Raw genomic sequence first — 47218 nt, 5'->3', positions numbered from 1 at the left:
GTTTAGGGGACGGCGTAGGTCAGTAGGGGCGTGCCGTCGGCTTTTTGCAGCTCCACGCTTACCAGCTCGGCGTCGGTGAACCTCGTCGCGCCGGTGAAGCTGAGGTCGTCGCCGGGCGCCGCCAACCAGGAGCCGATCTGCTCGGTGGCGCCGTTCGGGCCCCGCGCCACCAGCCGGAACGGGTACGCCTTGCCGTAGCTCGTCCGCGCGTCGTACCCGCAGCGCATGGTCACCTGGGTGCCCCACTTGGTGCCGGTGAGCCCGAGGTCGGCGTGCACCGGCCCGGCGGCGGCCACCGGCCGCATGGCGACCATCGACACCTGTGGTGTCGATGTGCCCTGCGCGCCGGGCGGCCCGGACGGGTCGACCGTTCGGGGCAGCGCCACTGCGGTGCCCACGCCGACCAGCAGCGCCAGCCCGGCGGCGGCCAGTGTGGTCAGTGCGTACCGTCGCCGGTCCGCGGCGCGTTCCCGACGACGGCGCTGGCGGGCCTCGTCGAGCAGTGCGGGCACCCGGGGCGGAGCCGGCGGCGGCAGGATCTGCTCCAACCCCGCCGGGTCGAGGCGCCCGAGCAACCCGGGCAGGACCGCGATCTCGGCGACCGCCTCCCGACACTCGGCGCACCCGCCGAGGTGCCGCTCGTAGGCCGCCCGTTCGGCGGGGGCCAGGGCGCCCAGCACGTACGCGCCGTCGTCGTACGCGAACTCGCACCGGGTCATCCCGTCACCCCCATCTCGGCCAGGACCAACCGTAGAGACCGCAGCGCGTAGTGGGTGCGGGATTTCACGGTCCCTGGCGGTACGCCCAGGCGGGACGCCGCCTCGGCCACCGACCGCCCCTGGTAGAAGCACTCGACCAGCACCTCCCGGTGGGTCGGGCTGAGCCGGTTCAGCGCCTCGGCGACGGTCCACGCCTCCACCGCCCGTTCGGCCTCGTCGATCACCTCGGGCGGTTCGGGCAGATCGTCGGTGAACACCTCGCCGACCCGGGTGGATCGGCGCCGCCAGGCGTCGATGGCCAGGTTGCGGGCGGTGGTGAACAGCCAGGACCGCACCGATCCACGCCTCGGGTCGAGTGACTCCGGATGTCGCCAGGCCCGCAGCAGCGTCTCCTGCACCAGGTCCTCGGCCCGCTGCCGGTCCCCGTTGACCAGCCGCAGAGCATGGGCGTACAGCGCCTCCGCGTGCTCGTCGTGCAGCGCGCGCAGCAGTTGGGCGTCGTGGTCGCTGATGGCGGTCTCCTCGCTTCCGGCGCGCGTCCGGCGGTGCGTTCGCTCGGGAATACGTGCTGTCACGCCGATCGGTTCAGCCCGAGGTCAGACCGGTTGCGTGGTGGTGCCACCGACGAAGGTGTTCATGCCCGGTTCACATCGCGGCTGACGAGCGCTCACCACGTCCTCCTAGCGTCCGGCTGGTACGCCGCCTGTCGTGCCACCGACTTCTCTGGAGGCTTCCCCCATGAGCGACCGTCCCCGGCTGCTCCCCCTGTTGAACGGCACCCGCCATGGCACCCGTGATGCCATGACCTGTCTGTACCGGTGCGGAAACGCGTGTGACCACCCGGTCCCGAACACCTCCGACAACGCGTACTTCGGTGACGTGGTGAACGCCGAGGTGTCGCGGCGTGGCGTGGTCCGGGCCGGCGCGGTCGGCGCGCTGGTGCTCGGCTTCGGCGGCGCGGCAGCCGGCGCGCTCGCCGGAGCGGCCCCGGCCATGGCGGCCCCGACCGCCCCGGACGTACCGGAGAACTTCGGGTTCGGTCGTCCCGGCACCGGGGTCGGCAACGGCGCGCTGACCTTCAAGCCGATCCCACCAAACAAGCTGGACACCCTGGTCGTGCCGAACGGCTACGACCACGCCGTGGTGATCAAGTGGGGTGACCCGGTGCTGCCGGGCGCGCCGGAGTTCGACCTGCACCACCAGACCGCCGCCGCGCAGTCCAAGCAGTTCGGTTACAACAACGACTTCGTGGGCGTGCTGCCGCTGGACAAGCAGGGTAAGCGGGCACTGCTCGTGGTCAACCACGAGTACACGAACGAGGACCTGATGTTCCCGGGCTTCCCCGGCCTGGACGGGCTCTCCGTGGAGCAGCTGCGCACCGCCATGGCCGCGCACGGCATGTCAGTGGTGGAGCTTGAGCGGGTCGCGGGCACCGGGCAGTGGAAGCCGGTGGGCAAGGGCCCACGGCCGTACAACCGGCGGGTCACCGCGCTGAGCACCAAGTTCGACCTGACCGGCCCGGCCGCCGGCTCGGCCTGGCTGAAGACCGCCGCCGACCCCAGGGGCCGCACTGTCGTCGGCACGCTGAACAACTGCGCCGGTGGCGTGACCCCGTGGGGCACTGTGCTCTCCGGCGAGGAGAACTTCAACCAGTACTTCGTGGGCGCCGACGCCGCCCCGGCCGAGCTGAAGCCGAAGCTGGACCGTTACGGCATCAGCACCGCCAGCCGCTACCCCAGCGGCAGCCGCAAGTGGGAGCGCGCGGACGAGCGCTTCGACCTGGCGAAGCACCCCAACGAGGCACACCGGTTCGGCTGGATCGTCGAGATCGACCCGTTCGACCCGGAGAGCCGCCCGCGCAAGCACACAGCGCTGGGCCGGTTCAAGCACGAGGGCGCCAACGTGATCGTCGCGAAGGACGGCCACGTGGTCGCGTACATGGGCGACGACGAGCGGTTCGACTACCTCTACAAGTTCGTCTCGGACAAGAAGTTCATGAAGGGCAACTCCTGGGCTGCCCGCAAGCACAACCTGACCCTGCTGGAGTCCGGCACGCTCTACGTGGCGAAGCTCGACCAGACCAGCGCCGCCGAGATCGACGGCACGGGCAAGCTCCCCGCCGACGGCGCGTTCAACGGTCGGGGTCGCTGGATCAGGCTGGTCAGCGGCAACCGGTCGTTCGTCGACGGGATGACCGCCGCCGACGTGCTCACCTTCACCCGGCTCGCCGGTGACAAGGTCGGCGCGACCAAGATGGACCGCCCCGAGGACGTCGAGCCGAGCCTGCTCACCGGCAAGGTGTACGTGGCGCTGACAAACAACACCAACCGGGGCGTCGGGAGCAACCCGAAGGCGGACGAGGCCAACCCGCGCAACGCCAACAAGCACGGGCAGATCCTGGAGCTGGTCGAGGATCGCAACGACAACACCTCGGAGACCTTCGCCTGGTCGCTGCCGATCGTCTGCGGCGACCCGACCGACCCGTCGACCTTCTTCGCCGGGTACGACAAGGCCAAGGTCTCCCCGATCTCCTGCCCGGACAACGTCGCCTTCGACGCCACCGGCAACCTCTGGATCTCCACCGACGGCAACGCGCTGGGCAGCAACGACGGCCTGTTCGCCACCGCCGTGGAGGGTCCGGAGCGGGGTCACCTCAAGCAGTTCATGACGGTGCCGCTCGGCGCGGAGACCTGCGGCCCGTTCATCACCGGCGACAACCGCTCGGTCTTCGTCGCCGTGCAGCACCCCGGCGAGATCACCGGGGCCTCGGTGGAGAACCCGGCCTCGAACTGGCCCGACGGTGACTACGCCAAGCCGGGCGTGGTGGTCACCTGGCGCCTCGACGGCGGCCCGGTGGGCAGCTGACGTCGTACCCGCGGCCGAGCGGCCGCTGACGTTGCTCCGGCGGTCCGGCGCCGGACCGCCCCGAGAGGCCCTCTCCCAGCCCGGGAGAGGGCCTCTCGGCGGTCAGTTGTCGGTGGCGATGCTGTCGGCCACGCCGCGGGCCACTGTGAGCAACTTGGCGCGTACCACCCGGGCGGAGGTCATCATCTCGCTGGCCGGCAACGCGCAGGCCAGCACGACCCGGCGTTCCATGTCCTTGTCCGGCGCGACGAGCACCGCGGCGCAGGCCACCCCCTGGCGGAACTGCCCCATCTCCAGTTGCATGCCACGCCGGTCGCCGGCGGCCAGGTCGGCCTCGAAACTCTCGGTGGTGGTCAGCGTGGCGGTGGTGAACGGGCGCATGCCGTACTCGCGCAGATAGCGGTAGCGCTGGTCGGTAGTGAGGGTGGCGAGCAACGACTTGCCGAGCGCTGTCGCGTGCGCCCCCTCGTCGAAACCGGGGACCAGATCCTCCAGGTAGGGCGACCGGTGCCCCTCGGCGACCGCTGTGAGGGCCACCTGACCACCGACGAACCGACCGAGGTAGTGGCTGTAGCCGGTGTCCAGGGCGGCCCGCCGCAGCGTCTCACCGACCGCCGGCGGGCCCCGGAACGCCGTCACCAGCTCCCGGTACCGGTCGGCCACCTCCAACCCCACGATGTACGTGCCGTCCTCGCGACGGATCACGTAGCCCTCGTAGGCGAGGGTGCGGACCAGGTGGTAGGTGGTGGCCACTGTCAGCTCGCAGCGCCGGGCGATCTGCTTGACGGTCAGGCCCTTCGGGGCGCGACCGACCGACTCCAGCACCCGTAGCGCTCGGGACACGCTGCGAATCAGGTCCGAAGGTTCTGCCAAGGGGTCGCGCACAACCACCTCCGCCGCCGGGGACTTACACCATATGAAAAACAGGCCCAGTGCGAAATGCCTGTTCGGGTCGAGGATGCCAGATCACCATCCACAGCTTGTGCCCCGCCAGTCACCAAGAGTGCTGTGAGCGGGGCTCGCGTAGGTTTGCCGAACGATGACCGACACCTCCAACACCCCCGATCCGGCCGTTGCCCGACCCCGTCCGGTCCGGGCCAGCGCCGGCGCAGTCGTCACCACAGTGGCCTGCGTACTCCCCGTCTTCCTGCTCGGCGGTCTCGCCGTGCAGATGGGCACGGACCTCGGCTTCTCGCCGGCCGGCCTGGGCCTGGCCGTCTCCGTCTACTTCGGGATCAGCGCGCTGGCCTCGGTGCCCTCCGGGCGGTTGGTCGAGCGGTACGGGCCGGCAGTGGTGGCCCGCTGCGGCATCCTGCTGGCCGCCGGGTCGATGCTGGCCGTGGCCGCCTTCGCCCGGTCGTACCCGGTGCTGGTCGGCCTGCTCGCGCTCAGCGCCGCCGCGAACGCGCTCGGCCAGTTGGCCAGCAACGCCGCGCTGGCCCAGCACGTGCCGGCCCGGCGGCAGGGGCTGTCGTTCGGTGTCAAGCAGGCCGCCATCCCGGTCTCCACCCTGCTGGCCGGGGTGGCGGTGCCCACCATCGCGCTCACCGCCGGCTGGCGCTGGGCGTTCGTGGCCGCCGCCGTGGCCGCGCTGGCGACGCTGGCCGCCGTACCCCGGCAGTTGCCCGGCCCGGCCCGCCGGGCCGGCGCCGCGCGCGCCGGTCGGGCGACGGCGGCGCTGGTGGTGATCGGCGCGGCGGCGACGTTGGCCTCGGGCGCGGCCAACTCGCTGGGCACCTTCCTGGTGGACTCCGCCGCGGCCCGGGGTCTGTCGCCGGGCCTCGCCGGCCTCACCCTGACCCTCGGTAGCGCGGTCTGCGTGGCGTCTCGGGTGGGCGCCGGCTGGGTGGCCGACCGCCGCGAGACCGGCCACGTCGCCCTCATCGCCGCGATGCTGCTCGTCGGCGCGGCCGGGCTGGGCCTGCTCGCGTTGACCGGCTCGGTGCCGTTGGTGGTCGGCGTGGTGCTCGGCTTCGGCCTGGGCTGGGCCTGGCCCGGCCTGATGAACTTCGCCGTGGTCCGGCTCCACCCGCAGTCACCGGCCGCCGCCACCTCGATCACCCAGACCGGGGTGTACGCGGGCGGCTGTCTCGGCCCGCTGAGCCTGGGCCCACTCGCCGCCCACCTCGGTTACCCGGCGATGTGGACCATCGCGGCCGTGGCGATGCTGCTCGCCGCCGCCCTCATGCTCGTCGGCAGCCGACTGTTGACCCGCGCCGCCGCCGCAGCGGGCCGGGGCGTGGATCAGCTGGTGCGGTCGGCGATGTAGTCGCAGAGCGACTCGAGCGCGCTGCGGGACGGGCCCTGTGGCAGCGGGGCGAGCTGCGCGCGGGCCTCCTCGGCGTAGCTGCGCACGGTCTCCCGGGCCCGCTTGAGCGCCGCGCTCTCCCGGAGCAGCCCCAACGCCTCGGCGTGCAGCGCGTCGTCGGTCAACGGGCCGGTCGCCAGGATCTCCCGCAGCCGCACCGACGACGCGTCGGAGTCGTCCGCCTCGCGGGCGTAGAGCACCGGCAGCGTCGGGACACCCTCGCGCAGGTCCGTGCCGGGGGTCTTGCCCGACTGCACCGACTCGGAGGCGATGTCCAGCAGGTCGTCGGAGAGCTGGAAGGCGACGCCGATCGTCTCGCCGTACCCGGCCAGGGCCTCCACGTGCTCAGGGGCGGCGCCACCGAACATGCCACCGAAACGGGCGGACGTGGCGATCAGCGAGCCCGTCTTCTCGGCGATCACGTGCAGGTAGTGGGCCACCGGGTCGTCGTCGGCGCGCGGCCCGACCGTCTCCGCGATCTGGCCGTGCACCAGCCGGGCGAAGGTGCGCGCCTGCAACCGGACCGCCTCGGGGCCCAGGTCGGCGGCGATGTCCGCCGCGCGGGCGAAGAGGTAGTCGCCGACCAGGATGGCGACCGAGTTGGTCCACCGGGAGTTCGCGCTCGGCGCGCCCCGACGGACGGCGGCCTCGTCCATCACGTCGTCGTGGTAGAGGGTGGCGAGGTGAGTGAGCTCCATCACCACGGCGGCCGGGACCACCTGCGCACCGGTCGGGTCACCGAACTGGGCGCCGAGCGCCACCAGCAACGGCCGGAACCGCTTCCCGCCGGCCTCGACGAGGTGCCGGGCGGCCTCGGTGACGAACGGGTCGGCACTGGCCACGCTGGCCCGCAACTCGACCTCGACCGTGTCCAGAAGACCCAGCACGGACGCCTCGACACGGGGATCGGAGAGGCTGAGGCCAAGCGCGCCGAACTGACTCGTGCTCGCCCGACCCCGTCGACCGCCGGAGCCGGAGGCACCTGAACGCTCGCCCGCCGGATTCACCACGCTATCAACCATGCCACACCCGTTCGACCTGCTCCGGCCCGGGGATACGCACCGGGGGCCGGCACGTGAACACGCGCCGACCCCCGGTGATCGAACCTTCGGTTACCGAACGAATTCGGCGGCTCCGGCAGCCAGATCGAGCAGCGGCGCCGGGGCGACACCCAGCACCAGGGTCGCCAGCACACCGATCATCAGCGCGGCGGAGGTTAGCCCACCCGGCACCGTGACGGTCGGGGTGGACTCGCCCGGCTCGGAGAGCCACATCATCACCACGACCCGCAGGTACGGGAACGCGAGAATCATGCTGGTCAGCACACCGGCGATCACCAGCCAGGCCTGGCCACCCTCCAGCGCCGGCCCGAAGATGGCGAACTTGCTGGTGAAGCCGCTGGTCAGCGGAATACCGGCGAAGGCCAGCAGGATGAACGTGAACAGCGCGGCGAAGAACGGCGACCGGCGGCCCAGCCCGGCCCAGCGGGACAGGTGGGTGGCCTCGCCGTCGTCGTCCCGTACCAGCGTCACCACGGCGAACGCGGCCAGCACCGAGAAGCCGTACGCGACCAGGTAGAACATCGTGCCGGCCAGCCCGTCGCGGCTCGGCGCCAACACACCGACAAGCAGGTAGCCGGCGTTGGCGATCGAGGAGTACGCGAGCAGCCGCTTGATGTCGGTCTGGGTGACAGCGAGCACCGCTCCCACCAGCATGGTCAGCACCGCCACCGCGCCGAGGACCGGCGTGAAGTCCCAGTTGGCGTCGGCGAACGCGACCTGGAAGACGCGTAGCAGGGCACCGAACGCGGCGACCTTGGTGCAGGCCGCCATGAACCCGGTGACCGGGGTCGGAGCACCCTGGTAGACGTCCGGGGTCCAGACGTGGAACGGGGCCGCCGCGGCCTTGAAGAGCAGACCGATGGCGAGCAGCGCCATGCCGGCGAAGAGGAGCACCGGGCTGGCCGGCGACTCGCCCACCGCCGCGTGGATGGTGGCGAAGTCGACGCCGGCCGTGCGGCCCGGGATGCCGGAGGTGAAGCCGTAGATCAGGGCCACACCGAACAGGAAGAACGCAGAGGCGTACGCGCCGAGCAGGAAGTACTTCATCGCCGCCTCCTGGCTCAGCAGACGCCGGCGACGGGCCAGCGCGCAGAGCAGGTAGAGCGGCAGGGAGAAGACCTCGAGTGCGATGAACATGGTCAGCAGGTCGTTCGCCGCCACGAAGATCAGCATGCCGCCGATCGCGAACGTGGTCAGCGGGTAGACCTCGGTGAGACCGTTGCGCCCCTCGGCCTGCCGCCGGTCGTCGGCCGACTCCGCGGTCACCGCGGCCTGGGCGACGAACGCCCCGCCCCGCTCGACCGAGCGGTCACCGATCAGCAGCAGCGCCATCGCTGCCAGCACCAGGATCGCGCCCTGGAGGAAGAGCGTCGGCCCGTCGATCGCGAGCGCCTGACCCGCGGTGATGATCCGCTCATCGGCGCTGAGGACCACCATGGTCAGGGCCGCGAGCACCGCGAGCAGCGCCAGCGTCAACTGCACCACGTGCCGCCAGCGACGAGGCACCAGGGCCTCGACCAGCACGCCGAGCAACGCCGTGCCCAGCATGATCAGGATCGGAGAGATCGCCGCGTAGTCGATCGACGGCAGCTTCAACTCGGTCACTTTGCCGCCTCCTGGACGGTGCCGCCCACGGACGGCGCCGGGTCGGTTCTGCCGATGTCGTCCATGGTCGCCTGGACGGCGGGGTTGATCACGTCAGTGACCGGCTTGGGGAAGAAGCCGAGCAGCACGATCAGCGCGATCAGCGGGGCGACCACTACCTTCTCGCGCAGGTTGAGGTCCCGGCGCATGCCGTCGACCTCGGTCAGCGCCGGGTTGAGGGTGCCCTGGGTGGTGCGCTGCACCATCCACAGCACGTACGCGGCGGCCAGGATGATGCCGAGCGTGGCGATGACCGCGACCGGCTTGTTCACGGTGAAGGTGCCGATCAGCACCAGGAACTCGGAGATGAACGGCGCAGTGCCGGGCAGCGCGAGCGAGGCGAGACCGGCGAAGAAGAGCACCCCGGCGAGCACCGGGACGAGCTTGCCGGCGCCACCGAAGTCGCTGATCAGCGCCGAACCACGCCGGGAGATCAGCATGCCCACCACCAGGAAGAGCAGGCCGGTGGCCAGCCCGTGGTTGAGCATGTAGAGCACCGCGCCGGTGCCGGCCTGGGTGGTGAAGGCGAAGATGCCCACGCCGATGAAGCCGAAGTGCGCGATCGAGGTGTACGACACCAGCCGCTTGAGGTCGTTCTGGCCGACCGCCAGCAGCGCGGCGTAGACGATGCCGATCACACCCAGGGCCAGTGCCCACGGCGCGAACCACTTCGACGCCTCGGGGAACAGCGGCAGGCAGTAGCGCAGGATGCCGAAGGTGCCGACCTTGTCCAGCACGCCGACGAGCAGCGCCGCCGCGCCCGCCGGGGCGGCGCCACCGGCATCGGGCAACCAGGTGTGGAACGGGAAGAACGGCGCCTTGATGGCGAACGCGAGGAAGAAGCCGAGGAACAGCCACCGCTCGGTGCCGGTGCTGATGTCGACCTGCGAGAGCGCCTGCCAGTCGAAGGTCTTGCCGCCCACCACCCACAGGCCGATCACCGCGGCCAGCATGAACAGACCGCCGACGAGCGAGTAGAGGAAGAACTTCACCGCCGCGTACTGCCGCTGGTGGCCGCCGTAGCTGCCGATGAGGAAGTACATCGGCACCAGCATGACCTCGAAGAACACGTAGAACAGGAAGACGTCGGCGGCCGCGAAGACGCCGATCATCGTGCACTCGAGGACCAGCAGCAGCGCGAAGTAGACGGGCACCGACCGCTTCGACGACTCGGCGTCGTGCCAGGACGCCAGGATCACCAGCGGCACCAGCACCGCGATCAGCATCAGCATCACCAGCGCGATGCCGTCGGCGGCGAAGGTGAAGCTGACCCCCCAGTTCGGAATCCAGGAGTACGACTCGCGGAACTGGAACCGGTCACCGCCGGCGTTGAAGCTGACCCACATCACCACCGACAGCACCAGCACGAGCAGCGACCAGGCGAACGCCACCTGCTTGGCCAGCTCCGGGCGGTGGCGCGGCAGGAAGGCCACCACCAGGGCGCCCACCAGCGGCGCCACGGTGAGCACCGAGAGGAACGGGAAGTTGGACATTATGCGGCCTTACCTCCGTCGTGGATGCGTGGTCCGCCGGCGGGGGCGGGCGTATTGAGGTCGATCACGCCAACCACCCCGCCTGCACCGCCAGGAACGCCGCCATCACCAGCAGCGCACCGGCCAGGATCGAGGTGGCGTACGAGCGGACAAAGCCGGTCTGCATCCGACGGAGGCGGCCCGAGCCCCCGCCGACCGCGGCGGCGAGCCCGTTGACGAGCCCGTCGATGCCCCGGTTGTCGAGGTACACCAGCGCCCGGGTGAGGAAGATGCCCGGCTTCTCGAAGACCGCCTCGTTGACCGTGTCGGTGTAGAGGTTGCGCCGGGCGGCGGTGACCAGCACGCCGGCCGGCTGCGGCGCGGTGGCAGTGCCTGCCCGGAACAGGAACCAGGCGAGCCCGGCACCGAGCACGGTGACCAGCAGCGACAGGATGGTGATCACGGTGTGCGAGAGGACCGCCTCGTGCTCCGCGTGCTCGCCGCCCAGCCCGGCGGTCTCCGTCAGCCAGTCCGGAACGGACGTGGCGAGCAGGAAGCCGGCGCCGACCGACCCGACCGCCAGCAGGATCAGCGGGATGGTCATCAGCTTCGGCGACTCGTGCGGGTGCTCGATGTCCTCGGTCCACCGCTGCGGCCCGTGGAACGTGAGCACGAACAGCCGCGTCATGTAGAACGCGGTGAGCCCGGCGCCGAGCAGTGCCGCACCGCCGAAGAGCCAGGCGGTCCAGTCCTCCCGCTCGAAGGCGGCCACGATGATCGGCTCCTTGGAGAAGAAGCCGGAGAACGGGAACATGCCGATGATGGCCAGCCAGCCCATCATGAAGGTCAACCAGGTGATCTTCATGTACTTGGACAGCCCACCGAAGCGGCGGATGTCGACCTGGTCCTTCATTCCGTGCATGACCGAGCCGGCGCCCAGGAACATGTTGGCCTTGAAGAAGCCGTGCGCCAGCAGGTGCACGATGGCCAGCGCGTACGCCGCGCCGCCGAGGCCGACACCGAGGAACATGTAGCCGATCTGGCTCACCGTCGACCAGGCGAGCACCCGCTTGATGTCGTCCTTGGCCGCACCGATGATGCAGCCGATCAGCAGGGTGAGCGCGCCGACGCTGACCACCACGAGTTGCAGCGTCGAGTTGGCCGAGAAGATCGGGTTGGACCGGGCGATCAGGTAGACGCCCGCGGTGACCATGGTGGCGGCGTGGATGAGCGCCGACACGGGGGTCGGGCCCTCCATCGCGTCCGGCAACCACGCCTGGAGCGGGAACTGGCCGGACTTGCCGGCAGCCCCGAGCAGCAGCAACAGGCCGAGGACCAGCACCGTGGTGCCGGTCAGCGCGCCGACACCGTTGAACACCTCGTCGTACTGGGTGGTGCCCAGGGTGGCGAACATGATGAAGATGCCGATGGCCAGGCCGGCGTCGCCGACCCGGTTCATCAGGAACGCCTTCTTGCCGGCGGTGGCCGCGCTCGGCCGCTCGGTCCAGAAGGAGATCAGCAGGTACGACGCCAGACCGACGCCCTCCCAGCCGAAGTACAGCATCACGTAGTTGTTGCCGAGCACCAGCAGCAGCATCGCCGCGACGAACAGGTTGAAGTACGCGAAGAACCGACGACGGCCCGCGTCGTGCGCCATGTACTCCACCGCGTACAGGTGGATCAGGAAACCCACCCCGGTGATCAGCAGTACGAAGACCGCGGCCAGCGGGTCGAAGAGCAGGCCGAAGTCGACGCGCAGATCTCCGACGGCGATGAAGTCCCAGAGGCTCAGCTCGACCGACTTGTTCTCCAGGCCACGCAGCTGGAAGAAGAAGCTCAGGCCGAGCACGAACGCGGCGCCGATGGCGGCGACGCCCAACCAGTGCCCCCAGCGGTCGGCCCGGCGGCCGAGCAGCAGCAGGATGGCCGCGCTGATTAGCGGGATCGCCACCAGCAGCCAGACGCCCCCAAGCAGCCCCGTGGCCTGGGCGTATTCCACAGTCTCTTCCACCGGTGGACCCCTCTAGTACTTGAGCAGGTTGGCGTCGTCGACACTCGCCGAGCGTCGCGTCCGGAAGATGGACATGATGATCGCGAGCCCGACCACGACCTCGGCCGCCGCCACCACCATCACGAAGAACGCCATGATCTGGCCGTTGAGGTCACCGTTGATCCGGCTGAAGGTGACCAGCGTCAGGTTGGCCGCGTTGAGCATCAGCTCCACGCACATGAACAGCACGATCGCGTTGCGCCGGACCAGCACCCCGGCGGCGCCGATGGTGAACAGCACCGCGGCGAGCACGAGGTAGTAGGTCGGCTCGACCGAGAAGAACGTTCCCATTACTTGTCCGTCCCCTTCAGCGAGGTCTCCTCGGCGGTCAGCTCGCGCTGCGGAAGGATCGCCGGGGTGCTGCGGTCGGTCAGGCGGCCGTCGGGCAGCCGGGCCGGGGTGGCCACCGAGGAGGAGGTCGCGAAGACGCCGGGGCCCGGCTTCGGGCCGGGGTAGTTGCCCGGGGCGAAGCGTGCCTTCATCGTCGACACCTGGTCGACCTTGTCCTGCTTACGCCGCTCGACGTGGGCCAGCACCATGGCACCGACCGCCGCGGTGATCAGCAGCGCCGAGGTCAGCTCGAACGCGAAGACGTACTTGGTGAACAGCAGTCGGGCGATGCCTTGCACGTTCCCCTCGGCGTTGACCTGGTCCAGGCCGACCGTGTTGGTCCGGTCGAGCGCCTGGTAGAGGCCGGTGCCGACCAGGCCGGCGAAGCCCAGGCCGAGCACGATCGCGGCGACGCGCTGGCCGCGCAGCGTCTCGATCAGCGAGTCAGTGGAGTCCCGACCGACAAGCATCAGCACGAAGAGGAACAGCATCATGATCGCGCCGGTGTAGACGATGATCTGCACCATGCCGATGAACGGACCGGCCTGGAGCACGTAGAAGACGCCCAGGCAGAGCATTGTCAGCACCAGCCACAGCGCCGAGTGCACGGCGTTGCGCGCGGCCACCATCCCGATCCCGCCGATCAGCGCGAGCGGGGCGAGGATCCAGAAGGTGACCGCCTCGCCGGTGGGGACCGAACCCGCCGCGGCGAGCACCGTAGACGTGGTCATGCTTTTTCTCCCTTGCCGGCCGCCACGCGCTGGGCGGCCTGCTCGGCGCCCGGGAACGTCACGCCGGGGTGCTCCTCGACCTGGTAGCGGCCGGGGCCCATCGGGGACGTCTCCGCACCGGCGGAGGTGCCCGGGTTGTCCAGCGCGCCGACGTAGTAGTCCTTCTCGCTGTCACCCAGCCGCATCGGGTGCGGAGGCTGCTCCATGCCCTCCAGCAACGGCGCGAGCAACTGCTCCTTGGTGAAGATCAGGTCCTGCCGGTTGTCCCGGGCCAACTCGTACTCGTTGCTCATGGTGAGCGACCGGGTCGGGCATGCCTCGATGCACAGCCCGCAGAAGATGCAGCGGGCGTAGTTGATCTGGTAGACGCTGGCGTACCGCTCACCCGGCGAGAAGCGCTGCTCGTCGGTGTTGTCGCCACCCTCGACGTAGATCGCGTCCGCCGGGCAGGCCCAGGCGCACAGCTCGCAGCCGATGCACTTCTCCAGGCCGTCCGGGTGCCGGTTGAGGATGTGCCGCCCGTGGTAGCGCGGCGCCGACACCGGCGGCTTGAACGGGTAGTCGGTCGTGACGACCTTCCTGAACATGTGCGAGAAGGTGACACCGAATCCCTTGAACGTTCCGGTGATCGCGCCCACGTCACACCTCCCTGGAGTCCGAGCCGGCAACGATGTTGGCCGGCTCCCGCTCGGCGACCACGCGCGTGATGCGCGGGCTCGGTGGTACCTGAAGATCCATCGGCGGCAGCGGGAAGCTCCCGTGCGGCCGGTTGTCGACCTGTTCCTGCGTCGTCGGCTTCGGCTTCGGCTTCCGGCTGGGCCAGAAGATCGTGGCGATCAGCAGGATGCCGGCCGGAATGCCGACGGCGATCACCTTGCCGCGGGTGTCCCAGTCCTCGATGGAGCGCAGGCCCGACAGGACCAGGATCCAGACCAGGTTGATCGGCAGCAGCACCTTCCAGCCGAGCCGCATGAACTGGTCGTACCGCAGCCGGGGCAGCGTGCCACGCAACCACACGAAGACGAAGACCAGCGCGATCACCTTGCCGAAGAACCAGAGCATCGGCCACCAACCGGAGTTGGCGCCCTCCCAGATGGTGATCGGCCAGGGCGCTCGCCAACCGCCCAGGAACAGCGTGGTGGTGACCGCGGACATGGTCACCATCGCGACGTACTCGCTGAGCATGAAGAGCGCGAACTTCAGCGAGCTGTATTCCGTCATGAAGCCGGCGACCAGCTCGGACTCGGCCTCGGGCAGGTCGAACGGCGCCCGGTTGGTCTCACCCACAGTGGCGATGAAGAAGATGATGAAGCTCGGCAGCAGCAGGATCGCGTACCAGCCCGGCGCCGGGACGGTCTGGCCGAAGATGGTCAGCTGGGTGCCGTCGCCCTGAGCGGCGACGATCCCGCTGGTGCTCATCGTGCCGGCGGTCATGAAGACCGCCACGATGCTGAGCCCCATGGCGACCTCGTAGGAGATCATCTGGGCGCTCGACCGGAGACCACCCAGCAGCGGGTACGTCGAGCCGGAGGCCCAGCCACCCAGCACGATGCCGTAGACGCCCATCGAGGAGCAGGCGAGCAGCAGCAGCACCGCCACCGGCACATCGGTGACCTGCAACGGCGTGTGGTGACCGAAGATGCTCACCATCGGGCCGAACGGCACCACCGACAGGGCGGTGACCGCGCAGATCACCGAGATGGTCGGGGCGAAGAAGTAGACGACCTTGTCGGCCGCCTTCGGGAGGATGTCCTCCTTGAAGGCCATCTTCAGGCCGTCGGCGAGGGTCTGCAGCAGGCCGAACGGGCCGACCTGGTTGGGGCCGGGCCGCACCTGCATGTAACCGACCACGCGCCGTTCGAACCAGACGCCGAGCAGGGTGGCCAGCAGACCGAAGGCGAACGCGAAGACAATCTTGCCGAGAACCAGCCACCACGGATCCCGGCCGAAGTCGGCCAGCGTCGGATCCTGGGCCAGGTAGATCGGACTCACTGGTTACCCCCGGAGTTGAGGAGCGGACCCGGGAGACCGGTCTCGTCAGCCGCCACGCGTCCGGCCGGGATGGCCGTACTCGGTGCGGGGACGGAGATCCGGACGACCGCGCCGGACGTCGCCCCGAGGCTGCGCCGCACTGTCGAGCCGGGTGAGTTGGTCGGCAGCCAGACCACGCCGTCCGGCATCTCGGTGAGTTCCGCCGGCAGGGTCAGCGCCCCACGGTCGGTGCCGACAGTGACCGCGTCACCGTCGACCACACCGAGCGCCTCGGCGGTGCCCTTACCCAGCCGGACCACCGGCGGGCGAGCGGTCCCGGCGAGGTTCTCGTCGCCCTCGGTCAGGGTGCCGAGGTCCACCAGCTGGTGCCAGGTGGCCAGCACGGCCTCCCCGGCGTTCGGCTGCGGCACCGGGCCCGGTGCGACCGACGGCGCGGCCGGCCGGGACATCCGCGTCGCCGGCAGCGTGCCCAGCTCACGACGGACGCTCAGCACGTCGGCCGTGCCGAGGCGTACGTCTAGCAGCGCGGCCAGCGCGTCGAGCACCCGGCCGTCGGTCATCGCGGCGGTGTTCAGCACCGCCTCGAACGGGCGCAGTCGGCCCTCCCAGTCCAGGAAGCTTCCGGCCTTCTCGGCCACCGGGGCGACCGGCAGCACCACGTTCGCCCGCCGGGTCACCGCGCTGGCGCGCAGCTCCAGGCTGACCAGGAACGGCACCGCGTCCAGGGCGGACTCGGCCAGTCGCGGGTCGGCCAGGTCGGCCGGGTCGACACCGCCGACGACGAGCGCGCCGAGCTGCCCGTTGGCGGCCGCGGTCAGGATGCCGTCGGTGTCCCGACCGGCCTGGCTCGGGATCACCCCGGCCGGGATGTCCCACGCCTCACCCAGCTCGGCCCGGGCGGCCGGCTCGGTGACCAGGCGTCCACCGGGGAGCAGGTTGGGCAGGCAGCCCGCGTCGACAGCGCCGCGGTCACCCGCGCGCCGCGGCACCCAGGCCAGCTTCGCGCCGGTACGCCGGGCCACGTCGGCCGCGGCGGAGAGCCCACCCGGTACGGTGGCCAGCCGCTCGCCGACGATCAGGATCGCGCCCGGTGCGCTCAGCGCCTCGCTGACCGTCGCGTGCTCGGCGAGCACGCTGGCCTCCTCGCCCGGCACCACCCGGGCCAGCTTGGCACCGAGCTTCTCCAGGCCGCGGGTGGCGAAGGGCGCCAGCGCGTACACCGTCAGGGTCTTCTTCAGGTACGCCTTGCGCAGCCGCAGGAAGAGGATCGGGCACTCCTCCTCGGGCTCCAGGCCCACCAGCACCACCGCCGGCGCGTTCTCCACGTCGGTGTAGGTGACGTCGGTGACCCCGGCCACCGAGCTGGCCAGGAAGTCGGCCTCCTCGCGGGAGACCGGGCGGGCCCGGAAGTCGATGTCGTTGGTGTTCAACGCGACCCGGGCGAACTTGGCGTAGGCGTAGGCGTCCTCGACGGTCAGCCGACCGCCGGTGAGCACCGCAGTGCCCTGCCCGCTCTCCCGGGCGATGTGCAGCCCCTCGGCGGCAACGGTGAGCGCCTCACTCCAGGACGCCTCGCGCAGCTCACCGGTGTGCTCGTCGCGGACCAGCGGGGTGGTCAGCCGGTCGGCGGCCCGGGTGTACTGGAAGCCCCAGCGGCCCTTGTCGCAGTTCCACTCCTCGTTCACCGCCGGCTCGTCGCCGGCCAGCCGACGCAGGACCTTGCCGCGCCGCCAGTCGGTGCGCTGCCCGCAGCCGGCCGAGCAGTGCTCGCAGACACTCGGGCTGGAGACCAGGTCGAACGGGCGGGCGCGGAAGCGGTACTGGGCACCGGTCAGCGCGCCCACCGGGCAGATCTGCACCGTGTTGCCGGAGAAGTAGGAGTTGAACGGAACGTCGCCGGCGTCGCCCTCTTCGCCGTACGCGTCGTCCCGGTAGATGTTGATCTCTTCGGCGGACGACCGGCCCATCAGGTCGATGAACTTGTCGCCGGCGATCTCCTCGGAGAACCGGGTGCACCGCTGGCAGAGCACGCACCGCTCGCGGTCCAGCAGCACCTGGCTGCTGATCGCCATCGGCTTCTCGTACTCCCGCTTGTGCTCGTGGAAGCGCGAGTCCGTGCGGCCGGTGGACATCGCCTGGTTCTGGAGCGGGCACTCGCCGCCCTTGTCACACATCGGGCAGTCCAGCGGGTGGTTGAGCAGCAGCAGCTCCATCACCCCCTCCTGCGCCTTCTTGGCAACCGGGGAGGTGATCTGGGTACGCACGACCATGCCGTCGGCGACGGTCTGGGTGCAGGAGGCGACCGGCTTGCGCTGGCCCTCCACCTCGACCAGGCACTGCCGGCACGCGCCGGCCGGGGCCAGCAGCGGGTGGTCGCAGAACCGGGGGATCTCGGTGCCCATCTGCTCGGCGACCCGGATCAGCAGCGTCCCCTTGGGGGCGGTGACCTCGACGCCGTCGATGGTGAGGGTGACGGTCTCGGTCTGCTTGGCTACGTCGGTCATCAGTGCGCCCCTACCAGGGTCTTCTCCGACAGCTTGGGTGCGGTCCGACCCTCGATGTAGTCGAGGTAGTCCTGCTTGAAGTACTGCAGCGAGGAGGTGACCGAGCTGGTCGCGCCGTCACCCAGACCGCAGAACGAGCGGCCGAGGATGTTGTCGCAGGTGTCCAGCAGGGTGTCCAGGTCTTCGTGGGTGCCCTGACCGGCGAGGATCCGCCGGTAGACCCGGACCATCCAGTAGTTGCCCTCACGGCACGGGGTGCACTTGCCGCACGACTCGTGGTGGTAGAACTCCAGCCACCGGTACGTCGCGTAGACCGGGCAGTCCTGGTCGGAGAAGATCTGGGTGGCAGTGGTGCCGAGGATCGAGCCGGCCGCCGCCACCCCCTCGAAGTCCAGTGGCACGTCCAGGTGCTCGGCGGCGAGCAGCGGGGTGGACGAGCCGCCCGGGGTCCAGAACCGCAGGTTGTGGCCAGGCTGCATGCCGCCGGCCAGCTCCAGCAGCTCGCGCAGCGTGACACCCATCGAGCACTCGTACTGGCCCGGGTTGGCGACCCGGCCGGAGAGCGAGTAGATCATCGGCCCGGAGGACTTCTCGGTGCCCATGCTCTTCCACCAGTCGGCCCCACCGAGCACGATCGGCGGCACGCTGGCGATGGTGCCGACGTTGTTCACCACCGTCGGGCTCGCGTACAGGCCGTGGGTGGCCGGGAACGGCGGGCGCAGCCGGGGCTGACCCCGGAACCCCTCCAGCGAGTCCAGCAGCGCCGTCTCCTCGCCGCAGATGTACGCCCCGGCGCCGGAGTGCACCACCAGCTCCAGGTCGTAGCCGCTGCGCAGGATGTTCCGGCCCAGGTAACCCTTGTCGTACGCCTCCTGGACCGCGTTGCGCAGCCGACGCGCGGCGTGCACCGCCTCGCCCCGGATGTAGATGTAGGCGCGGGCGGCCCGGATCGCGTACGACGCGATGATGACGCCCTCGACCAGCGCGTGCGGGTCGTGGGTCATCAGCGGCAGGTCCTTGCAGGTGCCCGGCTCGCCCTCGTCGGCGTTGACCACCAGGTAGTGCGGCTTGCCGTCGCCCTGCGGAATGAAGCCCCACTTGAGGCCGGTGGGGAAGCCGGCGCCGCCACGGCCCCGCAGCCCGGAATCCTTGATCAACTGGATCAGGTCGTCCGGGTGGGCCTTGAGCGCCTTGCGCAGCGCGGCGTAGCCGTCCAACTGCTCGTACGTGCCGATGCGCCAGGCGTCCGGCGAGAGCCAGCGCTTGGTCAGCACCGGCGTCAGCTTGGCCAGCGTCTCCGGGCGGGGAGTGGTCACTTCTGGGCCCCCGTTTCGTTCGCGTCCGCCGGTCCGGTGCCGTCGGCGTCCGTCCCAGCCTTCGCTTCGGTGAGGTTGCGCTCCTGCGCCCCGGCCTCGTCGCCGGCGGGCTTGCCGTCGCCGGCCGGCGCGTTGGCCGCCACGCCGGCGGCCTCGGCCGACCGCGCGTCGCCAGCCGCGGGCGCGGTGCCGGTGCCGTCCGTCGGGACCTTCGTGCCGGGGGCGTCCGGCACTGCCGTGCTTGCGTCCGGCTGCCGGGTCTCGGCGGTACGCACCTGCGGCGACTTGTCGTCCGGTGCCTTGACGTCCCGCGTGGTGCTGCCACTGGCGGCCTCTGGCCTCGCCGGCTCGGTGGTCTCTGCCGGCTTCGCCGGCCCGGCGACCCCGGCCGCCCCCGTCGGGGCGGACGCCCCGTCGCCACCCTTGACCGGCGCCGCGCTGGCCTCGACGGGCGCCGGTTTGGCGGCCTCCGCCTTCGCCTTCGCCTCGGCAGCGGCCTTGTCGGCCTCGGCCTTGCTGCGGATCGGGGTGTTCGGGTCGAAGCCCGGCACCGAGACGCCGTGCTGCTGGGCCAGCCGCAGCCCGCGCAGGGTGGGCTCGCCCGGCCCGCCGTCGGCGACCGCACCGTCGCGCTCGTCGGCGAAACCGGCGAGCTGCACCGCCATCTCCTTGAGCGTGCAGAGCCGCGCACCCCGGGTCGGCATCGGCCGACCGCCGGCCCGCAGCTCGTCGACCACACCGACAGCGGTGGAGGCGTCCACGCCGTCGAAGAAGTCGTAGTTGACGGTCATCACCGGGCCGTAGTCGCACGCCGCCAGGCACTCGGCGTGCTCCAGCGTGATCGTGCCGTCCGCTGTGGTCTCGTCGTGCCCGACGCCGAGGTGCTCGGCGAGGGTGTCGTAGACCTCCTGGCCACCGAGCACGTTGCACATCGTGTTGGTGCAGACGCTGACCAGGAAGTCACCGGTCGGCTTGCGCTTGTACATCGTGTAGAAGGTCGCCACCGCGCCGACCTGGGCCTTGTTCAGCCCCAGCACCTCGGCGCAGAACGCGACCCCGGCCGGGGAGACGTACCCCTCTTCGGCCTGCACCAGGTGCAGCAGCGGCAGCAACGCCGAGCGGGACCGGTCCGCCGGGTAACGGGCGATGATGTCGCGCGCCCGCTCCCGGGTCTCGTCAGTGAAAGTCGTCGTCATCGGTCACACCCACCCATCACCGGGTCCAACGAGGCGCCGCCGGCGATCACGTCGGCGATCAGACCGCCCTCGGCCATCGCCGGGAGGGCCTGCAGGTTGACGAAGCTCGGCTCCCGGTAGTGCACCCGGTAGGGCCGGGTGCCACCGTCGGAGACCGCGTGGACGCCCAGCTCGCCGCGGGGCGCCTCGATGGCGACGTACACCTGGCCGGGCGGGACCCGGAAGCCCTCGGTCACCAGCTTGAAGTGGTGGATCAGCGACTCCATCGACTGACCCATGATCTTCGCGACGTGCTCCAGCGAGTTGCCCATGCCGTCCACGCCGATGGCGAGCTGCGCCGGCCAGGCGATCTTGCGGTCGGCGACCATCACCGGGCCCGGACGGAGCCGGTCCAGCGCCTGCTCGACCAGCTTCATCGACTCCCGGATCTCGGCGAGCCGGACCTGGTAGCGACCCCACACGTCACCGTCGGGGTGGGTCGGCACGTCGAACTCGTACGTCTCGTAGCCGCAGTACGGCATGGTCTTGCGCAGGTCCCAGGCGAGGCCGGCGGAGCGCAGCACGGGGCCGGTGATGCCGAGCGCCACACAGCCGGTGACGTCCAGCACCGCGACGTTCTTCGTCCGCTCGGTCCAGATCGGTTGGCCGGAGAGGAGGTCCTCGTACTCCTTGAGCTTCTTCGGCATCATCTTGAGGAACTCGCGGATCTTGACGATCGCGTCGTCCGGCACGTCCTGCGCCACACCGCCCGGCCGCACGTACGCGTGGTTCATCCGCAGGCCGGTGATGGTCTCGAAGATGTCGAGGATGTACTCCCGCTCCCGGAAGCCGTACAGCATGATCGAGATCGCGCCCAGCTCCATGCCGGTGGTGGCCAGCCAGACCAGGTGCGACGAGATCCGGTTGAGCTCCATCATCAGCACGCGGATCGTGGTGGCCCGCTCGGTGATGTCGTCGGTGATGCCGAGCAGCTTCTCGACCGCGAGGGCGTACGCCGTCTCGTTGAAGATCGGGGCGAGGTAGTCCATCCGGGTGACGAACGTCGAGCCCTGGACCCAGTTGCGGTATTCGAGGTTCTTCTCGATGCCGGTGTGCAGGTAGCCGATGACCGAGCGGGCCTCGCGGACCGTCTCGCCCTCCAGCTCCAGGATCAGCCGCAGCACCCCGTGCGTGGACGGGTGCTGCGGACCCATGTTGACAACGATGCGCTCGTCGTTGATCGGGTCGGTGCCCGAGACGATCGTGTCCCAGTCCCCACCGGTGACGGTGAAGACCCGGCCCTCGTCGGTTTCGCGCTCGCTGGCGTAGTTCGACGTCGTCACAGCGCCGGCCCTCCGATCGCGACTGCGGGGCTCCGCTCCGCTGCACTCCTCGCGCTCACTGGTACGACCTCCGCTCGTTCGGCGGCTGGATCTCCGCGCCCTTGTACTCGACGGGGACGCCGCCGAGCGGGTAGTCCTTGCGCTGCGGGTGGCCCTCCCAGTCGTCCGGCATGAGGATCCGGGTCAGGTTGGGGTGGCCGTCGAAGACGATGCCGAACATGTCGTACGCCTCGCGCTCCTGCCAGTCCGCCGTCGGGTAGATGGCGGTCACGCTGGGCAGGTGCGGGGCCTCGACGGAGACCGCAGCCTCCAGCCGGACCCGCCGCCGGTACGTCATCGAGGTGAGCAGGTAGACCACGTGCAGCCGGCGTTCGTCGGCGCCCAGGTAGTCCGCACCGGACACCGAGGAGCACAGCTCGAACCGCAGCGCCAGGTCGTCCCGCATCACCTGGCACACCTCGGCGATCCGCTCCGGGCGTACGTGCAGGGTCAGCTCACCCCGGTCGACGACGACCTTCTCGATCGCGTCGTTGAAGGCCGGGTACGCCTCCTCCAGCGCGTCGCGGACCTCGTCGAAGTAGCCCCCGTACGGCCGGGACGCCTCCTCGATGGGCTGGCGCTGGCGGACCAGGCCGCCGTAGCCGGACACGTCGCCGGTGCCCTGGTTGCCGAACATCCCGCGACCGGCCGGGCTGGCCGGCGGGAACTCGGCGGGGGCACCACTGGTGGCGCCGGCCGGCACCACCGGCAGCGGCACTCCGCCGTCGTTTGGCTTGTCCGTGGGTGACGTCATTTCGGGCCTGCCTGCGGGTGGAGGTGGTTCTGAGCGTTCATCCAGTTCTCGATGCGCAGCTGCTCCTCGCGGCCCTCGCGGACCGCCCGGGTCCACTCGGCGCGCCGGGCCTTGTCGCTGCGGTACGAGGAGGGCATCGAGCCGTAGGGCACGATCGGAACGTCGCCGCGCTCCTGGCGGGCCGCCAGCATCTTGCGGCCGTTCGGGCCCAGCGGCTCATACATGATCTTCTCGCGGAGCTTGAGGATCGCGTCGATGAGCATCTCCGGCCGGGGCGGGCAGCCGGGCAGGTACATGTCGACAGGCACCACGTGGTCGACGCCCTGCACGATCGCGTAGTTGTTGAACATGCCGCCGCTGCTGGCGCAGACGCCCATCGAGAGCACCCAGCGCGGCTCGGCCATCTGGTCGTAGATCTGGCGCAGCACCGGCGCCATCTTCTGACTCACCCGGCCGGCCACGATCATCAGGTCGGCCTGCCGGGGCGACGCCCGGAAGACCTCCATGCCCCAGCGGCCCATGTCGTAGTGCGGACCACCGGCGGCCATCATCTCGATGGCGCAGCAGGCCAGGCCGAAGGTGGCGCCCCACACGGACGACTTCCGAGACCAGTTGACCAGCTTCTCCACCGAGGTGAGCAGGACGCCGGCGGGAAGCTTCTCCTCGATGCCCATCTGACGTTCCTTCCTCAGTCCCAGTCCAGGCCGCCGCGCCGCCACACGTAGGCGTACGCAACGAAGACCGCGACGATGAACAGGACCATCTCCACGAAGCCGAAGATCGGCAGAGCGTCGAACGAGACCGCCCAGGGGTAGAGGAAGATGATCTCGATGTCGAAGACGATGAAGAGCATCGCCGTCAGGTAGAACTTGATCGGGAACCGCCCGCCGCCGACCGGCTGCGGGCTGGGCTCGATGCCGCACTCGTAAGCCTCGAGTTTGGCCTTGTTGTAGCGACGGGGACCGGCGAAGCGGGCGGCGCCAACGGAAAACAGCGAGAACGCCGCGGCGAGGGCGAACAGCCCGATGATCGGTGCGTAAGGCGAGAGCGACATCGTTTTCTCCTGCTCGTCCTTCCCTGCCCTCGGTGCTTGACGAAAATCACACTATTCACGTCCCTCGCAGTGGCAGTCGGCGGGGGTCGATCTTTGTCGGCATCGGTGCCGTGACCAGCGCCGATGCCGTCCTACTTATACGGCTGGGGCGGCCTTCGTCATCGCGTTGATGACCCGATCCATCGCGTCCCCGCCGCGCGGGTCGGTCAGGTTGGCCAACAGCTTGAGCACGAAACGCATCAGCGTCGGGTGCGGCATGCCGTGTTTGGTGGCGATCCGCATGATCTCGGGGCGGCCGATCAGTTTCACGAAGATGCCGCCCAGCCGGTAGTAGCCGCCGAGCCGGGCCTTCAGCTCGTTCGGGTACGCCAGCAGCGCGCGCTCGCGTTCCGGCCCGGCCGGGCGGGCGAGGGCCTGGACCATGACCTCCGCGGCCAGTTCGCCGGACTCCATCGCGTACGCGATGCCCTCGCCGTTGAACGGGTTGACCATGCCGCCCGAGTCGCCGACCAGCAGCACACCCCGGGTGTAGTGGGGCACCCGGTTGAAGCCCATCGGCAGCGCGGCACCGAGGATCGGGCCGTCGGCGTTGGTCTCGTCGGTCATCCCCCAGTCTTCCGGGGTGTTGGCGAGCCAGTCGGTGAGCAGCCGGCGGTAGTTGGTCTTGCCGAACGCCGAGGACGAGTTGAGCACGCCGAGCCCGACGTTGACCCGCCCGTCACCGAGGCCGAAGATCCAGCCGTACCCGGGCAGCAGGTTGTCGCCGCTGTCCTTGCTGCGCAGCTCCAGCCAGGACTCCAGGTAGTTGTCCTCGTGCTTGGCCGGCGAGCGGTAGTAGCGGCGGACGGCGACGCCGATCGGCCGGTCCTCCCGCTTGGCCAGCCCGAGCGCGAGCGGGAACCGGCCGGAGACGCCGTCCGCCGCGACGACCAGCGGGGCGTGGAAGGTGGTGGGCTCCTTGCCCGGCCCGACCTCCGCCTCGACGCCGGTGACGCGGCCGTCGCCGTCGAGCACCGGGCCTAGCACGTTGACGTTGGTCCGCAGTTTCGCGCCGGCGGCCACCGCCCGCTGGGCGAGCAGGTCGTCGAAGTCCAGCCGCGTGCGCACCAGACCGTAGTTGGGGAAGCTGGCCAGCTCCGGCCAGTCCAGTTCGAGGCGCACCCCGCCGCCGATGACCCGCAGGCCGCGGTTGTGCAGCCAGCCCGCCTCGGGCGAGGTGTCCACACCCATCCGGACGAGCTGGCGCACGGCGCGCGGGGTCAACCCGTCGCCGCAGACCTTTTCCCGGGGGAACTCGGTCTTCTCCAACAACAGCACCCGTACGCCGTGCCGGGCCAGGTGGTACGCAGTCGCTGACCCACCGGGACCGGCGCCCACGACAATGACGTCGGCGTCATGTTCCACCGCGGTCATTCGCGCCTCCTCCCGCACGCTCGTGAAATGCTTCACAAGCCAGACGGGACGAGTGTATGACCGGCGTCATACCAGCGCAGGATCAGGGGTACCTAACTCGCCGATGTGACAGCTCATCACCGTCCACAGCGGTCAGGTGTCAGGCCGGGCTGGAGGCGTCCAAGCCCGCGTCGACCCGAATTGTCTCCGGCAGATGCTCGCGGAGCGCCCCACCCGCCGCCCGGTCCAGTGCGGCCAACACCTCGGCGACCACCTGCCGGACCTCCACCGGGTCGGCCCCGGCCAAGTCGCGCAACTGAGAGATGAGTTCGGCCGCGTCGTCGTCGGTGGCGGCCACCGGGTCCGCCGGGTGTGCTCCGGTCATGCGATCGAGCGTACCGGGCAAAGTGGACCAAGTCCGATATTTACGGAACCTGAATAATGTCCGTAGCGGTCGGTGCGGTCCGCTCGCTACTCGCGGATCCCCCGGTGCAGGGCCACCACGCCACCGGTCAGGTTGCGCCACGCCACGCGCCCCCACCCGGCTGCGGCCACCCGGCCGGCCAGCGCGGACTGCGCCGGCCAGGCCCGGACCGACTCGGCGAGATAGACGTACGCCTCGGGGTTGCTCGACACCGTGCGGGCCACCGCCGGCAGCGACCGCATCAGGTACGACAGGTAGACCGTCCGGAAGACCGGGTTGACCGGGGTGCTGAACTCGCAGACCACCAACCGGCCGCCCGGCCGGGTCACCCGGGCCAACTCACGCAGCGCCGCGTCGGTGTCGTTGACGTTGCGCAGCGCAAAGGAGATGGTCACCGCGTCGAAGCTGGCGTCGGCGAACGGCAGCCGCAGCGCGTCTCCGGCCAGCAGCGGCACCTCGGGCCGCGCCCTCTTGCCGGTGTGCAGCATGCCGAGCGACAGGTCGGCCCCGACCGCGTACGCCCCGGACTGGGCCAGCTCGCGCGTCGAGACGCCGGTGCCCGCGCCCACGTCCAGCACCCGCTCGCCCGGCCGCAGCCCGAGCGCCGCGCGGGTGGCCCGCCGCCAGGAACGGTCCTGGCCCAGCGAAATCACCGTGTTGGTCAGGTCGTAACGCTCTGCCACGCCGTCGAACATCGCGGCGACCTCGTGCGGCTGCTTGTCCAGACTGGCGCGCTGGCCCTGCGGGGTACGGCTCACCCCCTCACTCTGCCAGCCGCCCGCCAACCGACGTTCGCTGGGTGGGCGGCACGAACCCCGTACGCGAAAGGGCGGGGTGGTCGCCCACCCCGCCCTCGCGTCGTACCCGCGTCCGTGACACCTCGGTCAGAACGCCTGTCGCCATCGCACCCGTCGCGGTCGCGCCTCGCCGGCGCGCCGCCGGTCAGGGCACCGGTGTCAGTCGGTCGACTTCTCGTCGGCCGGCGAGACCAGGACCACCTTGCGGCGACGGGTGAGCACCAGCAGCGCCCCACCCACCAGCAGGATGACCACGCCGATCCCACCGATCAGGCCGACCTGCACACCGGTCACCGGCAGGCCGCCACCGCCCGAGCCACCACCGGCGGGGCCACCACCGGCGGGGCCACCACCGGTACCCGGCGAGACGGTAGTGCCCGGCGTCGTCGTACCGCTGGGGATCGGCGTCGGCGTGGCCGTCACGGTCGGGCTGACCGTCGCGGTCGGCGTCACGGTCGGGCTGGCCGTCACGGTCGGCGTCGCGGTCGGGCTGACCGTCGCGGTCGGCGTCACGGTCGGGCTGACCGTCGCGGTCGGGGTGACCGTCGGCGTCGGCGACTCGGTCGGAGTGGCCGTCGGCGTCGGGGTCGGGGTCGGCGTCTCCGTCGGGGTGACCGTCGGCGTCGGGGTCGGGGTCGGCGACTCCGTCGGAGTGGCCGTCGGCGTCGGCGACTCGGTCGGGGTGACCGTCGGCGTCGGCGTCGGCGACTCGGTCGGAGTGACCGTCGGCGTCGGCGTCGGGGTGACCGTGGGCGTCGGGGTCGGGGTGACCGTCGGCGTCGGGGTCGGCGATCCCGTCGGGGTGGCCGTCGGCGTGGGCGTCGGCGTCGGGTCGACGGCCAGGTCGACGAAGACGTCGAAGATCGCCTGGTTGTCGCCCTCGTCGATCTCGGTGAAGGCCTTCCGCTGGGCGGTGTTGGCTCGCCGCGGCTGCTCCTCGGGCTTGCCGGCCGCCGCGTCCAGGCCGTGTGCCACAAGCTCGCCGACCCGCAGCACCGGCTCGGTGACGTCCTTGCCGACGGTCACCTTGATGTCCGCGGTGTAGTAGTCACCGGGCCGGATCACCGCGCCGTCGTCCTGGCAGAGCGCCTGAGTGACGCCGAAGGTCTGCGTGGTGCACGTGTCCGGCAGGGTGTCGAAGGTGACGCCCGCCGGGAGGGTCAGCACGTAGGCGAGGCCGGTGGCCTTGCGGCTGCCGTCGTTGTAGACCGCCCAGTCGACCGGCACCGTCTCGCCCGGCCGCACCGGCCGAAGGTCGGGGTCGTCGCCGTTGACGCCGTTCACCACGACGTTCGCGTTGACGTCCTGCACCCAACTGGTCAGGTCGTACCCGGGCTCGGTGACGGTGATGTCGTGCTCGACCTTGTTGTCTTCCTCGTTGGGGTCCTCGGTGGCCGAGCGGATGGTGACCACCAGAGTGCCGGCGGCGCCCTTACCACCGGTGGAGAAGATCGGGATACCGAAGTCCTCGCTGGTGCCGGCAGCCAGGTCGCCGAGGCGGCAGGTGAACTTCTTGCCGTTCACCCGGCAGCCGTCGGGTACCACTACCCGGACCTTGTTCGTCTTCAGTTTGCTGGTGTCCACTGTGTAACTGACGCCCTTGGCGTCTTCCTTGCTCCGGGTGTTGTCGACCGAGAACTTGAACGGCTTGCTCTTGGCCTCCGTCACACCCTTGGCCAGGTTGTAGCTGAGCGGCACCAGGGCCAGATCGGCCTCCTCGGCCGCAAGCACTGGTGCGGCCACGGCGGCGATGCCGCCGGCCGCGAGCAGCGCCACGACACTGGCGCGCACCAGCGTCGAGCGGTGGAACGCTGTCATCAGTCCCCCGGGGGTAGGGAAGAAAGAATGGTTGCGGAACGAGCGGACGTTATCGGAGGCCGATCTTCCACGCCAGCAGGCGGAGCCGTTTTCATCCGTCCGGTCCGAGCTGGGCAGACAGTACGGGCGGGATGGTCACCCATCCCGCCCGTACTGCCGTGCGTTATATGAACGACCCGCAGCGGGCCGATGGAGGACAGCCTCGTCCGTCGACGGTGGTGACGGATATGAGCCGGGACGCTAGCGGCCGACGATCATCTCCACCAGCCCCGCAGCGGACAGGCTGACGCTGCGGCGGCGGGGACCACCCGTACCGCCGGGGTGATCCGGCGGGAGCATGAGCGTCGATCAGCCGAACGGCCGGGTGTCGACAGTCAGCTGACGTCCACCAGGGGCAGGGATCGGCCCGCGCCGCCGCCGGGCAGCGCGATCGAGGAGAAGTGCGAGACCACCCGCTCGTCGGTCGGGTCGTCGGCCGGCGTGTGGTGCACGGCGAGCCGGTTGTAGAGGGTGTCACGCTGCGCCGGGATCCGGTCCGCGGAGCGGATCATGCCGATCAGCTCGTGCAGGTTGGAGCGGTGCCGGGCACCGGCGGAGGAGATGACGTTCTCCTCCAACATGATCGAGCCGAGGTCGTCCACGCCCATGTGCAGCGAGAGCTGCCCGACGTCCTTGCCGGTGGTCAACCAGGACGCCTGCAGGTGCGGCACGGTCTCGAAGAAGAGCCGGGCCACCGCGACCAGGCGCAGGTATTCCAAGGTGGTCGCCTGGGTGCGGCCCTTGAGGTGGTTGTTCTCCGGCTGGTACGTCCACGGGATGAAGGACCGGAAACCGCGGGTGCGGTCCTGCACGTCGCGGATCATGCGCAGGTGCTCGATCCGCTCGGCGTGCGTCTCGCCGGTGCCCATCATCATGGTGGCGGTCGACTCGATGCCCTGCCGGTGGGCCAGCTCCATGACCTCCAGCCAGCGCTCGCCCGACTCCTTGAGGGGGGCGATGGCCTTGCGGGGCCGCTCGGGCAGCATCTCCGCGCCGGCGCCGGCGATCGAGTCCAGGCCGGCGGTCTTGATCCGGGCGATGGCCTCGTCCAGGCTCACCCCGGAGACCTTGGCCATGTGCAGGATCTCGCTGGGGCCGATCGAGTGGATGACCAGCTGTGGGTACGCCTGCTTGACCGAGGAGAACAGCTCCTCGTAGTACTCCACTCCGTAGTCCGGGTGGTGCCCGCCCTGGAGCATCACCTGGGTGGCGCCCAGCTCGACCGCCTCGCCGCACCGGCGAAGGATCTCCTCGGTCGGGTGGGTCCACCCTTCCTTGTGCTTGGGCGCCCGGTAGAACGCGCAGAACTTGCACGCCGTCACGCAGACGTTCGTGTAGTTGATGTTGCGGTCGATCAGGTAGGTGACGACGTTGTCCGGGTAGCGTCGCCGACGCACCGCGTCCGCCGCCTCGCCCAACGCGTGGAAGGGCGCCTCGGTGTAGAGCAGCAGCGCCTCCTCGGGCGTGATCCGCCCGCCGTCCGCGCCGCGCTGCAGGATGTCGTCGATCTCCCGGCTCACCGTCACGCCCCCGAGCCTACGCCGGTCCCGCGCCCTGGCCCGGAGGGGTGCTCAGGGCTGGCACCGTCTCCGCGATCTTGCACTTTCTGTCGCGACATAAGGGGCATCCCACTCATCTCGACAACCAAAACTGCAAGATCGGCGCGGGCGGCGTCGTCACGCGTCGTAGTCGACGGTGAGCTTGTCGGTTGTCGGGCTGGACTGGCAGGTCAGCACGTAGCCGGCGGCCAGCTCGTCGGGCTCCAACGCGTAGTTGCGGGCCATCGTGACCGCGCCGTCGACGACCTTCGCCTTGCAGGTCGAGCAGACGCCACCCTTGCAGGCGTACGGCAACTCACCCCGCACCTTCAGCGCGGCGTCCAGCACCCGTTCCTCGCGACCCATGGTGAAGCTCGACGACCGGCCGTCCAGCACGATGGTCACCTCGGCCCCGGCGCCCGCCTGGTCGACCGGCCGGCGCACCGGCTCCGGCGGCGTGTCGACGTGGAACAGCTCGGTGTGCACCGCCGACTCGGGCAGCCCACGTGCGGTCAGCACGTCCCGGACGTCGACCACCATGCCGTACGGGCCGCAGAGGAACCACTCCTCGACCAGGTCGTCCGGCACGATGGTGCCCAGCAACCGGCCCAGCCGTTCGGCGTCGATCCGACCGGAGAGCAGCGGCGACTCGCCCTGTTCCCGGGAGAGGACGTGCACCAGGTGCAGCCGGGTGGGGTAACGGTCCTTCAGGTCGGCCAACTCCTCGGCGAACATCACAGTGTTCGCCGTGCGGTTGCCGTACACCAGTGTGAAGGTGCTGGCCGGCTCGACGGCCAGGGCGGTCGCGACCAGCCCGAGCACCGGGGTGATGCCGGAGCCGGCGACGACAGCGCCGTAGTGCCGCACCCGGTCCGGCGCGAACGCCGTGGTGAAGGTGCCCAGCGGCGGCAGCACCTCGACGGTGTCGCCGCCGCGCAGCGCCCCGCAGGCGAACGCCGAGAAGGCGCCGCCGGGGATCTCCCGCACCCCGATCCGCAACCGGCCGTGCCGGGCCAGGTCGTCGGGGGTGGAGCAGATCGAGTACGACCGGCGCACGTCCGCGCCGTCCTCCGCGGCTCGCCGCACTGTGAGGTGCTGACCGGCGCGGAACGCGAAGGTTTCCCGCAGTTCCTCGGGTACGGCGAAGGTCACCGCCACGGAGTCGTCGGTGAGCCGGTCGACGGCGGCGACGGACAACGGGTGGAAGACCGGTCGGCGGCGAACCGGGCGGGTGATGGTGACAGTCACAGCGCCTTCAGGTGGTCGAAGGGTTCGGAGCAGGAACGGCACCGCCACAGTGCCTTGCACGCGGTGGAGCCGAACCGGCTGACCTGCTCGGTCTCCGGCGAGCCGCACTGCGGGCAGCGGACCGCGAGCGTCAGCGACACGACGCCGGCGGCGGGCACCGGGGTCGGCGGGGCGATCCCGGCGGCGGCGAGCTTGGTCCGCCCACGCTCGGAGATCCAGTCGGTGCTCCACGGTGGGCTGTAGACGGTCTGGACCTGCGCGTCCGGGTGGCCGGCGGCGGTGAGCGCGCGGCGGATGTCGGCCCGGATCACGTCCATCGCCGGGCAGCCGGTGTAGGTCGGGGTGATGGTGACGGTGACCCGGCCACTGGCCGGGTCCTCCTCGACCGCCCGCAGGATACCCAGCTCGTCGATGGTGATGACCCGGATCTCCGGGTCCACCACCGAGGCGGCCGCCTCCCTGGGGTTCACCACTTCGCTCCGGGGTGGGCGCGGTGCAGCACCTGCATCTCGGCGAGCAGGTAGGCCAGGTGCTCGGTGTGCACACCGGCCCGCCCACCGGCCGGAGCCCAGGCGCTGTCCGGCTGGGTGAGCGTCGCCTCGGCCAGCACCGGGACGACGACCTCGTCGAACGCCGGCCGCAGGGTGGCCGGGTCGACCGGTGCCGCCGGGTCCGCGGCGAACAATTCGTGGGTGTACGGCCACACCTTGTCGACGGCCGCCTGCATCCGGCGATGCGACTCCTCGGTGCCGTCACCGAGCCGCTTCACCCACAGCGCGCCATGGTCCAGGTGGTACGCCGACTCCTTGCGTGCCTTCGCGCCGATCGCGGCCAACCGCTCGTCCGCGCAGCCGGCCAGCGCCGTGTAGAGCGGCAGTTGGTACGCGGCCAGGAAGAACAGCTTCGCCATCGTCACCGCGAAGTCGTCGTTGGGCAGCTCGACCACTAGCGCGTTGCGGAACTCCCGGTCGTCGCGCAGGTACGCCAACGCGTCCTCGTCGCGGCCGGCGCCCTCCAGCTCGCCCGCGTACGACAGCAGCAGGCGCGCCGCGCCGAGCTGGTCGAGGGCGATGTTGGCCAGCGCGATGTCCTCTTCCATCTCCGGGGCACGGGTGGTCCACTCGGCCAACCGCTGGGCCGCGACCAACGCGTCGTCGGCGAGAGCGAGGGTGAAGTCGAAGGGCCCGTTCACAGGTGGGCCACCCCGTCCGGCACCTCGTAGAAGGTGGGATGGCGGTAGACCTTGTCGGCCGCCGGGTCGAAGAAGGCGTCCTTCTCGTCCGGGCTGGACGCGGTGATCGCACCGGCCGGCACCACCCAGATCGACACGCCCTCCTGGCGGCGGGTGTAGAGGTCGCGGGCGTTGCGCAGGGCAAGCGCGGCGTCGGGCGCGTGCAGGCTGCCGACGTGCGTGTGCGACAGCCCGCGCCGGGCCCGCACGAAGACCTCCCAGAGCGGGGTGTGTTGCGTCATGCTGCGACCGTCTCCTTCTGTCCTGCCCGCTTCGCGGCGTACGCCGCGGCGGCCTCGCGTACCCAGGTGCCGTCAGCGTGCGCGGCCCGGCGGTGGGCCATCCGCTCCCGGTTGCACGGCCCGTCGCCCGAGATCACCTGCATCAGCTCGTCATAGTCCGGCTGGGTGTAGTCGTACGCCTGCCGCTCGTCGTTCCAGCGCAGGTCCGCGTCGGGGATGCGAAGCCCGAGGATCTCGGCCTGCTGGACGCACATGTCGACGAAGCGTTGGCGCAGATCGTCGTTCGAGAAGCGCTTGATCTTCCAGGCCATCGACTGGGCGGAGTGCGTGGAGTCGCCGTCTGGCGGGCCGAACATGGCCAGCGACGGGTACCACCAACGGTCCACCGCGTCCTGGGCCATCGCCTGCTGCGCGGGGGTGCCGTGCGCCAGGGTGTGCAGGATCTCGTAGCCCTGCCGCTGGTGGAACGACTCCTCCTTGCAGACCCGGATCATCGCGCGGGCGTACGGGCCGTAGGAGCAACGGCAGAGCGGCACCTGGTTGACGATCGCCGCGCCGTCCACCAGCCACCCGATGGCGCCCACGTCGGCCCAGCTCAGGGTGGGGTAGTTGAAGATCGAGCTGTACTTCTGGCGGCCGTCGAGCAGCAGTTGGACCAGCTCGTCGCGGCTGATGCCGAGGGTCTCGGCGGCGGCGTAGAGGTAGAGGCCGTGACCCGCCTCGTCCTGCACCTTGGCCAGCAGGATCGCCTTGCGCTTGAGCGACGGCGCCCGACTGATCCAGTTGCCCTCCGGCTGCATGCCGATGATCTCGGAGTGGGCGTGCTGGGCGATCTGCCGGATCAGCGTCCGCCGGTACGCGTCGGGCATCCAGTCGCGGGGTTCGATCTTCTGCTCGGCGTCGACCACCTCGGCGAAGTACGCCGCCAGGTCCTCGTCCGGCGCGGGCCCGCCACGCCGCCCGCGCGCCGCCGCCGCCCGCAGCTCGGCCTCGGCGGCCTCGACCTCGCCCAGCAGGCCGCCGGGCGCCTCGTCCGGGGTGCCGTTCGGGGCGGAGAAGTCGTTGCCATACATGAGGCTAAGTGTTACAGCTTGCGCCACGTTGCGCCAGGGGGTGTAACAGGAATCCGAGCATCCCATCCGTAATCGAATGACTGCTTTGTGCTACCTGGAGGTCGCCCTGTCGTCGTGACTTAGGCCACGAAACAAAGGTGAATCCCTGCAAAAACCTCATACCGGCCCCATATCCCGCCTTTATCGCAGGTTGCCTAGTGTCGAACCCTGGCGGTCTGCCGGTCCGGACGTAGACTTCTGCCGGTCAACCGATCGGCTGCCGACATCGACATCTCCACAGAGGCCACCTCCCCCGGCCTCGGCGATCGCACCCGATTCGTCCCGACGGCAAGCCGGTCCCCCCGGCCCTGACACCTGGAGTTCAGCCACTCATGCGATCTCGCGTGACCCTGGTGCTCGCCATCACGGCGGTCGTGCTCGGCGGCGTCCTACTGGTCCCCACCGCGTACGCCCGACTCGCCAGCGACGGCAGCGGCGGAGGCGGCGGCGGAAGCACGGCGAGCGTCGCCGCGCCCGCACCCACCCCACCGCCGCCACCCACCCTGGCGGCCGGCCCGGTGTCGGTGAGCTTCAAGGGTGAGTTCTTCTCATGGGCTCTGCTGGACCGGAAGACGGGCAAGATCTCCGGGTCGCCGAACATGACTGCGACCAGCTCCACCGAATCGATGATCAAAGCGTGGATCGTCTCCGACTACCTGCGGCAGCTCGGCGACAAGGAGCCGCCCGCAGCGCTGAAGGAGGCGGCTCGACTCGCCATCGTCGACAGCAACGACGGGGCGGCGAACAAGGTCCACGCCGCCGCGGGTGGCTCATACAAGCCCTCGACCAGCAGCATTCCCGACGCGGTGATCCAGCGGGCGATCAAGATCTGCGGGCTGACCGACACCAAGCGCGGCAACACCAAGCCGTACACCGGCTACTGGAGCTATACCCGGATGTCTCCCCGCGACGCGGTCCGGGTCGGCGACTGCATCGCCGACGGTAAGGCTGCCGGCCCGAAGTGGACCAAGTGGGTGTTGGATCAGATGAGCAAGGTCAGGGGCACCACCGCGACCAAGGACCAGAAGACCGAGTCCGGCGGTGGCCGCTGGGGGATCATCGACGGCCTACCGAAGTCGATCACCGCTCAGGGGCCGGTCAGCATGAAGAACGGCTGGACCCCGATCTACGGCGACGGCAACTGGCACGTCAACTGCCTCGCCGTCACCAGCAAGTGGAGCCTCGCGGTGATGCTGCGCTACCCGATCAGGACCGGCCTGGACTACGGCGCGAAGGTCTGCGCCAGTGTGGCCACCCAACTGGTCACCCCGCAGCCGGGCGCCGCGCTCAAGGTGCCGCAGCAGCCGGTCGGAAAGCTCTGATGGCCGGTAACCGTCGGGTCGACCGGCGCAACGGCGGCGAGGCTTCCCCGATGCGGCTGATCGCCATCGCGGTCATCCTCATCGGGCTGGTCCTGGTGTCGCTGCGGCTGCTGCCCGGTTCGCCGTTCGAGTCGTCCGCCGCAGCCAAGTGGGGCGACGCCGGCTCCGGCACCAGCGACCGCCCCACCGGCGCCGGCACCGACCGCAGCGCCCGCCAGCCGTCCGCGCCGTCACCGAAGCCCAGCCCGTCGCTGGAGCCGCTGCCCTTCGTGGCCAAGGACCTCGATCTGAACATCGAGGGCTGGTACGCCTGGAGCGTCCTCGACCGCCGAACCGGGAAGATCATCGGTTCGAAGAACATGGACGAGACCAGCACCACCGCCTCCATGATCAAGGCTTGGATCGTCGCCGACTACCTGCGTCGCGCGGCCGACGCCGGCCAGACCCCGAGCGACGCGAAGCTCGCCGACGCGACCCGGATCATCCGGGACAGCGACAACACCCGGGCCGAACAGTTCTACAACCTGGTCGACCGGGACGCCTCGATCAAGCGGCTCATCTCCATGTGCAAACTGACCGACAGCAGCGTCGCCCCCGACAAGGGCTGGAGCCGGACGGCGCTCTCCCCCCGGGACACCGCCCGGATGGGCAACTGCATCGTCACCGGCACCGCCGCCGGGCCGAAGTGGACCAAGTGGCTGCTCAACGAGATGAAGCAGGTTCGCGGTGCCGGCGACTTCGGTATCCGCAAGGCCTTCCCGGCCTCCGAGCAGAAGAAGATCGCCATCAAGAACGGGTGGATCGACCGGACCAGGGAGCAGGAGATGCACATCAACTGCCTGGCCATCGGTGACACCTGGACGATGGGCGTGATGGTCAAGTACCCGATCAACATGGGCTACGACTACGGCATGAAGAACTGCCAGAAGATCACCGAGGCACTGCTCCGCCCCGGCACCTGAGCCCCTGGCGCCTCGGCGCTTCGCCGGGCCGGTTGGCTTTGCCGGCCCGGCTGGCAGCGGTCAGCCGGCGAAGAACTCCGGGCCGCCGTCCGGCAACGCCGGGGCCTCGCCGATCGCCGCCGCCCGTCGGGCCCACTCGCGCAGCCCGGCGACCTGCCGGTCGCCAAGGGAAAAATCGAGGGTACGGAAGTACGTGGCCAGCGTCTCCGCGTCGAAGGTCTCCCAGCGGGCAGCCGCCTCGGCGACCTGGTCCAACTCCGCCAGGCAGAGGTCCCGTGAGCGCAGGAAAGCCTCGTGCACCTCCTTCACCAGGCCCGGGTGGGCGGCGGCGAAGTCGCGGCGGACCGCCCAGACGGCGAAGACCATCGGCAGCCCGGTCCACTCCCGCCACGCCTGGCCGAGGTCGGTGACAGTGAGGCCCTTCTGCGGTGCCTCGTAGTACGCCCGCAGCGCCACGTCCCCGATCAGCACGGCGGCGTCGGCCTCCAGCAGCATCTGGGTCAGATCCGGCGGGCAGCGGAAGTACTCGGGCCGCACGTTGTACTGCTCGGCGAGCAGCAATTGAGCCAGCATGACCCCGGTCCGCGAGGTCGAACCGAGCGCCACCCGGGCGCCGTCCAACTCGGCGAGCGGCCGGGTGGAGACCATGTTGACCGAGAGCACCGGCCCGTCGCTGCCCACCGCCAGGTCCGGCAGGAGCAGCAGCTCGTCGGCGTGCTTCAGATACTCCAAGAGCGTGATCGGGCCGATGTCGAGGTCGCCGGCGACCAGCGCCGCGCTCAACCGGTCCGGCGAGTCCTTGTGCAGGTCCACGTCGAGCAGGGCACCGGAACGCATCAGACCCCAGTAGATCGGCAGGCAGTTCAGGAACTGAATGTGCCCGACCCGCGGGCGTGCGATGCGCTCAGCCATGGCCCGACCGTATCGCCGGCGGCTGGCTCCGGCTCGGCGGGCCGCCGCGGAGTGGCCAAGCCCGCATTTGACGACCGTCGTACCGCCCGGGTCACGACCGGCACGAACACCAGCACCACCAGCAGCCCGACCACACCGGCACCGGCGATCAGCGGCCGAGGCGGAACGACCGCGAGCAACGCCCCGCCGATCAGGAAGCCGGCCATCGAGCCACCCTGCACCGCAGCGCCGTAGCTGGCGTACGCCCGGGCGCGCATCGCCTCCGGTACCCGCCGAGCGGTGAGCAGGTTGGCGAAGACGTTCTCGCCACCGTTGGCCGCACCCCCCACCAGCCAGAGCGGCACCAACACACCCGCAGCCGGCACCGTCGCCGCCAGCAACACCATCAGGCTGCACACGGCCAGAGTGGCCAGCACCCCCCGTACCAACGCGCCGTCGTCGTCGAGCCGCCCGGCAAGTCGTACGGCGAGCCAGGTCCCCGGCAGCATGCCAGCCATCCATGCGGCACTCACCAGGCCGTACGTGGTCGCCGAGCCCCCCAGCGTCTCCCGGATGAAGAAGACCTCGATCACGTTGATGCCGCCGATCGCCGCGATCACCACGGCGGTGCTCACCACCATGACGAGCATCAGCGGATCGCGGCGCAGCCGCCAGCCGATCTCCGTACCCCCAGGGGTTGCCACGCCGCCCAAAACGGCCCGGCTGCTCACGGTGGTGGCCGGGCTGGCGGCGGCCTCGCTGCCCACGGCGGCCTCGCTGCCCACGGCGGCCTCGCTGCCCACGGCGGCCTCGCTGCCCACGGCGGCCTCGCTGCCCACGGCGGCCTCGCTGCCCACGGCGGCGGGCCGCCGGCCGCCGCGTCGGGTCCGCAGCAGTAGGCCCGCGACCACGAGCGCCAGGTAGGTCGCGGCATCGAGAAGCAGCGGTACGCGGGTGCCGAACTGTCCCACCAGCAGGCCGGCCAGCACCGGGCCGCCGAGCGCACCGAGCGAGACGGCGGTCTGACTGATCGCGCTGGCTCGCGGCAGGTCGGCCGGGCGGACCATCGCCGGCAGCAGCGCGGCGAGGCAGGGTTGGGTGACCGCGAGCCCGCAGGCCAGCAGGGCGACGAGCCCTACCACCAGTACCGGTTGCTCGACGACGGCGAGGAGCGCGCAGATTGCGGCCTGCCCGAACCCGATGGTCACCAGCAGGGTACGGCTGTCCGTCCGGTCGGCGAGTCGGCCCGCGAGTGGGGCGAGTACCACCAGGGGCAGGGTGGCGGACAACAGCAGCCCCGATACGGCCAGACCGCCGGCACCGGCACCCTGTAGCGCCAGCGCCAGCGCGGTCGCGGCGAGGAAGTCGCCGCAGATCGTGGTGCCTCGAGCAGCGGCGGCGAGCCAGACGTCCGACCAGCGCGACTCGTCCGTTGTGAAGGACATGCTTCGAAAATAATGCTTCACAACTGATTGATGCAAGCCTGGCTATGCCAACGGCACCGTCCGGTACTGCACCGCGACCGTGCGCGCCCCCGTCGGTGAGGCACCCTGCCGCCGCCGCGGGTGATACGGCCGGAGCAGCGCCAGCACCGCCTCGTTCAACTCGGCCAACTCGTCGGCGGTGAGGAGCAACAGCGTGTCGGTGAACAGAGCGGTGTCGTACCATTCGGCCGGCTCGTCCCCGGCGCGCCGCAACCAGTCCCGGGTCCGCTCCATGGCCCGGACCGCATGCGCCTCCACCAGCGCCTGCTCGGCCGCACGCGCCTCAGGCCCGGCATCACGACCCGCCTCGACCAGCACACTCACACTCGGCACACGCCACAACCGCTCGCGCGCGTCCCCCCGGCTCGGCGCCTGCTCAACCAGGCCGAACTTCGCCAGCGCCCGAAGGTGGTAACTGGTTGCGCTCGGCGACAACCCAACGATCTCGGCACATTCGGTGGCAGTCCCACCACTCTCGCGACTGTTCAGGTGCTCCATGATCGCGATTCGAGCCGGATGGGCCATCGCCCGCATCACCTGGGGGTCGCTGATCGTCATCCGGCGTGAATCGGAGCGGGCCTCGGTCATACGCCCATGATCCCGGCAGCCCCGCCAACCTGCCATCACCCCCGCGTCCCGCTCGGACCACCGCGCGTCGGCCACGCTTTTACCTTCGGCCGCGAGCAGGCGGATTTGCCGGCGGGCACGGCTTGGCGGGGTGGCCTGAGTGGCGAGCGCGGGTTTGCGTCTCTGCGGCGCGGCGCGGCGCGGCGCGGCGCGGCAGGGCACGGCAGGGCACGGCAGGGCACGGCGGGGCGCGGCAGGGCACGGCGGGGCGCGGCAGGGCACGGCGGGGCGCGGCAGGGCACGGCGGGGAGACTTCGCGGCACGGCGGTTCGGCGGCGCGGCGGCTCGGCGAGCACGGCGCGGCTCGGCGAGCACGGCGCGGCTCGGCGAGCGCGGCGCGGCGCGGCTCGGCGAGCGCGGCGCGGCTCGGCGGGCGCGGCGCGGCTTGGCGGACGCGCAAGCGGGCACGACAAGCGGGCAGCTCACGATGATCGACGAAATTGATTGCACTCATTGATCAGGACGACTCCAAAGTGTCGTACACCAGTTCTATTCTGCTCTCATGTTGGAGGCGTTGGCGCAGGTGGATGGGGCAGTTGACGACTGCGCCGAGACCGCGTTCTGGGCGCTCTCCGATGACGAGTTGCTTGCTTCTCTCGACGCGACTCAGGTGTTGGCGCAGCGGTTGGCCGCCGTTCAACTCGGTCTGGTCCATGAGTTGGACGGTCGCGGGCTGGCGGTCACCCAGGGCGCCTCGTCCACTGCGGTCTGGCTTCGGGAGCGGCTGCGGCTCTCGGGTCGCAGCGCCCGCCAGCTGGTCCAGCTCGCCGCCACCATCGACGCCGCCCCGCCAGCGGTGCGCGACGCGCTGCTCAGCGGTGCCATCACCGTCGAGCAGGGTCGGGTGGTGGCCGAGACGATCGCCGCCCTCCCGGTCGAAGCCGGTCCCGAGGTGGCGGACAAGGCCACCCAACTACTGGTCACCTGGGCCGACCGTTTCGATCCGACAAGCCTGAGCCGGCTCGGCGAGCGCGTCCTCGCGCACGTCGCTCCGGAGTTGGCCGACCAGGCTGAGTTGAAGGCTCTGGAGCGGGCCACCGAGCGAGCCGAGGCCCGCCGGCACGTCACGCTCTCCGAGCAACGAAACGGCCAGGTACGCCTCAGCGGCAACCTCGACACCGAAACCGCGAGCCTGCTGCGCGAGGCCATCGATCCGCTCTGCACCCCAACCGGTGAGCAGGATGACCGCAGTCCTGGTCAGCGCCGCGCCGACGCGTTGGGCGAGATCTGCCGACTGGCGCTACGCACCGGCCAGCTGCCCGACAACGGCGGCGACCGTCCTCAGCTGGTGGTGACCGTTTCGCTGGAGGAACTGGTCAACGGCGTACGCGCCGGAACACTGGAGACCGGCACGCGCCTCACCCCCGGCGCGGTCCGCCGCCTGGCCTGCGATGCGGGCGTGCTGCCGGTCGTGCTGGACGGCAACAGTCAGGTCCTGGACGTCGGTCGGCAGCGCCGGCTCTTCACCGGCCCGTTGCGGCGCGCGCTGGTCCTGCGGGACGGCGGTTGCGCCTTTCCTGGTTGTGATCGGCCGCCGAGATGGTGCGACGGTCACCACATCCGACACTGGGCCGACGGTGGGGGGACGGCGCTGGGCAATGCGGTGCTGCTCTGCGGCTACCACCACCGGTTCATCCACCGCGGCGACTGGACGGTCCGTCTCTCGGCGGACGGTCGACCTGAATTCCTCCCGCCCAGCTGGCTCGACCCACTGCGCACCCCTCGTCGCAACCTCTACCACCTGCGCTGCTGATGCCGCCAACCACGCCCACGCCGCCCGCGCCTGCGTCTGGCGACCGCCGCCGCGGTCGCCACCGTCACCGCGCCTTGCCGCCGCGACCGCAGTCGCCACCGCGACCGCCACGGCCTCACCACCGCCACGGCCTCACCACCGCCACGGCCTCGCCACCGCGCCTTGCCAGCCACCGCCACCGCAGTCGCCACCGCCACCGCCACCGCCACCGCAGCCTCACCACCGTGCCTTGCTACCGCGGCTTGCCACCGGCCACCGCGACAACCCTGCTGTCCCTGCCGTCCAAGCTGTGTCTCCCGGTGATCAACTCGGCTTCCTGAAAACCGGGGCGTTGCACCGGCCCAGACACCGCGACTCCCTGAAAGCCGAGTCGGTCACCGGCGTCGCGGCGGTCGCGGTATGAAAAAGCACGGCGCGGGGCAGGGCGTGGTCGCCCAGCGACACCCGACCGGGCGACACGCCGTCTCGGACGGGTGGTCGCGTCGGTAATTCGCTGGATGCGCCGGTTTGAGGAGCGTAGGGTTGCAGCCCGCTTGACGGCCGAGGTGAGCTGCACCGGAACGGACGTCTTCGCGCCGGGCGGCCGGCCATCCGCCCCCGGACACGCGAGCGCGCAGCAGATGTGAACGATGGGACGTCAGCATGCCCGCACTTGACCTCGACACCCAGCTCGACCCCGACACCGACACCGACCTCGACACCGACCTCGACGCGGACCTGGCCGCCGAACGCGCACACCTCACCACCTCGCGGGCGGCGCTGGGTCGGATGCGGGAGCGGGCCGAGTCTCTCTTCGCCACCGGTGACCAGGTGGCCGGCGACGCGTACGCGGCCGAGACGCTCGGCCGCACCCTGGCCCGCCGGGTCGCCGAGCTGGCCGACGACCCGACCACTCCGCTCTTCTTCGGCCGCCTCGACTTCGCCGCCGCCCCAAACAACAGCAGCACCACCGACAGCACCGCCACGGACAGCAGCGCCACGGACAGCAGCGCCACGGACAACGGGACCGTCGAGCGCAGGACCTCCAACAACGGGACCACCGACAGCAGCACCACCAACAGCGGGGCCACGAACAGCGGCAGCCCCAACCGCAGGCCCACGGACGACAGCAGCACGAGCGACAGGCCCACAGCCAACAGGCCCGCCAACGACACGACCGCGCCCGACGCCAGCGGCGATCATCACGGTCGGCGGTATCACGTGGGGCGGCGGCATGTCACCGATGAGCGTGGTGAGCCGTTGGTGCTGGACTGGCGGGCACCGGTCTCCCGCTCGTTCTACCGGGCGAGTGTGCGGGATCCGCAGGGGGTGGCGGTTCGGCGGCGGTTCGGTTTCAGCAATGGTGTGCTGACCAGCTTCGAGGATGAGCGGTTGGACCGGGGCGAAGAGCTCGGTACGACCAGTCGGATCCTCACCGCCGAGATCGAGCGCCCACGCGTCGGGCCGATGCGGGACATCGTCGCCACGATCCAGCCGGAGCAGGACGAGCTGGTCCGGGCTGACCTCGCCGACTCGATCTGTGTGCAGGGCGCGCCGGGTACGGGAAAGACGGCGGTGGGTCTGCACCGGGCCGCGTACCTGCTCTACCTGCATCGGGAGCGGTTGCGGCGGGCGGGTGTGCTGATCGTCGGGCCGAACCGGGCGTTCCTGTCGTACATCGCGGCAGTGCTGCCGGCGCTCGGCGAGGTCGAGGTCGAGCAGGCCACGGTAGAGGAGTTGATCTCCCGGGTGGCGGTTCGGGCGGTCGAGGCGCCGGCGGTGGCCGCGCTCAAACACGACGTACGGATGGCGAGCGTGCTGCGGCGCGCGGTGCAGGGGCAGATCGGCACCCCGACCGAGTCGATCACCGTGTCGGACGGCTCGTTCCGTTGGCGGATCGGGGTGGAGCCGTTGCACCGGATCGTCGAGGAGACCCGCCGGGAGGGGCTGCCGTACGGCACGGGTCGGGAACGTGTCCAGGCGCGGGTGGTGAGTCTGCTGCAACGGCAGGCCGAGGCGCGGCGTGCGGAGTCGCCCAGCGATGCCTGGCTGCGCCGGATGAGCCGCTGCCGGCCCGTGCTCGACTTCCTGGACGCGGTCTGGCCGGCGCTCACCCCGGAAGGGCTGGTGCACGGCTTGTTCTCCGATCCGGCCCGGCTCGCCGCGGCGGCGGACGGGCTGCTCAGCGACGCCGAGCAGGCGCAGTTGAGCTGGGTGAAGCCAGCCCGAACGCCGAAGGCGACCCGTTGGACCGCCGCCGACGCGGTGCTGATCGACGAGGCGACCGGGTTGCTGGAACGGCTCTCCGGATTCGGGCACGTGGTGGTGGACGAGGCGCAGGATCTCTCCCCGATGCAGTGTCGGGCCATCGCTCGGCGCAGCGAGCACGGCTCGGTCACGCTCCTCGGTGACCTCGCCCAGGGCACCGCGCCGTGGGCGGCGACGGACTGGAGGGAATCCCTCGCCCACCTGGGCAAGCCGGACGCGGTGGTGGTCCCGTTGACAGTCGGTTTCCGGGTACCCGCGGCAGTCGTCGCATTCGCGAACCTGCTGCTTCCGGCGCTCGCGGTGGACGTACCGCCGGCCGAGTCGCTGCGCCACGACGGCGGCCTGGACGTGCGTACGGTGACCGACCTGACCTCGGCGACGGTGGCCGAGGTGCGCGCGGCGCTCGCGCACGACGGCTCGGTCGGTGTGATCGCCGCGGACGACGCGGTCGACGGCCTGCGCGCGGCGCTGGCCGAGGCCGGTGTCGAGACCGCGACCGCCGACGACGTGGCGGCCGCGGAGCGGGTCACCGTGGTGCCGGCGACGCTGGTCAAGGGCCTTGAGTACGACCATGTGGTGGTGGTTGAGCCGGCCGCGATCGTCGCGGCCGAGCCGCGGGGGCTGCACCGGTTGTACGTGGTGCTCACCCGGGCGGTGTCCCGGCTGGCGGTGCTGCACGTCGCGCCGCTGCCTGCCCCGCTCGTCGGCGGGTCAGCCGGCTGACAGGGCTGCCGCGACCTCCCGCAGCGGGCGGCTGGAGTCGGCCAGCGGCACGTGGAACGACAGCCACGACCCGTCGGTGAAGTCGATCCGCAGCCGCTTCCAGTTCAACCGGTACCTGCCGACCCGGGCGGCGACGGTCGTTCGCGGGACGGACCCGAGCAGTTCGACGTCGGCCTGCGCCTGTTCGTCCGCCGCGGAGCCGGAGAGCAGCCCGACTGGTGCGGTCGCACCGAGCAGCAGCCGCTGGTCGGTGACCCCCAGCACGAGGGTTCGGAGGCCGGAGCCCTTCGTCGCCACCGTCAGGGCATGGTGCAGCACGGATGCCTGGGAATCTGGCTCACCTCGACCTCCGACACCGAAGAAGAGCCAGTCGACGGCGTTGTCCGCCCTACCGAAAGTGATGTTCGGTGACAGCACGTTGAGCAGGACACCCAGGACGCCCGGGCCACCGGTGGCGGGCGGCGCCGACGGCTGCGAGGGCGGCGCCGGCGTCAGCCCGCCGCCCGCTCGCACCTGGGCCACCGCGCGCACCTGTTCGCCGGCCCCCAGCAGTCGAGTGATCCCCTCGACGTACCGTGCCTGACTTTCGTCGGCCGTCATCAGCGCCCCTCGTGGTCGGCGGACCGACGCGGACCGGCTCCTGGATCGCCGATGACCTCGCCGACCAACTCCCGGACCTGGGCCGCGGCGGCCTCCTGCGCCCGGTTGGCGGCTGCGGTGAACTCCTCGGCCAGACTGTAGGAGTCCAGTCGCATCGCCCGCGCGTTCAGCTCGGTAGAAACGATCTTGCCGTCGGCCGCGGCGGTGACCCGTACCAGGCCGGAGTCGCTCACGCCCTCGGCGCTGGTCTGCTCCAACTCCGCCATCCGGTCGGCGAGTTGCCGCTGCCATCCGTCCAGGTTGCGAGCCAGCGCCTCGATTCGGTCCAGGGCGGGGAAGGTCATGGCTGCCTCTCAGTTCAGGATAGAGTCGAAGACATTCTGCACACCCGCTGTGTACGGGCCCAGGTCCTCGCTGTACGTGCCGTCGACCAGGTAGTTGCGGTCCTTCTGCCCGTCGGAGATGTCGTGCAGGCCCATGCCGGTGTCCAGCAGAGCGCCGCCGAAACCGGGGATGTTGACCGGCGAGACCTGGTTGATGACGAACTTGCCCGGAAAGAGGGTCTTGAACTTCTCGACCTGGAAGGCACGCCCCTCGGGCGTCCAGCCGCCCTTGCTGAGCAGCTTGTACTGCTTCTTCCGCTGCTTGAGCTCCATGACGGTGTCCGCGTACTTGCGAAGCTGGCCGGCGACCTTGCCCAGCCGGGCGGCGAGGCGGGTGAGCACCTCGGCGAACCGGGCGACGATCTTGACCATCCGACCCACTGTGGTGGCCAGCCGGGCCAGCACCCGGACCACGGTGGCGGCCAACGAGACGCCGGCGCTCAGCGCCGCGGCCACCGCCGCGATGATCACCTCGGTGAGGAACCAGAGCAGGAACTCGAGGATCAGCTCGACCAGCAGATTGAACGCGTCCACCGCCGCGTTCGCCGCCTCGACCAGCACGTCCTTGGTGCCGTCGAGCCCTTGGGCCAGCTCCTCGATCGCCGCCTCCACCGACTCCATCGAGGCATGGAAGCCCTCTGCAGCGTCGCCGGTCCACGCGCCGCGCAACCGGGCCCGGTCGGCGATCTGGTCACCGGCGATCTCCCGTACCGCCGCGCCGGTGTCCAGGCAGAGCTGCGCCGCCCGCATCAGGTCGTCCGGTTCGCCGGCGACCAGCTCCAGCAGTTGCTCGAACGGCCAGAGCACCGCGTTGGAGAGCGGCTTGAAGGGTTCGGGCGTGCCCGAGACGATCTGCTCGAAGTAGGTCTTGTTGCGCTGCAACGCCTCGGTGCTCACGCCGGCACCGAACCGTTCGGAGCGCCGATGCCACCCGACCAGGGGCCGGGCGCGATGACGTCGGGAGCGGGCGGGCGGCCGGGCACGAACAGGTCGGTGTTGGCCGCGTCGGTGCCGGTGTAGGCGGCGGCGGTGTCGGTGAGCCCTTCGGCGATGTCCGCCATCATCTCGGCGCCGTCGGCGAGCCCTTGCAGGCACGCCTCGAACTGCTCGGCGTACGTCGCCGCGAGGTTGAAGGACGCCGGCATCACTCCGAAGGCGTGCCGTGGCACGTGCCCGTCACCGAAGGCGCGGTGCAGCTCGCGGAAACGGGCCGCCCGATCCTTGGCCCCGGCGGCGAACGCCGTCAGAGCCTCCGGCTGGACCTCCAGCTCATTGCTCGGGCTTGACACGAACCCTCCCCTGTGGCCTGTGCGACGGATCAGTCGTCACGACTGACCACCATAGGCACTGCTCGCCGTTATCGGGGGGTCCCGTCGGTGATGGCGGGGTCACCCACCTCGACTTTGTGTCTTAAAGTAGTTTGCGTGGACCCCGACGATGACTCACCACCCACTGACGCCGCGGCGGCGCTCCGGCTGATCCAGGACCAGCGGTCGGCGACGGCACGCCGGCTCGACCCCGACGCCCGCCTGCTCTACTGGCCGTGGAGTGTCGCCTGGCTGGTCGGTTTCGGGCTGTTCTTCCTGCGATTCCCCCCGGGTGACCGGGCGCTGGTCCACCTGCCGAGCTGGCTGCCGCTGACCGTCCTCTTCGTACTGCTCGCGGCCGCCGGAGCGACCCAGGCGGTGGTCAGCGTGCGGGCCTACGACCAGGTGAGCGGCGATTCCGCCCGTCGGGGGCAGTGGTACGGGTACGCCTGGGCCCTCGGTTCGGTGAGCGTCTACGCGGGGCTGGGCCGGATCTCCGAGCACCTGCCGCACGACCTGGCGGCGCTGCTCTGGTCGGCGACCGCCGTCGGGCTGACCGGTGCGCTGCACATGGCCGGCGGGGCGGTCTGGCTGGACCAGGACCTGTTCCGCCTCGGCGTCTGGATCAGTGTGATCAACCTGATCGGTGCGATCGCCGGGCCGGGCTGGCACGCGCTCGTCGTGGCGGTGGCCGGCGGCGGCGGAATGCTGGTGGCCGGCGCGCTCGCCCGGCGGCGACAGCGACAGCGGCAGCAGCCGTGACCGAGCTGGATCCGGTCATCCACGCGCAGGCCCGGCTGCGGGTGGTCGCCAGCCTCTCCGCACTCAACGTCGGCGACAAGATCGCTTTCCCCCGCCTACAGGAGCTGCTCGCGATGACCGCCGGCAACCTCTCGGTGCACCTGCGCAAACTCGAGGACGCCGGCTACGTGGAAATCAGCAAGACCCATCGTGGACGCACCCCGGCGACCCTGGTCGGGCTCAGCCGGCGAGGTCGGCTGGCGTTCGAGGAGTACACCGAAGCGATCCGCGCCCTGCTCGACCCCGCCCCGTCGAAGGAGCAGCCATGACCCTCGCCCGCGCCGAACAGGCCAGCCGCCGGTACGGCGACGTCCTCGCCCTCGATCGTGTCGACCTGGAGGTCCGGGCCGGTGAGCTGGTCGGCCTGCTCGGGCCGAACGGCGCCGGCAAGAGCACCCTGATGAACCTGCTGGTGGGCTTGCGCCGCCCCAGCTCCGGGCGGGTCGAGCTGTTCGGTCGCGACCCCCGCGACCCGGCGAGCCGTCGGCAGATCGGGGTCACCCCGCAGGAGACCGGCCTGCCCGGCACGCTGCGCGTCGGCGAGGTGGTCGACTTCGTCTCCGCGCACTACCCCGACCCGGTGCCCCGGGCTGAGCTGCTCGACCGTTTCGGTCTCGCCGACCTGGCCCGGCGGCAGACCGGTGGGCTCTCCGGCGGGCAACGCCGCCGGTTGGCGGTGGCGTTGGCGTTCGTCGGCCGGCCCCGGCTGGTGCTGCTCGACGAACCCACCACGGGCCTGGACGTGGCCGCCCGGCACACCCTGTGGGCGGCGATCCGGGCATTTCACGACGACGGCGGCACCGTGCTGTTGAGCAGCCACTACCTGGAGGAGGTGGAGGCGCTCGCCCACCGGGTGGTGGTCATCGGGCAGGGCCGGGTGCTCGCCGACGACACAGTGGACGCGGTGCGCGGCATCGTGG

At 70.6% G+C, this 47218-nt stretch carries 43 protein-coding genes and 1 pseudogene; 9 read left to right on the top strand and 35 right to left on the bottom strand.

Annotated features, from left to right (window positions below):
• Nucleotides 1-2: 2 nt before the first annotated feature.
• Together KBX08_RS23170 and KBX08_RS23165 are read right to left on the bottom strand one after the other, a co-directional pair.
• Nucleotides 3-719, bottom strand: coding sequence for an anti-sigma factor (locus tag KBX08_RS23170; RefSeq protein WP_210785500.1), 717 nt, complete (start codon nt 717-719; stop codon nt 3-5).
• On the bottom strand, nt 716-1231 hold the full coding sequence (locus tag KBX08_RS23165; RefSeq protein ID WP_051708644.1) for a sigma-70 family RNA polymerase sigma factor: 516 nt from the start codon (nt 1229-1231) through the stop codon (nt 716-718). Before KBX08_RS23165 ends, KBX08_RS23170 begins: the two co-directional genes overlap by 4 nt.
• 226 nt (nt 1232-1457) lie before the next feature.
• Between KBX08_RS23165 and KBX08_RS23160 the strand changes: the two genes are divergently transcribed.
• Nucleotides 1458-3584 carry a PhoX family phosphatase gene (locus KBX08_RS23160; RefSeq protein WP_210785499.1) on the top strand — a complete coding sequence of 709 codons (2127 nt, stop codon included), beginning with the start codon at nt 1458-1460 and terminating at the stop codon, nt 3582-3584.
• A gap of 102 nt (nt 3585-3686) precedes the next feature.
• On the opposite strand, the gene KBX08_RS23155 is transcribed toward KBX08_RS23160, so the two are convergent.
• Nucleotides 3687-4469, bottom strand: coding sequence for an IclR family transcriptional regulator (locus KBX08_RS23155; protein ID WP_210785498.1), 783 nt, complete (start codon nt 4467-4469; stop codon nt 3687-3689).
• A gap of 154 nt (nt 4470-4623) precedes the next feature.
• Between KBX08_RS23155 and KBX08_RS23150 the strand changes: the two genes are divergently transcribed.
• Nucleotides 4624-5853 (top strand): MFS transporter, encoded by a 1230-nt coding sequence (locus tag KBX08_RS23150; protein ID WP_210785497.1) that lies wholly within the window; start codon nt 4624-4626, stop codon nt 5851-5853.
• Here KBX08_RS23150 and KBX08_RS23145 read toward each other — a convergent pair.
• From KBX08_RS23145 to paaA, 25 genes and pseudogenes are all read right to left on the bottom strand, one after another.
• Nucleotides 5829-6914, bottom strand: coding sequence for a polyprenyl synthetase family protein (locus KBX08_RS23145; protein ID WP_210785496.1), 1086 nt, complete (start codon nt 6912-6914; stop codon nt 5829-5831). The genes KBX08_RS23150 and KBX08_RS23145 overlap by 25 nt on opposite strands.
• A 90-nt stretch (nt 6915-7004) precedes the next feature.
• Nucleotides 7005-8558 carry an NADH-quinone oxidoreductase subunit NuoN gene (nuoN, locus tag KBX08_RS23140; protein ID WP_210785495.1) on the bottom strand — a complete coding sequence of 518 codons (1554 nt, stop codon included), beginning with the start codon at nt 8556-8558 and terminating at the stop codon, nt 7005-7007.
• The gene (locus KBX08_RS23135) at nt 8555-10090 is read right to left on the bottom strand and encodes an NADH-quinone oxidoreductase subunit M (protein ID WP_112585696.1); all 1536 of its coding nucleotides are present in this window, start codon (nt 10088-10090) and stop codon (nt 8555-8557) included. The genes nuoN and KBX08_RS23135 overlap by 4 nt, the downstream gene beginning before the upstream one ends.
• 64 nt (nt 10091-10154) lie before the next feature.
• A complete protein-coding gene (gene nuoL / locus KBX08_RS23130; protein WP_210785494.1) occupies nt 10155-12080 on the bottom strand; it encodes an NADH-quinone oxidoreductase subunit L in 1926 nt (641 codons plus the stop codon).
• 12 nt (nt 12081-12092) lie between these two features.
• Nucleotides 12093-12410 (bottom strand): NADH-quinone oxidoreductase subunit NuoK, encoded by a 318-nt coding sequence (gene nuoK, locus KBX08_RS23125; RefSeq protein WP_210785493.1) that lies wholly within the window; start codon nt 12408-12410, stop codon nt 12093-12095.
• Nucleotides 12410-13180 carry an NADH-quinone oxidoreductase subunit J gene (locus KBX08_RS23120; protein ID WP_210785492.1) on the bottom strand — a complete coding sequence of 257 codons (771 nt, stop codon included), beginning with the start codon at nt 13178-13180 and terminating at the stop codon, nt 12410-12412. Before KBX08_RS23120 ends, nuoK begins: the two co-directional genes overlap by 1 nt.
• A complete protein-coding gene (gene nuoI, locus KBX08_RS23115) occupies nt 13177-13818 on the bottom strand; it encodes an NADH-quinone oxidoreductase subunit NuoI (protein ID WP_210785491.1) in 642 nt (213 codons plus the stop codon). Before nuoI ends, KBX08_RS23120 begins: the two co-directional genes overlap by 4 nt.
• Before the next feature lies 1 nt (nt 13819).
• The gene (gene nuoH, locus KBX08_RS23110; RefSeq protein ID WP_210785490.1) at nt 13820-15172 is read right to left on the bottom strand and encodes an NADH-quinone oxidoreductase subunit NuoH; all 1353 of its coding nucleotides are present in this window, start codon (nt 15170-15172) and stop codon (nt 13820-13822) included.
• Entirely contained in the window at nt 15169-17676 is a 2508-nt protein-coding gene (locus KBX08_RS23105; protein WP_210785489.1) for an NADH-quinone oxidoreductase subunit G, read from the bottom strand. The genes nuoH and KBX08_RS23105 overlap by 4 nt, the downstream gene beginning before the upstream one ends.
• Complete coding sequence (nuoF, locus tag KBX08_RS23100) at nt 17676-18992, bottom strand: NADH-quinone oxidoreductase subunit NuoF (protein ID WP_112585688.1); 1317 nt, start codon at nt 18990-18992, stop codon at nt 17676-17678. The genes KBX08_RS23105 and nuoF overlap by 1 nt, the downstream gene beginning before the upstream one ends.
• Nucleotides 18989-20188 (bottom strand): NADH-quinone oxidoreductase subunit NuoE, encoded by a 1200-nt coding sequence (nuoE, locus tag KBX08_RS23095; RefSeq protein WP_210785488.1) that lies wholly within the window; start codon nt 20186-20188, stop codon nt 18989-18991. Before nuoE ends, nuoF begins: the two co-directional genes overlap by 4 nt.
• Complete coding sequence (locus KBX08_RS23090; RefSeq protein WP_210785487.1) at nt 20185-21510, bottom strand: NADH-quinone oxidoreductase subunit D; 1326 nt, start codon at nt 21508-21510, stop codon at nt 20185-20187. Before KBX08_RS23090 ends, nuoE begins: the two co-directional genes overlap by 4 nt.
• A 55-nt stretch (nt 21511-21565) precedes the next feature.
• Nucleotides 21566-22303 (bottom strand): NADH-quinone oxidoreductase subunit C, encoded by a 738-nt coding sequence (locus KBX08_RS23085; RefSeq protein ID WP_112620361.1) that lies wholly within the window; start codon nt 22301-22303, stop codon nt 21566-21568.
• Entirely contained in the window at nt 22300-22977 is a 678-nt protein-coding gene (locus tag KBX08_RS23080) for an NADH-quinone oxidoreductase subunit B family protein (protein ID WP_124821345.1), read from the bottom strand. Before KBX08_RS23080 ends, KBX08_RS23085 begins: the two co-directional genes overlap by 4 nt.
• A 14-nt stretch (nt 22978-22991) precedes the next feature.
• Nucleotides 22992-23357, bottom strand: coding sequence for an NADH-quinone oxidoreductase subunit A (locus tag KBX08_RS23075; RefSeq protein WP_007454588.1), 366 nt, complete (start codon nt 23355-23357; stop codon nt 22992-22994).
• A gap of 135 nt (nt 23358-23492) precedes the next feature.
• Nucleotides 23493-24770, bottom strand: a complete 1278-nt coding sequence (locus tag KBX08_RS23070) for a geranylgeranyl reductase family protein (protein WP_210785486.1) — start codon at nt 24768-24770, stop codon at nt 23493-23495.
• 139 nt (nt 24771-24909) lie between these two features.
• Nucleotides 24910-25134: a hypothetical protein gene (locus tag KBX08_RS23065; RefSeq protein WP_210785485.1), complete on the bottom strand. Its 225-nt coding sequence runs from the start codon at nt 25132-25134 to the stop codon at nt 24910-24912.
• A gap of 86 nt (nt 25135-25220) precedes the next feature.
• Complete coding sequence (locus KBX08_RS23060) at nt 25221-25931, bottom strand: demethylmenaquinone methyltransferase (protein ID WP_210785484.1); 711 nt, start codon at nt 25929-25931, stop codon at nt 25221-25223.
• 801 nt (nt 25932-26732) lie between these two features.
• Nucleotides 26733-27788 (bottom strand): annotated as a pseudogene (locus KBX08_RS34765) (cell wall anchor protein); the annotation flags it as partial.
• A 374-nt stretch (nt 27789-28162) separates the two neighbouring features.
• The gene (gene mqnC, locus KBX08_RS23050; protein ID WP_196928716.1) at nt 28163-29353 is read right to left on the bottom strand and encodes a cyclic dehypoxanthinyl futalosine synthase; all 1191 of its coding nucleotides are present in this window, start codon (nt 29351-29353) and stop codon (nt 28163-28165) included.
• Between the two features lie 150 nt (nt 29354-29503).
• A complete protein-coding gene (gene paaE, locus KBX08_RS23045) occupies nt 29504-30613 on the bottom strand; it encodes a 1,2-phenylacetyl-CoA epoxidase subunit PaaE (protein ID WP_210785483.1) in 1110 nt (369 codons plus the stop codon).
• Nucleotides 30610-31086 carry a 1,2-phenylacetyl-CoA epoxidase subunit PaaD gene (paaD, locus tag KBX08_RS23040; RefSeq protein ID WP_210785482.1) on the bottom strand — a complete coding sequence of 159 codons (477 nt, stop codon included), beginning with the start codon at nt 31084-31086 and terminating at the stop codon, nt 30610-30612. The genes paaE and paaD overlap by 4 nt, the downstream gene beginning before the upstream one ends.
• Nucleotides 31080-31805, bottom strand: a complete 726-nt coding sequence (gene paaC / locus KBX08_RS23035) for a 1,2-phenylacetyl-CoA epoxidase subunit PaaC (RefSeq protein WP_210785481.1) — start codon at nt 31803-31805, stop codon at nt 31080-31082. Before paaC ends, paaD begins: the two co-directional genes overlap by 7 nt.
• Nucleotides 31802-32086: a 1,2-phenylacetyl-CoA epoxidase subunit PaaB gene (gene paaB, locus KBX08_RS23030; RefSeq protein WP_210785480.1), complete on the bottom strand. Its 285-nt coding sequence runs from the start codon at nt 32084-32086 to the stop codon at nt 31802-31804. Before paaB ends, paaC begins: the two co-directional genes overlap by 4 nt.
• Nucleotides 32083-33159 carry a 1,2-phenylacetyl-CoA epoxidase subunit PaaA gene (gene paaA / locus KBX08_RS23025; RefSeq protein ID WP_210785479.1) on the bottom strand — a complete coding sequence of 359 codons (1077 nt, stop codon included), beginning with the start codon at nt 33157-33159 and terminating at the stop codon, nt 32083-32085. The genes paaB and paaA overlap by 4 nt, the downstream gene beginning before the upstream one ends.
• 371 nt (nt 33160-33530) lie before the next feature.
• Here paaA and KBX08_RS23020 point away from each other — a divergent pair, with 371 nt between their 5' ends.
• Together KBX08_RS23020 and KBX08_RS23015 are read left to right on the top strand one after the other, a co-directional pair.
• Entirely contained in the window at nt 33531-34520 is a 990-nt protein-coding gene (locus KBX08_RS23020; protein ID WP_210785478.1) for a hypothetical protein, read from the top strand.
• Nucleotides 34520-35482: a hypothetical protein gene (locus tag KBX08_RS23015; protein WP_210785477.1), complete on the top strand. Its 963-nt coding sequence runs from the start codon at nt 34520-34522 to the stop codon at nt 35480-35482. The genes KBX08_RS23020 and KBX08_RS23015 overlap by 1 nt, the downstream gene beginning before the upstream one ends.
• Nucleotides 35483-35542: 60 nt before the next feature.
• Here KBX08_RS23015 and KBX08_RS23010 read toward each other — a convergent pair whose 3' ends face one another.
• The 3 genes from KBX08_RS23010 to KBX08_RS23000 are packed head-to-tail and all read right to left on the bottom strand — an operon-like array spanning nt 35543 to nt 38646.
• Nucleotides 35543-36394 (bottom strand): menaquinone biosynthetic enzyme MqnA/MqnD family protein, encoded by an 852-nt coding sequence (locus KBX08_RS23010; RefSeq protein WP_210785476.1) that lies wholly within the window; start codon nt 36392-36394, stop codon nt 35543-35545.
• On the bottom strand, nt 36346-37818 hold the full coding sequence (locus tag KBX08_RS23005; protein ID WP_210785475.1) for an MFS transporter: 1473 nt from the start codon (nt 37816-37818) through the stop codon (nt 36346-36348). The genes KBX08_RS23010 and KBX08_RS23005 overlap by 49 nt, the downstream gene beginning before the upstream one ends.
• 42 nt (nt 37819-37860) lie before the next feature.
• Nucleotides 37861-38646 (bottom strand): winged helix-turn-helix domain-containing protein, encoded by a 786-nt coding sequence (locus KBX08_RS23000; RefSeq protein WP_307850612.1) that lies wholly within the window; start codon nt 38644-38646, stop codon nt 37861-37863.
• A 340-nt stretch (nt 38647-38986) separates the two neighbouring features.
• Between KBX08_RS23000 and KBX08_RS22995 the strand changes: the two genes are divergently transcribed.
• Both KBX08_RS22995 and KBX08_RS22985 read left to right on the top strand, forming a co-directional pair.
• Nucleotides 38987-40237, top strand: coding sequence for an HNH endonuclease signature motif containing protein (locus tag KBX08_RS22995; RefSeq protein ID WP_210785474.1), 1251 nt, complete (start codon nt 38987-38989; stop codon nt 40235-40237).
• A gap of 642 nt (nt 40238-40879) precedes the next feature.
• Nucleotides 40880-43207, top strand: coding sequence for an AAA family ATPase (locus KBX08_RS22985; protein ID WP_247669894.1), 2328 nt, complete (start codon nt 40880-40882; stop codon nt 43205-43207).
• On the opposite strand, the gene KBX08_RS22980 is transcribed toward KBX08_RS22985, so the two are convergent.
• From KBX08_RS22980 to KBX08_RS22965, 4 genes are read right to left on the bottom strand one after another with little or no spacing between them, the layout of a single operon-like run.
• A complete protein-coding gene (locus KBX08_RS22980) occupies nt 43196-43807 on the bottom strand; it encodes a hypothetical protein (protein WP_210785473.1) in 612 nt (203 codons plus the stop codon). The two genes, KBX08_RS22985 and KBX08_RS22980, sit on opposite strands and share 12 nt — an antisense overlap.
• Complete coding sequence (locus KBX08_RS22975; protein ID WP_210785472.1) at nt 43807-44151, bottom strand: YbaB/EbfC family nucleoid-associated protein; 345 nt, start codon at nt 44149-44151, stop codon at nt 43807-43809. The genes KBX08_RS22980 and KBX08_RS22975 overlap by 1 nt, the downstream gene beginning before the upstream one ends.
• A 9-nt stretch (nt 44152-44160) precedes the next feature.
• On the bottom strand, nt 44161-45087 hold the full coding sequence (locus tag KBX08_RS22970; RefSeq protein WP_210785471.1) for a WXG100 family type VII secretion target: 927 nt from the start codon (nt 45085-45087) through the stop codon (nt 44161-44163).
• The gene (locus KBX08_RS22965; RefSeq protein ID WP_210785470.1) at nt 45084-45479 is read right to left on the bottom strand and encodes a type VII secretion target; all 396 of its coding nucleotides are present in this window, start codon (nt 45477-45479) and stop codon (nt 45084-45086) included. Before KBX08_RS22965 ends, KBX08_RS22970 begins: the two co-directional genes overlap by 4 nt.
• 135 nt (nt 45480-45614) lie before the next feature.
• On the opposite strand from KBX08_RS22965, the gene KBX08_RS22960 reads away from it, so the two are divergent.
• From KBX08_RS22960 to KBX08_RS22950, 3 genes are all read left to right on the top strand, one after another.
• Entirely contained in the window at nt 45615-46259 is a 645-nt protein-coding gene (locus KBX08_RS22960; protein WP_210785469.1) for a transporter, read from the top strand.
• On the top strand, nt 46256-46567 hold the full coding sequence (locus KBX08_RS22955; protein ID WP_091395655.1) for a transcriptional regulator: 312 nt from the start codon (nt 46256-46258) through the stop codon (nt 46565-46567). The genes KBX08_RS22960 and KBX08_RS22955 overlap by 4 nt, the downstream gene beginning before the upstream one ends.
• A partial coding sequence (locus tag KBX08_RS22950) for an ABC transporter ATP-binding protein (RefSeq protein ID WP_210785468.1) occupies nt 46564-47218 on the top strand: 655 nt, incomplete at its 3' end. The genes KBX08_RS22955 and KBX08_RS22950, both read left to right, overlap by 4 nt.

Origin of the sequence: Micromonospora sp. H61, assembly GCF_018070325.1 — a bacterium.
In the GTDB taxonomy this organism is placed as follows: Bacteria; Actinomycetota; Actinomycetes; order Mycobacteriales; family Micromonosporaceae; genus Micromonospora; species Micromonospora salmantinae.
Note: the sequence above shows the minus strand (reverse complement) of the source record. Positions and strands in the feature narration are given on the sequence as shown.

Bases quoted from the DNA above. Each gene is read 5' to 3' on its own strand.
- nuoK (WP_210785493.1), bottom strand. From the start codon at position 12,410: ATGGGAACGTTCTTCTCGGTCGAGCCGACCTACTACCTCGTGCTCGCC.
- KBX08_RS23150 (WP_210785497.1), top strand. From the start codon at position 4,624: ATGACCGACACCTCCAACACCCCCGATCCGGCCGTTGCCCGACCCCGT.
- KBX08_RS23135 (WP_112585696.1), bottom strand. From the start codon at position 10,090: ATGTCCAACTTCCCGTTCCTCTCGGTGCTCACCGTGGCGCCGCTGGTG.
- KBX08_RS23085 (WP_112620361.1), bottom strand. From the start codon at position 22,303: ATGACGTCACCCACGGACAAGCCAAACGACGGCGGAGTGCCGCTGCCG.
- KBX08_RS23015 (WP_210785477.1), top strand. From the start codon at position 34,520: ATGGCCGGTAACCGTCGGGTCGACCGGCGCAACGGCGGCGAGGCTTCC.
- KBX08_RS22975 (WP_210785472.1), bottom strand. From the start codon at position 44,151: ATGACCTTCCCCGCCCTGGACCGAATCGAGGCGCTGGCTCGCAACCTG.
- KBX08_RS23010 (WP_210785476.1), bottom strand. From the start codon at position 36,394: ATGGCTGAGCGCATCGCACGCCCGCGGGTCGGGCACATTCAGTTCCTG.
- KBX08_RS23170 (WP_210785500.1), bottom strand. From the start codon at position 719: ATGACCCGGTGCGAGTTCGCGTACGACGACGGCGCGTACGTGCTGGGC.
- KBX08_RS22995 (WP_210785474.1), top strand. From the start codon at position 38,987: ATGTTGGAGGCGTTGGCGCAGGTGGATGGGGCAGTTGACGACTGCGCC.
- paaB (WP_210785480.1), bottom strand. From the start codon at position 32,086: ATGACGCAACACACCCCGCTCTGGGAGGTCTTCGTGCGGGCCCGGCGC.
- KBX08_RS23065 (WP_210785485.1), bottom strand. From the start codon at position 25,134: ATGACCGGAGCACACCCGGCGGACCCGGTGGCCGCCACCGACGACGAC.
- KBX08_RS23070 (WP_210785486.1), bottom strand. From the start codon at position 24,770: ATGACCGCGGTGGAACATGACGCCGACGTCATTGTCGTGGGCGCCGGT.
- nuoE (WP_210785488.1), bottom strand. From the start codon at position 20,188: ATGACGACGACTTTCACTGACGAGACCCGGGAGCGGGCGCGCGACATC.
- KBX08_RS22980 (WP_210785473.1), bottom strand. From the start codon at position 43,807: ATGACGGCCGACGAAAGTCAGGCACGGTACGTCGAGGGGATCACTCGA.
- paaA (WP_210785479.1), bottom strand. From the start codon at position 33,159: ATGTATGGCAACGACTTCTCCGCCCCGAACGGCACCCCGGACGAGGCG.
- KBX08_RS23005 (WP_210785475.1), bottom strand. From the start codon at position 37,818: ATGTCCTTCACAACGGACGAGTCGCGCTGGTCGGACGTCTGGCTCGCC.
- KBX08_RS23145 (WP_210785496.1), bottom strand. From the start codon at position 6,914: ATGGTTGATAGCGTGGTGAATCCGGCGGGCGAGCGTTCAGGTGCCTCC.
- KBX08_RS23020 (WP_210785478.1), top strand. From the start codon at position 33,531: ATGCGATCTCGCGTGACCCTGGTGCTCGCCATCACGGCGGTCGTGCTC.
- KBX08_RS23105 (WP_210785489.1), bottom strand. From the start codon at position 17,676: ATGACCGACGTAGCCAAGCAGACCGAGACCGTCACCCTCACCATCGAC.
- KBX08_RS23160 (WP_210785499.1), top strand. From the start codon at position 1,458: ATGAGCGACCGTCCCCGGCTGCTCCCCCTGTTGAACGGCACCCGCCAT.
- KBX08_RS23075 (WP_007454588.1), bottom strand. From the start codon at position 23,357: ATGTCGCTCTCGCCTTACGCACCGATCATCGGGCTGTTCGCCCTCGCC.
- KBX08_RS23120 (WP_210785492.1), bottom strand. From the start codon at position 13,180: ATGACCACGTCTACGGTGCTCGCCGCGGCGGGTTCGGTCCCCACCGGC.
- KBX08_RS23080 (WP_124821345.1), bottom strand. From the start codon at position 22,977: ATGGGCATCGAGGAGAAGCTTCCCGCCGGCGTCCTGCTCACCTCGGTG.
- KBX08_RS22985 (WP_247669894.1), top strand. From the start codon at position 40,880: ATGCCCGCACTTGACCTCGACACCCAGCTCGACCCCGACACCGACACC.